Raw genomic sequence first — 56742 nt, forward strand, 5'->3', positions numbered from 1 at the left:
TGCTGTCCGGGTCGCGACCAAGATCGCCGTTAAGGCTTCGCGGTCTCCCGAAGGTTGAAGGTCCCCTGTAGCAGTTGGGTGAGAGTTCACTGGTGTCTCCCAACAAACAAGGAGTTTTTGTGGCCTCGTCGCTTTACCGTAGAATCTATAGCGGGGATTCGTTGTATTCGGCTTGGAGGAAGGTCAAAGAAAGCGCCTTTTCTTCATCATCCGAAACTATCCGAAACGAAGCTAAGGATTTCGAGAGCCAACTTCCGCGGTCGCTTTCCGACATCCAGCGCGCGCTGTCTAAGAAGACCTTCATCTTCCAAAAGCAGACCGGCGTGGCGAAAATCAAAGCTAACGGAAATTCTCGCCCGATTGTGCTTTCACCTATACCCAACCGGATCGTCCAGCGGGCTCTACTTGACGCCTTATCACGTATTAAGTTTGTGAAAGAAGCGCTGTCTACCCCTACGAGCTACGGAGGCATAAAAAATAAAAGGGTCTCGATGGCGATAGCCGACACCAAAGCAGCCATAGCCAAGGGCGCAACCTTCCATATCAGGTCAGATATCGCCGAGTTCTTCACTAGAATTGACAAGGCCCGCGTGATGAGACTCGTAGCTCCTCACATCATATGCCCTGACACGATTGCATTATTCCGAGCGGCAATCACCACAGACCTTGCGAACATTGACGTGCTTCGACGACAGGGTCTGGATGAGATTTTCCCCATCGGGATAGAGGGTGTAGCGCAAGGATCGCCCCTATCCCCACTCATAGCCAATTTGTACCTGTATGACTTTGACAGGGTCATGAACGATGGGGAGGTCACTTGTCTTCGGTATATCGATGACTTCCTGATCCTCGGGAAGGACATGGGCAGTGTAGATCGTGCGTTTAGCAAAGCGCAGACTGAGCTTCAAAAGCTCTCACTTGAAGCATACCTGCCCTCAGCAACAAGCGACAAAGCCTCGAGGGGCCTTACAGCTAGAGGATTCGATTTCTTGGGTTGCTTCGTTTCCGCAGGATTGATCCAGCCATCTACAGCCACGAGGGAGCGATTCAAGAAACGGATCAAATCCGATCTAGACGCATCGATACGAATGATGAAGTTCAGTGTCGAAGCTGGAGATATATCCGCAAAGGGGTCCTACTCTGGCGCGTTACAGAATATCGACCGAGTAATCCTGGGTTGGGGAAAAGCCTTTTCCTTTTGCAGCAATGGCCAGTGGATAAAGAGCTTGGATGACTACATCACGAGCGCATTGGCGCAATATGAAATAGAAAAAGCGAATCTCTTTCAAAAAACAAATGGCACGGCCCAGCGTACGATGTTGGGGGTAAGGCTGCTTGCAGCAGTCCACTCGGAGCGCAGAGAACCGGAGTGAACGAAAGCTGTCTTTTCAAATCAATGTGAGGGTGGGACTGAACAGTTAAACCTGTCGGCTCAACCAATTACCTATAGAGCAGGCAGGGGAAGCCGGATAGGCTTCCACTTGGTTTAACTCCGGCGCTTCAACTGCTGATCTATGAGGTTCAACTCTGTTTTGATAGCGTTGGCGGTGAGGCTTTGTATTGCGGTGGTCTTCACCCATGGGGAGCCCATGAGCTTTAGCAGGGCGCTCAGGTGGGCTTTTCTTGCCTTCAAATCGTCGGTCTGACTTCGGCTGTTTTGCATGGCAGTGTCCATAGTGCTGTTCTTGGGTATTGTTTAAACAGCCCACACGCGTGGGCTGTTTAAAGCGGTAGAGCTAGTTACAAGGCCAGCACGTCCTGCACGTTGTACCGCACTGAACGCTCCGACAGGTCACTCCAGTCCCAACTGCTGAAATTTTCGCCTTGCTCTGGAACGTTGAGCTTGAGCAGCGCAACAGGATCCCGGTCGATCATTCGACGCGCCGCGCAAAGTTGCCCGCCAACATCAAGTAATGCCTGAGCCGCCTCATTCCACTTCTCTTCAAGCACTGCGTTGGCGAGGTGCAGCGCCTTGTTCTCAATTTTTTGATGTTCTTGCTGTGCTTCAGCGATGTGTTGATCGATGGTGGACAGCTCTTGTTCGAGAGCGCTGATCATCAGCTGCTGACGACGGTTTTGTTCGGCTACCGTCGCGAGGTTTTTGGCGGCTTTTTGCGCGTCAGCGTTAGCGGTCTTCTCGCCATCGGTGTCGCCCCAGGCGACAGCCTGAGCGTAGGCAGTCGCCGCTTCTGTCTCGGCTTGACGTGCTTTCGCCATTTCGTCTGTGGCTTGCTGACGGATTTCATTCAGGCGGGTGCTGACACTCTGCCGCTTTTCGTTGAGCTCGTGCTCGTCGGCTTTCCACGTCGCCATGGCGTCGCGGTAGCCCGCCATCAGGGTTTCGTGATTGGCGATGTTTTCGCGTCGAAGAATTTTTTGATTCAACCGATCAATTTCAAAGTCCAGTGAATCACATTTTCTTTTCCGGTCGGCGTACTGATCCTGCACGTCCCGCTCCCGGCCTCGCTGGATAGACTCGGGGGCGGCGAGAGTGGTCTCATAGTGCAAGAGTTCGGCTCGCAGGCGTTCCACTTCGGAGGTCAGTTGTTCACGGCGGTCTTTCAGTTCTTGGATGTCGTTCATTGTTTCGTCTCTGTGTAATTCGATTGGGTTGGGTTGAGCGGCTGGCGAGGCCGGGAATGAGCCGGCGCTACCTCGATCAGTAGGGAGGCCTTCAGGCAGCCCGAGCCTCGCTCTCATCAGTTCCCGGTATCGTCTTCACGATGTAGCAGCGTTGCGGGCCTAAACCGGGCAACCGGACCAAACTCGATGCCTTGCCGTCGCTACCAGGTTCCAGCACACCCCGGTGCAGCAATTCTTTGTTCACGGCGTTGATGTTCATGCCCCGAAAGATCTCGGATCGCCATGCCTCGGGCAGCACGTAGTAGGTGTGGGTGGTGTGCATGGTGTCGCCCATGCCGTGCTCCAGGGTTTTGCGAAAGCCCAGGCGGTCAATGGTGCGTGGCCCATGCTCATCGATCTTCGCGGCGGCGGTTTCCCAGCGGGTGAAGCGGCTTTCCCCAAAGCGCTCGATGATCTGCCGGAGACGGGCCAAAATCGCATCGCCTTCTAGGTTTCCAGCGCCGCCACGCTCATTCAGCCACGCGCTCAGGCATACGCGTGCGGCCGTGGTCGCGGTGCCGTCGGGCCAACCGGTGATGCCGAGAGCGGTCGCCAGCTCTCCAGCTGCGGCGGCCAATCCAAAACGTGCAGCGGCTCGATGTGCCTGTCCGCTGGCCGAGGCAGGGAGGGCTTTGGCGACGAAACCTTCCAGAGTACGGCGCAGGATGGTTGACCACCCGTGCATCTTGCCGGGCTCGCAAAGGGCCGCCAGGAACGCGGTGAGTGGCGTGCCGTAGTATTTGGCTACCCGAGCCTTGAGCGCGTCAGAGAGGGCCGCTGCGTCATCGAAGCCACTCAACACGTCGAACATCCCCAAGCCTTTGCTGGCATCCGCTGGTACGGCGAGCATGCGTACCTCCATACCGGCTTTTAGCTCCTTGTTGGCTTCGGCCATGTGCTGCGCCAACGTCTTCTCGCCCGTCGAGAGAAACAGCAAGCGCCACTCCTGTACCTGTCGGCCCGCTTGTCCTCGATCATTGGCGCGAGCCTTACCGGTGCCATTGCCAAGCATGTACACCGTTTCGCCGATGATGCGCGGGTCGCACATGCCGATTTCATCCAGCACCAGGAGCCTGTCCGAATGCGCGGCGGCGATGGACTCCAGGGCGTTGTCTGTCGAGCGCCAGGAACGCACTACACGTGGCCCGCCATAGATCGAGGCGGCCACTTGCAGGTGGGTGGTCTTGCCACCGGAGCTGTCGCCGTAGAGGTGAAACCCGCCCGATTCGTGACCGAGCATATTCAACAGCGGTCCCGCAAAGGCCACGCTGACGACGAACGCTAGACGATGGTTACCAACGCACAGTGCGCCGATTTGCTCCTGCCATTGCTCCAGCGTGCCGGACTCGCTGATCGGTGGGAGTTGTGCCCCGGCTTCATAGAAGTGCAGGTGCTCGTCATGCGATCCGATCTGACGTTCGGGCAATAGGAAGGCATTCCCGTGCCAGCCCAGCCGAGTGACCAAACGAGCCCGTTGCGCACTGTCAAAGCCCTGCAAATAGCTCTGCAGGTCGTTGCGTGCGTTACGTCCCGAGCGACTGCCCGCCAGACGTAGACCCATGTCCACAAGGGGGCCGAGTACATCCTTGCCGAAGTCGCCGGTCATGGTACGGGCCGGAATGTTCCAGCGCTTTTTCTGGCCGTCCGGATCGTCGAACTCGACCAGCAAGCCCCAGTTGTGGCCCTTGTCGTCACGGGTGCGTGCGAGGATCTCCAGAGGCGAACACACAGGCCGCGCTTCGCCATCGTCGCCGGAATAAAACACGCCTTCCGGCGTCAGGCGAAAACCACCGGGCAGCAGGTCGTTTTTTGATTTGGCTGGCCGCTTGGGTTTGGGCTGCACCTTGGTTTCGGTTTCTCCGGCCGGAGCGGGGACGGGCGCCGAGCCAAACAGCTCGCCAGTGCGTTCCAGCTCGACGAGGTGGGCCGATGTCCAGCCCTTGGCGAGTGCGTCGGCTGCATCGTCTCCATCGTCCCATTGACCACCTTTGGCAAAGATCGGTGTGCCATTTTTCAGCGTGGGCTTGCGTTTGAAGACGTCCAGGGCGATTGCTTGCACTGAGGCGGCGCCGATTTCACGCAGCTTTTCCGCGACGGCCTCCATGCAGCTCTGACCACTGGAGTCATTGTCCGGCCACAGCAAGACCGACCGCCCTTTGAGAGGTGTCAGGTTGGCCTTATGCCAGGAGTTGGAACCGTTCGGCCAGCAGGTCGCCACATAGCCCTGCATCAGCTCGGCGGCAGCGTCGGCAGCTTTCTCGCCTTCGCACAGCACGACCGGGGCATCGAGCCGTTGCGACAGTTCGTCCAGGTGCAGAAGAGGGCGAGGATCGGGCAGACCTTGCCAACGCCATTGGATGGTTTGGCCGTCGGCGCGTTGGCACCAGGTCAACGGTGCAAAGACTTTCCTTGGCTTGCCGTCTTCGTCCGGCCCAAGGTCGAAGCGATAAAGCGCCATAAGGGGCTGCCCTTGCGCATCGCGATAGATCCACACCTTGGAGGGCGCGCCGTGTTGCCGGTGCTTGGCTGGGCACTTGTTCATGGCCTCGACCGGGATCGGCTGGATGGCGATCCATTCCGGTGCTTTGCTTTTGCTCGATGTTGGCTTGGACCGTGCGGCGCCTGCCGACACGTGCAGCAGATCCGCCAGCTTATTGCAGGCTTCGACGTCTGTGCCGCCGTCGAGGTAGCGCACCAGGTCGATCAGGTCGCCGCCCTTGTCACCGGTAGCAAAGTCCGCCCAAGTGCCTTTGCTCAGATTGACCTTGAGCGACCCGGCACGGTTGTCCGTGCGGGTCGGATTGGGGGCGGTGTATTCCTTGCCGCCATCGACACGCTTGCCGTTGGGCAGCCAGTGAGACAGCACGCGATCAATGTCCTTGAGTGCGGCGCTTTTCACGTCGGCAAAGCTAGGGCGTTTTGTTGGGCTGTTCATGCGCTGGGTCATGTATCGGCCCCCGGCATAAACATGGCATCGTTTACGTCATCGATCAGCGCTTTTGCCATTTCGCCGAGGTAAAGCGCGCACCAGCTGTAGCGCTCACCTTTATCACTCATGGCGGCATCGAGCGTGAGTTGATTGGCGTAATGCTGGAGAAGCGAAACCGTTTCGAGTGCGTCCTCAATAGGAATGCCCGCATTCACTCGAAACACGCCCTGGCCGGAGGTTTTATTGAAAAACGATGCTCGGCCTAGTGTGGTGTGAGCGCTCATACGGCACCGCCTTTCTGATCCATCGGAACAGACGTGGTGTCACCGTGCAGGGTCAGGGTTTTAATCAGTCCCAGGGTGCCCCGGACATCCCAAATAACAGCGGCCAGGACGTGATTGGCTAGGCGTGGTCTGTCGCTTTCGCTTTCGAAATGGTCCTCAAGCAACATCAGTACGGATTCTGCGCGGTTGATAGCGCAGGTGATTGCATCAACCGGGACACCCTTTTCGATGTCTTTGCTGACGCAGAGCAGGTCTTCGGGCAAGGCGAAGCTGAGAGAGGAATTCATCGGGCACCGCCTGCGGCTTCGAGAGCGCGAGCTTTGACCATATGGGCGTTGTAACGGGCAAGACGAGTAGCGAGGCTGGAGTTGGCGTGTAGAGCGGCGAGAGCCATTGCACGGTGTGCAGCGGCGCGAATTTTGGACGGATTGACGGCGTGCATTTGGAGCTCCTTTTGCTGAGGAGCTGCCACCGCTTGCGGCCAAGCAAGGAAAGGTGACAGCTGTACGCGGGTTGGCCGACCGGGGCAAAAGGGACCCGGCACACCCGAAGGTGTCCCACGCACAGCCGCCATAACACGATACGACGGGCACAAAAAAAGCGCCTGCTATCGGATGGAGGGCGCTTGTGCGCCTTTTGCAATTCGGACGGCCAAGTCCGGTCGCTGATTTTGCAGCGACGACCTGAGAGTAACGTCCGTTCTCCAAAAGTGCAACTAGGCGGGTGGCTTGCAGATTTTTCAGGTGTGGCATAAATTGTTCGGGCATGTAGATTTACCTCAACGCCTCCGGATCGCCCCCGGAGGCGTTTTCGTTTCAGGCATGAAAGTCGAAGCGCAGGGAAAGCAGGGGCAGGAAACCGCCTTGGAGCATCGAGCGGGCATCTTCATAGGCTTCCGCTTGCTGGCCTTCGTCGACGATCACCGCCCCGGTCTTTTCGCAGTGAAGGGAGAGCGCGCACCAGGTACCGTCGGCCCAGCTGAGTACGCTGACCACGCGACCTTGTTTGTCCTGCTGGCTGCGATAGCGCTCCAGGCGCTGCATGAGGCGGGGCGAAAAGCCGATCTGGCGAAGAATGGAGAAGGGGTGCATCAGGGCTTTGTTGGCGATCTTGCGGCTCATGCGGCCACCTGATCACGAGCCTCGATGCGGCTGCGTGCCCATGCTTGGACTTCAGATAGAACCCAGGCGACCGGCGCACCGCGAGCATTGCTGTTGCTCAGTTTGACGGGCTGAGGAAAGCCGCAGTCAGGACGCTGCATCAGCTTGTAGATGGTGGACCGTTTCATCCCTACGATGCCTTCGACTTCACGCATGCGGATCAACGTCGAGGTGGCATCAAACAGCGAGGGGGAATTTGCAGGAGCCTTGCGGGAAAGGCCGGTGATTGAGGTATTCATAGGTATTGCTCTCGATTGGTTTGGACTGACGAGAGCAATGATCTAGGCGGTGAAGTGCGGTGAGCAGTTCACTTCCAATTGAAATTTCAGTTACAGAACGAAATTGCGTTTGAGAATGGCCTCTACGCTTTTGCGCGTGAGTGCTTTTTCCGTTTCGAGGGCGATCCACTCGGGACGCTGTTTTAGCGGTCTAGCAACTTCACGTTCCAGCCAAGCATGCACGGCGGTTGGGATGTTTCGCTCCTGCATGCCTTTCGCCAGGTAGTGCATGCCTTGCTTAACAATTGCAGCATCTCGGGCACTGGTGTCCTTGCTACGCTCCATACCGCTGATGATGCCGCCTTTTTTGCGAGTCGCATTCTTGCTCGCTCGATCAGCGACGGGCGTCAGTTCATCATCAATCAAGCAGGGCAGGGATATGATTGGCTCCAGGTGAAGGACGTACTGATCGAGCGCTTCAATGCGCTCATCTGGATTGGCCTGTATCTCTACAAACTGACAGTAGAGTTCCCTCGGCCAGTCGGTCGGAGGCTCTGAAAGATGAGACCAAGCCTTTTGATCTGTTGTTCGCATCCAGTCGTTTAGCTCCCCCAGCGCTTTCACAGCACAAGCCATGATGTAGGCTGCGTGGGCATCTCGATCCGAAGCCGTACCACACTCGCCGTATTGACGAACCCAGTGGGCGAGACGTGCTCTGGTGTCGGTGGAGGCATACTGAAAAATTGCCTCTTCATGCATTGTCGTCTTAATGCAGAGACTGCTGGGATCGAAGTCGTTGCTGTCGTCGCGAACGCGAAGGCAGCATTGTTCGATCAAAAAGCACACGTCATGAATCTGTTCACGGCAGAGCTCGTATAGCGGCTGTGCCGAGAGAAAACTCATTAGCCCCGAGGTAAACGCGGAATCTACTAGTGATTGATGATCAGCCATGGCCGAGCGCCTTAGGCGTTGTGTCGCGCTTCATCCCGCGCCCTGTGTGCCGCAAGTGAAACCAGCGTGAGTCGCTCGATGACCAGACACGTCTAACGTCAGCCCGCAGTGAGTTAGGGGGGATAGACGCGTTACACATTGAGGCAGTGTCACACGCGGTGTACGGATGTTTGCGCGGGCGTGTAACAGGCGTGAGGCCCAATGAAAATGGGCGTCTGGCGAGGTTAGTTACACGAGTAACACCCGTAACATGGATTTTCTCGGGGGTATGGTAGGTGCTCATACAGCCTTACCGAACTGACCTTGAATAACATTTCCGGCTTCAAGTGCATCAAGATGATCCGCATACCACTGCATCATCTTTGTGCGCTGTTCAAGATACTGGGCTTTGTTGTAAATCCCTCGGACACCTTGTGCCTTGTGACTGAGTTGGGCCTCGATATGGTCAGCGGGGTAACCATGCTCATTGAGGATGGTGCTGGCGATGTGGCGGAAGCCATGACCGGTCTGGCGGCCTTCGTAACCAAGGCGCCTGAGCGCCATGAGAAATACGGTGTCGCTTCGGGGTTTGGTGCGATCACTTCTTCCTGGGAACAGAAGAGGGTATGCCCCGGTAAGTTGCCGAAGCTCCAAAAGGGCATCTACGGCCTGAGTGCATAGCGGCACCAGATGTTCGCGGCCTTTTTTACGTCCCTTGCGTTCGACAGGCACTGTCCACAGTTTTTTGTCGAAGTCGAACTCCAACCAATGAGCTTCGCGAAGTTCGCTGGGACGGACTGCCATCAGGGTCAACAGCCGCAGGCCAAGCTGAACATCTTTGGCATGCGGATAGGAACGTATCGCTCTGAGTAACTGAGGAAGCTCGTCAGGTGAGACATGAGCGTAGTTCTCTGCCTTTCCCGATGACAGAAACTTATGCACGCCCTCCAAGGGATTGTTGACGGCTCTGCCGGTTACGCGAGCCAGGTCATAGATATCTTTGCAGTAAGCCCTCACGCGGCTCATCTGTTCCAAAATCCCCTGGCGCTCAAGTCCTCTCAATAGTTCCATCCACTCCATAGACATGATCGAGGTATAGGGGCGTTTACCTAGCGAGGGGAACACGTGGCGTTCGAGTGCGCCGAGTATTCTTTTGGCAGTCCCAGCATCCCAGCCGCTGAGGCGAGACGTATGCCATTCCCTGGCTAGTGCTTCAAATGTGTCATTGGCTGCGTCAATGTCAGCCGCCTGACGAGCCTTCTTGGAGATGATTGGGTTCTTGCCCTCTGAGGCGTCAGCTCGCAGCTCTGCCGCTTTCTGCCGAGCGAAGGCGCCGCTTACTTCTGGATAGCCGCCGAGACCTAGCCAAGACCATTTGCCGTCCGGTTTCTTGTAGCGTAATTCCCAAGATTTCTGGCCGTTTGGTTTGACCCTGAAATACAGCCCAGGGCTGTCTAGTTCGCGGTATGCCCCGGCCTCAGGCTCCAGGCTGGAAAGTGTTGTATCAGCGAGAGGGCGTCGCTTGATATCGGCGCGTTTCATCCGTGTATGCCTCCAGTTCAATTAGTTCTGAAGCATACACGTGGGCATACACGGTGGGGAAGGATAGGGGTAGATAGAGGTGGACAGCCAGAAACAAGAAAGCCCGCACTAGGCGGGCTTCTTGAGGTGATTCATAGACTGCTGTAGACATCTATGGATCGGTACTTGGTGGCTACACAGGGACTTGAACCCCGGACCCCAGCATTATGAATGCTATGCTCTAACCAACTGAGCTATGTAGCCAAGTGGCGCGCATTATTCGCTGGTAACGAAGATGTGTCAAGCGCAAATCTGAAATATTCCTCTGCGCTTTCAACCGCTTATCCGTCCTCGCTGCAAATACTCGTCAACCGAGTTGAAATCTCCCCGTATTGGCACTCAATGCCTGGCTGCCCTGGCTCAGGGTATCCGCCGCCAGGTTCACCGCCCGCGCGCCGTCGAGCAGGCGCATGGCGGCCTGGTCGACCTGCTGGATATTGCCGCTGACTTCATCGGCCACGCTGGCCTGTTCGTCCACGGCGGTGGCGATTTGCGCCAGGGTGTCGGTGACGCTTTGCACGGCGCTGGCGATTTCCCCCAGGCGCTCACCCAGGCCGGTGACGGCTTGGGCGTCGGTCTGGGCCTGGCCGCACGCGGCCTCCATCAAACTGACGGCTTCGTTGACCGTGGCGCGCAGGCTGTCGACGGTGCCGGCAATCTGTTGCGTGGAGGACTGGGTGCGTTGCGACAGGCTGCGCACTTCGTCGGCCACCACCGCAAAACCACGGCCCTGCTCACCTGCGCGGGCGGCCTCGATGGCGGCATTGAGGGCCAACAGGTTGGTCTGCTCGGCCACGCCACGAATGGTGTCGACCACCAACTGGATCTGCTGCCCCTGCTCGCTGACTCGGCCCAGCGCGGCAGCGGTTTCGTTGAGCCGCTGGTTGAGCTGCTGGATGCTCGCGGTGGTGCGTTGGCTGTCGCGGCTGCTGTCGGCGGCGATCTGCCGGGTCTGTTGGGCGCTGTCGGAGGCCTGCTCGCAACTTTTCGCCACGCCCTGGGAGGTGGCGGCCAGTTGTGTCGCCGCGGCCGCGATCTGGCTGATCTGCAACTGCTGGGCTTCGACTTCGCCCAAGGCACCACTGGAGTGGGTATTGAGGGTGCGCACGGCATCGCTCAACTGCAACGTTTCGTGGTCCACCCCCAGCAGGCTGTTACGCAATTGCACCACTGCCACGTTCAGGGCGGTGCTGATGGCTGCCAGTTCGTCACGACCCTGCACCGGAACCTGCAGGCTCAGGTTACCGTCACGCAGGGCTTCGGCGAGCAGGGTGATGCCGCTGGCGCTGCGCCGGATCGACGCTTGCAGGCAGATGAACAGATAGAGCGCCGCCAACAGCAGGCAGCCGAGCACGGTCGCCACCAGGCTGAACTGGCGGATCGCCGAGCCATGGTAGTGATCCAGGCGGGTGTCCAACGCGAGCAGGGACTGTTGACGCAGGGTCGCCAGGTCGCCCAGGAGGGCATCCATGTTTTTTTCGAAGTCTTCCGGCTTGAGGGTGATGGCGCCGCCAAACACGCCGTCATCCAGCACCTTCAAACCTGCATCCAGATGCTTGAGGCTGTCCTGGAACTGACCGGCCCAGGTTTGCAGTTCGCTGGGCAGGCGGGTTTGCAGCAAGGCGCCGGTCTTGACCAGTTGATCCCGGGCGTCGCCGATGCGACTGCGCAGATCCCGCAATTGCAGGCGGCTCTGCAAGGTGAACTGGCCCGACACCACGGAGGCCTGGCCGACGCTGGCCAGGCGGCCGACCCGTTCGATCAGGTCGGGTGTCTGCTGGGTGGCGATCTGCGTCAGCAAATAAGTCTCCAGCCACGAAGCGAGGGTCAGGCGATTGTCCATGACCATTTGCTCGCGCAAGGCTTGCAGGGCGCTGAGGGCCGCAGTGAAGCGGTCGTAACCATCCGGCCACCAGCCTACGGCGCCCAGGCTTTTTGAGTCGAGGCCATTGAGGCTGCTTTGCAGGGCCTGGTAGCGGGCGAGGGTATCGGCTTGGGCGCCTTCGTTCTGCAACGTCGTGCCCAGGTCGGTGACGGCCTGGTTGAGGGCCGGTTGCACGGCGTCGAACGCGCCCATGGCGGCGAGCGTTGCCGGCGTTGGCTGTCGATTGGTTTCGGTGGCGCGCCAGCGGGCCGCGCGGTCGCGCTGGGCGGTGAGCAGGTTGTCCAGGTTATCCAGCGCCAGCAACTGGCGTACCCCGGTACGTTCCCCGGAGATCAGGCTGAGTTTGTCGCGATAGTCCTGTCCGATTATCCACAGGCTGCCCATGAGGGGCAGGATGAAGAGCAAGAACAACAACTGGAATTTGCGGGCAAAGCCGAAGCGCCCCAACAATCCGATACCCGGTGATAGAAAAGCCTGCATGCCCATACTCCCCTGGACACCCTTTGCACTCTTATTGTGCGTTTTTACACACGTGCTGAAGCGGGTGCCCTTTTAAAAGGCCTCGAAAGTTTGTCCAAATCGGCTCGGTTGGCCTGCTCTGTAGCGAAACTTCCCATTCTCGGTCCCCTTTGTAAGAGGCCGCGTTCTCGCCTATTGAGAAGGCAAGATTCAGACCATGGCGTTGCGCTATCACCTTGGAATCCGACAACTTTCCAGTTCGATAGCAAGCTAAGGGGATGGCCTTGTTGCACCGAAAAATGGCACATTGACGGACCTGCCCGCGTGCACCCATCTGTCGTATGGAAACTTCCCATGGCTACCAGTGATACCCAGGCCGACACCCGGTCCATTCCCGCCACGTCCCAAGGCAGTCCGTTGGTGCTGCGCATCATCGGCGCCGTGGCGCTGGCGCACTTGATCAACGATCTGATCCAGGCCGTGCTGCCCTCGATCTATCCGCTGCTCAAGGCCAGCTATGGCCTGACGTTCACCCAGGTGGGCCTGATCACGCTGACGTTCCAGCTGACCGCTTCGCTGTTGCAGCCTTGGGTTGGCTACTACACCGACCGGCATCCCAAGCCATGGCTGCTGCCCACCGGGACGGTGTGCACGCTGATCGGCATCGTGATGATGTCCATGGTCGGCAGTTTCGCCTTGATTCTGCTGGCCGCCGCGCTGATCGGCATCGGCTCGTCGACCTTCCACCCGGAAGCGTCGCGTATCGCGCGGCTGGCCTCGGGTGGACGCTACGGCCTGGCGCAGTCGACGTTCCAGGTCGGTGGCAACGCCGGCTCTGCTTTCGGCCCTTTGCTCGCCGCCGCGATCATCATTCCCTACGGGCAAGGCAACGTGGCCTGGTTTGGCTTGTTCGCGGTGTTTGCGCTGTTCGTGCTGTATCGCATCAGCCGCTGGTACGCCAACCACCTGAGCCTGTTCAAGCTCAAGCAAGGCCAGGCGGCCACCCACGGCCTGTCCAGGCATCGGGTGTTGGGCGCGTTGGTGGTACTGGGGCTGCTGGTGTTTTCCAAGTATTTCTACATGGCCAGCTTCACCAGTTACTTCACCTTTTACCTGATCGAGAAGTTCGACCTGTCGGTGGCTTCTTCGCAGTTGTACCTGTTCCTGTTCCTCGCCGCGGTGGCGGCGGGAACGTTTTTTGGTGGCCCGATCGGTGACCGCATCGGCCGCAAGGCGGTGATCTGGTTCTCGATCCTCGGCGTGGCGCCATTCACCTTGCTGCTGCCCCACGTGGACCTGGTATGGACGAGCATCCTCAGCGTGATCATCGGCTTCATCCTTGCCTCGGCGTTCTCGGCCATCGTGGTCTACGCCCAGGAGTTGGTGCCGGGTAACGTCGGAATGATCGCCGGGGTGTTCTTCGGGCTGATGTTCGGGTTTGGCGGGATTGGCGCCGCGCTGCTGGGGCACCTGGCAGACATCCATGGCATCGAGTATGTGTATTGGCTGTGCTCGTTCCTGCCGCTGCTGGGGGTGTTGGCGATTTTCCTGCCACGTACCGGCAAGGCTTGAGTCTCCTGCCAAGGGCGCATTGCCATTTGCCTAAATCGCCGGGCTGATGGACACTTCGCGCCCTTTTTGAACTCGTTAAGGACGCGAGCAGTGGACTTCGACAGGAATCAATTTACCGCCAATCACGGCATCGTCTTCAGCGTGACCCGGTTCAGTATCACGCCCAATGACCGCGGCAGTCTTCGCACGCTTCATTTCGGCGAGGCGAAGTCGGCCCATTTCGAGGTCAGTCGGTTGCTGGTCGAGCTGTATGACAAGATGCTGGCCAAAGACTTGCCCTGCGTGATGATGGTCGGTATCTCCAACCCGCTGACCCGCAAGCAGGGCGACCTGCTCAACGACCAGCGCATGAGCATTGCCAACATCACCGCCGGGATCTTTACGGCGGCAGGCGCCAAGGTGCCTTTCATTGGTTTTGCGGCGGGACCGGCGGCCGGCTATTTTGGCCGGGAGTTGGTCAAGGGCAAGTTGCCGTCCTATCACGCCGGCGATGTCATCGTCAGCCTGGACGCCCAGGTCAACGGCGGCATCGGGCCGCAACGCTCGACATCCTCCATGATCATCAAGTCCCAAGGGGCGTAGGCCCATGAGTCTCTACAGTCAGTATGCGTTGGCCGGCCTGGGCATCGTGCTCCTGTACTTTTTCCCCAGGCGCCAAGTGCTCAGGACATGGCTGGGCATCGCCCTGGTCCTCCTGGGCTTCGGGGTGATGTTCGCGCTGCCGCCCTTCATGGGCGGCATCGACCTCGGCATCTTTGCCATCGCGGCGATCGGCGCGGGGGCTTCGTTGTTCTTCACTCGCGGCAAATACGAGCAGTAAGGACCCTGCCGGGCGGTCGCCGAGCGCCGCCGCCCCGGCCTGTCAGCGCGCATTACGACCAAAGTACTGTTTTGTCTAAGCCTTAAGTTGATTTTGTATCAAGTTTGAGCGTGCTAACTTGTCTTCGTGGTTATTGGTTTGAATGGACTCTGCGGCCTTATTCAAGGGTGACCCTGTGGTTACTGTAAAAGCAGGTTTCACATTCTTTCCAACCATCGCCCTTGTTTTCCTGAAGATAAGGCTTTCGGTTTTTCCTTGAATACCCTGACGGTCAACTTCGTTGGCTGGCAATGAATCTGCGCCCCCACCTGCCACGTTGCAATACCTTTAAACCCGCTGTATCGCCGCGCTTGCCGAGGGGGTTTGCCTCTGTGCGGTAAAAACAGCAGCAGTTGATTGTTATCTGTCGCGTCGTGCACAAGTTGATGCTGCCGTCTTTGACGTTGGCCATAAATAGAATCAGGCAGGGGTCGATATGAAGTTCAAGTCATTGCAGGCACGTATATGTGTCACGGCAGGCGTGTGCCTGTTTGTTTCATCGGTCAGCCTGATTGTCTATGGGCTCTTTACTGCCCGTGCGAATGAGCAGTACGTTGCCAGCGAAGTGTCGGCACTGGTTGAAAAAGCGACGATCCGGGAAATCCAGAACCTGGCCGAATCCCGGGCCAACGCCATCCAGGCCAAACTGCAGAATGCGCTGGATGCGGCCCGCACCCTGGCCAACACCTTTGCCGCCGGCAAGGCTTCGCAAAGCCCCCTGGCTTTGGGCCGCGAGCAGATCAACAGCGTCTTGCTCGGCGTGCTCAAGGACAACCCGGATTTCAACGGCACCTATTCCTGCTGGGAGCCCGACGCGTTGGACGGGCAGGACCTTGCCTTCCGGAATGCCGCGGACGGCAGTAATGCCCAGACCGGGCGTTTCACGCCCTACTGGACACGCGGTGCCGGCGGGCACCTGGCCGTTCAGCCGCTGGTTGAATACGACTCGCCGGACCGTCATCCCAACGGGGTGCCAAAAGGGGGCTGGTACACCGGTCCACGGGACACCCTGAAGGAAAGCGTGCTGGACCCCATCCCCTATGTGGTCCAGGGCAAGAATGTCTGGCTGACCACGTTGTCGGTGCCGATCGTGGTCAATGGCAAGTTCCATGGCGTGGTCGGGGCGGACTTCGACATTGCGTTCATCCAGAAGCTCAGCGAGCAGATGTCTGCCGGCCTGTACGATGGCCAGGGCTCGGTGTCCATCATCAGCAACCAGGGGCTGGTGGTCGCGGACAGCCGGCGTACCGACCTGATCGGCCAGCCCATCAAGGCCCTGTTGCCCGAGGCCTGGGAAAAGGTGCTTGGCGATGTCCGCGAGGGACGTGGCAACGGCCAGCTCAATCCGCAAACCCAGGACATCGAAGTGCTGATGCCCATCGAACTCGGGCGCACTGGCAAGCCCTGGGCGGTGCTGATCCGTCTGCCCAAGGCTGTGGTCATGAGCCAGGCAATTGCCCTGGAGCAGGAACTGCAAGCGCGCAGCCTCAACAACAGCATCTGGCAGGTCTCGGTCGGGCTGGGCATCTCGCTGCTGGCCCTGGCTGCCCTGTGGTTCGCTGCGGCGAAAATCGTCGGGCCGATTCGCGAGGCGGCTGCCTTGGCGGCGAATATCAGCCTGGGCGACTTTTCCCGGCGCCTGGTACAGAAGTCCGAGGATGAGGTCGGGCAATTGTCTGCCGCGCTGAACGACATGTCCGAAAGCCTGCAACGGCAGGTGCGGGTGGCCGAGCGTATTTCCGAAGGCGACCTGGACCTGGAGGTGCGCCTGTCGTCCCCCCATGACACCTTGGGCAAGTCGCTGGAGAAGATGGTCAGCAACCTGAACCAGCTGATTTCCGAGGTCCAGGCCAGTGCTACCCAGATCACCGGCAGTTCGGCGCAGGTCACCGACCTGAGCCAGTCGTTGTCCGATGGCGCCTCCAACTCAGCCTCGTCCATCACTGAAATCAGTGCCGTGATGACGCAAATGGCTGCCCAGACCCGGGACAACGCCGCCAACGCCAAGAAGGCCGATGAGCAATCCCAGGCATCACGCGCCGACGCAGGGGAGAGCGACAAGTTGATGAGCGAGCTGATTGCCGCCATGGCTGAAATCGACAATTCGGGCAAGGACATCACCGCGATCATCACCACCATCGATAACATCGCCGCCCAAACCAATCTGCTGGCCTTGAACGCGGCCATCGAGGCTGCCCGGGCGGGTGAGCTCGGACGCGGGTTTGCCGTGGTGGCCGATGAAGTGCGCAGCCTGGCGGCCCGCAGCGCCGAGGCCGCGCAGCAAACGGCCGCCCTGATCGCCGACTCCTCGAACAAGACCCAACGCGGCATGATCATCGCAGGCCGGACCGCCGAGTCGCTCAAGAACATTGTCAATGGCACCAGCGCGGTGTCCAGCCTGGTGTCGCTGATCTATCAGGCTTCCAGCGAGCAGGCGTCGGGTTTGCAACAGGCCAGCGTCGGGCTTGAGCAGATCGATGAAGTCACCCAGAAGAACCATTCCAGCTCGCAGGAATGCGCGCTGGCGGCCCGCGACCTTTCGGAGCGGGCCTCGCTGATGCAGCGGGTGCTGGGGCGTTTCAAGGTCAAGAGGGGCTGATGGACATCCGTGACGAGGGAGCAAGTTCTCTCGCCACGGGATCAAACCTCGAATGGAAAGTAATACGGCATAGCAGGCTTTTGTTATCCTCGCCGTCTTCTTTCATGGATGAATATCGGGACAAGCCATGGCTAACGACACCCCGTCACGCATCGGGACGATATTCCTGGGCCTGCTTTTTGCGCTGATTGGCATTGGCTTGCTGGGCATTGCCGTCAATCTCACACTCGACCGCCGCGACTTCCTCACCCGGGCACAGACTGTCGATGGCGTCGTCAGTCACTTGAATGCAGGTGGCTCGCATCCTGAGATCGCCTTCACCACAGTCAGCGGTGAAAGAGTTTCCTACCCTCAGGGTGGCTTTATCTTCGGCTATCAGAAGGACCAGCCGGTGCGGGTGCATTACCTGCCCGAGCAGCCGACGGCCAGCGCCATCGTCGATGCCCCAACGGCACTGTGGGGCACTTCCGGGGTGCTGGGTTTCATCGGCTTGGTGTTCACTCTTGTCGGCCTGCTGAAAGCCACCCGCCAACGCGGTCGCGATGCGGATCATTCAAATAAAGGACGTTGAACGTATGACCTACAACATCCCACTTCCGGTTAATGAAAGTCGCTGGCAGTACCAGACCGCAAGCGGCGGTGGTCTGACCGTAGTCATGGTGGCTGGCAGTGGTGGTTCGATTATCCTGCGCTCCCCCCAAGGCGAAGACGTCAGCTACCGCTATGGCGGGGTTGGCGTGGGGGTCGGGTTTGGCGCCAGGCTGCCGCGCTTCGGCAAGATTAATATCCAGATCAAGGGGAAGGGCGTCAATGGGGTCGGTGCGGCCGAGGCGTTTCCCAGCACTGGCAAGGTGTTTGTCAGCGACGCCCTGGTCGACCGCGACCTGCGCAGTGACGACATCACCGGTCCTTGCATGTATACCGAAGTGGGCGTGGGCCTAGGGATCGGCGGTTCGGCCACGGCCCTGCTGTTCGGGCTCGATCCCAAGTTGCTGGCGTTGTCGGTGGCCCTGAGCTCCAACCCGGCAACGTCGCTCATCGCTTCGACCACGGTCAACCGCCAACTGGCACGCTCAGCCAAGGGCGCGGTGGTCATGGCGGGGGTGAACGCTGGCCTCCAGGCTGGTGGTGGCGCGGCGATCTATATGGGCTATCTGTTCTAGCGGTGTGACTGCAAGATTCACGCACGACACCGAACCATTGTGGGATCCATGGGAAAGCACCCGGCCGGTTCGCAAAGAATGAGCAAAGCACCCAAAAGAAAGCCGCGAATCAACGCGGCTTTCTTGAAGCTAACAACGCTTAGACGTTGAAGCGCAAGTGCATCACGTCGCCGTCCTTGACGATGTATTCCTTGCCTTCCAGGCGCCATTTACCGGCTTCCTTGGCACCGACTTCACCCTTGAACTCGTTTCTCAAGTGCGGAGTGCCAATAAAATGGCGATTACCGTTCATCTGAAATGGTTTTTTCCTACCGTTAACGGGTTATTGACACTTCTCGCCCGGCGTCATGATAATTGCGCGCCATTTCCGGGCACAGGAGCGTCCGGAAGGGTGATCGGTGAATGATCGGTGAAAGACGGCGGAAGCAGTGATTTCTCATTGCCTTCCAACGGCTCTATCGCGCATTGAAAGCTTCCAGCCCTGAGTTCCAGGGTTCGGCCCAGCCATTTTTGCTGACTTAACAGTCTCCCCCTGAGCCTGGCTCGGGGCGCTTGTGTACGTCATCAGAAAAGATCCTTCGCCAATGAGTGCCGGGGGATCCCGATCGCGCCCGCGTTGCATCCGGTTCAAAGGGAAAGGGAGTTGCATTTGAGTCAGGTCACCTTAGCCATCCGCGACCTGTGTGATGAGCAGATGTTATTGCGAAACGGCGGGCTCTATTGGGTGGCTGTGGATCAGGCACGCGATGCGGTGACCCTGGCGGCCCAGTGTCTGGCAGCGATGTCGGCCGAAGCACGGGCGACCCTGGTGTGTTGCGGACATTCAAGTCGGGGCGTGGCCCAGAAAGTGGCGGCCTGCGCCGGTCCTGGCGAGCTGGAACTGTTCGACATCGAGGCAGCCGACATCGGCCGGACTCTCAAATCGCTGGTCAACGAGCTGAGCCGTGCGGCGCCGGTGGGGGGCAGTGTCATTGTGCTCATGCTGCCGGCCAGCGCCTGGCAGAGTGAAGTCGCGCCAGAGTTGCGGCACTGCTGCCAGGCCCTTGGGCAATGGCTGGGTCGACGCCAATGCACCTTGCTGATGATCAGCCATGGCCAGGCGCCTCGACTGCATGAGCGTCTGTTGCGGCTCAACGAGACGATCTCCGGGCTCGCCCAGCTGTATCGCCGTGATGGCGGTATTCATTACCAGCTGCATTACTGGCGCAGCGAATTGGGCGTGTGCAGTGGCCAGGAGTTCGAGCTGGAGTTGCGGGCTGACGGTTTTGCCCTGACGGCCAATGAACAGAACCGCGGGCAACTCACCCACACCGACGACCAGCGTATCTACCTGACCCAGCGTTCGGTGCTCGAAGGTTCGCCGCCACTGTCGGATCAATGGCGGTTGTTCGAGAGCCGCGAGGACTTGCTCCAGCAAGCAAGCCACGCCCGCGCCGCCAGCATCATCGTAGCCATCGACAGCAACCTGCAGGTCGAAGAACTGGCCCGGCAAATCCATGCCTTGCGCGATCGTTGCGGCAGCGCACTGAAGGTCATCGTGCGTGAGATGGAGCCCTGCCTGCGTTATCGGGACGAGCGCCTGCTGCTGTCCTGCGGTGCCAACATCACGGTGCCCTATGGGACGACGCTGGGGTACTTCTTCAGCATTATCGACAGCGCCCAGGGCCAGACCTGGCGCCACAGCCGTACCACCGACTTCCAATCACTGTTCAAGCGCCTGCGCCCGCCCGCCGAGCGCGGTTTGTTGATGCCCCGGGAATTCATCGGCACGGTGGAGCGCATCTATGGTGGCGCCTCCGGTGAAATCAGCCACCAGTTGCTCAAGCTGACGCCGCGCGGGGGCCTGGACGTCGAGCAGTACCTGGATCAAATCGACCTGCGTCGTTTCGGGGACGTCGCCTGCGTGGTCGATGGGGCTTTTTACCTGTTCCTGTTTGCCTGTCGCGCGGACGGACTGGAGCCCGCATTGACGAGTATCTGCCGGTTGCCCTGGCGCGAGTTGTTCAGCGACGTCCAGATCCTCTCCGGCGTTGACGCTCTGCCGCGCGAAGCTTTCCTCACACAGGCCTCGCTGCCTTCCCGGCTCCAACGGGCAGCAGAACGTACGGCCGGTCGCCCGGCCGAAGCCCCCGAGCACAGCGGCTACTTGCCTGAACGCACCTCTCTTGCCATTGCGGATCATTGTCCATGAGTTATTCCGAACTGATCCAGGTGATCAGCCTTAGCAGCCTGTTGACCCTGGCACTGATCATGGTGCTGGCCCGGGTGGGGCGCCGCGTGCTGGATGGGGTGCAGGGCCTCTTGCCACCGCGCTACCTGAAATCGCGTGGCGGGCGTCGCCGTGCCTCTGTGGGTGATGCTGTTCAGGGCGAGCCCCATGAGCCGGCTTGAAGTCATCGGCCCAGCGCCCGTGCGCGCCTGGTCGGGCCTGGGGCCGTGGAACCTGTATTTCATTCTCAAGTTTGCGCTGCTGTGGGCGGGCTACCTGAACCTGCAGGTCTTACCCAACCTGGTGTTCGCCGCCGCCTTGCTGCTGCCGTTGCCGCATCGCTACTGGCGCGTCCTGCGCACGGTCATTGCGATTCCGTTGGGCATTGCGCTGTTTTACCAGGACACCTGGCTGCCGCCCTTCAGCCGCCTGCTGGACCAACCCGGGGTGCTGAATTTCAGCGGCGCCTACGCGATCGAACTGGCTGGCCGTTTCATCGACTGGAACCTCTGTGCGCTGCTGGCGGTGCTGGTGGTGATCTATGCGTTCGCCCGTCACTGGCTGCGCCTGACCACCCTGAGCGTACTGGGGCTGGCCTGGCTGGCCAGCGCCAATGTGCTGGCCTTGCACACCCGCGGCGAACCGGTCGCGACGTCGAGCAGTGACGCCCCCGTGGCTGCGGTGAGCTCCGCTGAGCCGGACAGCGCGACACTTGAGGCCTATCTGCAGAAGTTCTACAGCACCGAGGCCGGGCGTCAGGTGGAGTTCAGGCCGTCGACGTCTGCCGTGCAGCCCTTCGACCTGCTGCTGATCAATATCTGCTCCATGGCCTGGGATGATCTGGACGCCGTGGGCTTGCGCGATAACGCGCTGTTGCGGCAAATGGACGTGATCTTCGACAGCTTCAACTCGGCCACTGCCTACAGCGGCCCGGCGGCCATTCGCCTGTTGCGTGCCAGCTGTGGTCAGGTTCCCCACATGCAGCTCTACGGCACCGCGCCGCCGCAGTGCATGTTGATGGCCGATCTGGGCAAGCTGGGGTTTGCCAGCGAAGTGGTGCTCAACCACACCGGCCAATTCGAAGGTTTCCTTGATGAAGTTCGCGCCCAGGGCTCGTTGCCGGGGCCAGCGGTCAATACCAGTAAATTGCCGCGCACGCTGGTGGGCTTCGACGGCTCGCCGATCCTGCGCGATGGCCAGGTGTTGGACACCTGGTTGAAGCACCGGGAAACCGAAAAGAGTGATCGCGTGGCGCTGTTCTACAACACCACCACATTGCATGACGGCAACCGTGCGCTGACTCCCGATGGCGGCACCAAGAGTGCCGATTACCAACCGCGAGCCCAAGGGCTGATCGACGACCTCAGTGGCTTCATCAAGCAACTGGAGGCGAGCGGTCGCCGGGTGGTCGTGGTGATCGTGCCGGAGCATGGCGCCGCGCTGCATGGCGATCGCATGCAGATTTCCGGTATGCGCGAGATCCCGAGCCGGTCCATCACCCACGTGCCAGTCGGCATCAAATTGGTGGGCATGGGCCGTCCCCCTGAGTCCGGCCCGCTGCACATTCCCGGGCCGAGCAGTTTCCTGGCCCTGTCGGAAATCATCAGCCGCCTCTACGCCGCCCAGTCCCAGGCCGACGGCCAGGGACCCGACTGGTCGGCGTTGCTGAGCAATCTGCCGCAGACGGCGGCGGTCTCCGAGAACGCGGGCACCGTGGTGGTCGACTACGCCGGAAAACCTTACGTACGAATCAAGGAGAAAGGTGGATGGCTGCCCTACCCACAGCGCTTCAAGTGAAAGCCAGGGCGCAGTCGCGTGCGGACCGTGCCGACGACATTGCCCGTCTGAAATCGGAAATCGACTTGCCCGAACTGGACTATGTGGACATTTGCGCGCAGATCGAATTGCAGAAGACCCTGCAACGCTGGCCGCTGCTGGCGGAGGTGGAGCGCCTGCGAACGGCGGTCCTGGCACCGACGCGCAAACCCGAACGGGAGGTGCTGTCGTGAAGGCCCTGAGCCTGCGTGGCCTGCGCGGCGGCGTTGGCACCAGCTCGCTGCTGGCGGCCACGGGTCATGCGTTGCATCGTCTGGGCGAGCGTGTGCTGCTGGTCGACATGTGCCCGCAGAACCTGCTTCGGCTGCACTTCAATGTCAGGCTCAGCGAGCGCAGCGGTTGGGCGCGCGCCATGATCGACGGGGCGCACTGGAACGCCCAGGCCTGGACCGTCGAACCGGGGTTGGACGTGCTGCCTTATGGCCGGCTGAAACTGGCCGAGCAAGAACAGGTCGAGCAACACCTGCGCCAGGCGCCGGAGCTGTGGGGGCGCCGGCAGGCCAGCCTGGCCGGGCAGTTCGACTGGATCCTGTTCGATGTGCCGTTGCGCCTGCCCGGCCATTCCCGTGTCGGGCCCTGTGCGTTGCGCCTGCAGGTCGTCGAGGCGGACGCCGCTTGCCATGTGCTGTTGCAACAGGAAGAAGACCCCAGCGAGTGTCTGCTGATCAACCGCTTCGACCCGGTCAGCCAATTGCAGCGCGACTTGCTATTGATCTGGCGAAAACAATATGGCGCGCGCCTGTTGCCGCTCAACGTGCATCAGGATGAAGCCGTGCACGAAGCCTTGGCCTTCAAGCAGCCGGTGGGCGCTTATGCCCCGGCCAGCCTGGCTGCCCAGGATGTATTGAGCCTGGCCACCTGGTGCCTGGCCCGACGCCTGGAGACGGCATGATCGCCCGCGTTTTTCCCTATGCCCGCTTGTATCGGCGCTATGACTGTGGGTGGCCGGTCGCGCTGCTGCTGGCGACGTTGAATGCCCTGGCGTGGCTGTTCCTTCGTCTGGAGTCGCCGAACTGGCGCCATGTGCTCGATCAGCCCGAGCGCTGGTACCCGCAATTGGCCAAGCGATCACCCCGGTTGGGCGACCCGCTGCGCTATACAGTGCAAAGCCTCTGGCTGCTGCTGGTTCGTCCGGCGACGCAACGGCCGCGAACACGGGCGACCCCAGCCTGGCTCAAGGCTGTCGGCGGGCAGTGCCAACGCCTGTGGGCGCAGGTTGGCCAGGCGCTGGAAGCGTTGCCTCGGCGCGCCTGGACCAGCCAGCAGGCTCGCCAGAGCAGCCATTGGTGGAAAGGCCTGGACCGTCGCCACCAGCGGCTGGTCAACGCGGCGCTTGGATGTGTCGCATTCGTCCTGACGCTGCTGTGCATCACCGAGCCTTTCAGTTACTCGGCCCAACTGGTCTTCGTCCTGCTGCTGTGGGGCCTGGCCATGTTGGTGCGGCGGGTTCCGGGGCGCTTTTCGACACTGCTGATGGTGGTATTGTCGGTCATCGTCTCGTGCCGTTACCTGTGGTGGCGCTACACCTCCACCCTGGACTGGAGCCAACCGCTGGACCTGGCGTGCGGGATAATCCTGCTGATGGCCGAAACCTATTCGTGGGTGGTGCTGATCCTTGGCTACATCCAGACCTGCTGGCCCTTGGGCCGCAAGCCGGCGCCGCTGCCACGCGACACGCGCCTGTGGCCCAGCGTCGACCTGTTGATCCCGACCTACAACGAAGACCTGTCCATCGTGCGGGGCACGGTGTATGCGGCCATGGGTATCGACTGGCCGGCCGACAAGCTGAACATCTACATTCTCGACGACGGCAAGCGCGAGAGTTTCCGCCAGTTCGCCGCGCAAGTCGGGGTGGGCTATATCACCCGCAACGACAATCGTCACGCCAAGGCCGGTAACCTCAACCACGCGCTAACGCTGCTCGACAGCGAGCTGATCGCGATCTTCGATTGCGACCACGTACCCGTGCGCTCCTTCCTGCAAATGACCACGGGCGGTTTCTTGCGTGATCCGAAACTGGCGCTGGTACAGACCCCACACCACTTCCTGTCGCCGGACCCCTTCGAGCGCAACCTCAATGTGTTCCGCGAGCGTCCCAACGAAGGCGAGCTGTTCTACGGGATGGTCCAGGACGGCAACGACATGTGGAACGCCGCTTTCTTTTGCGGCTCGTGCGCGGTGCTGCGCCGCGCGGCGGTACTGGCGATCGGCGGGTTTGCCGTCGAGACCGTCACCGAAGACGCCCACACGGCGCTGCGCCTGCACCGCAACGGCTGGAACTCGGCCTACATCAAGATACCGCAGGCCGCCGGCCTGGCCACCGAGAGCCTGTCGGCGCACGTCGGCCAGCGCATTCGCTGGGCCCGTGGCATGGCACAGATATTCCGCACCGATAACCCCTTGCTCGGAAAGGGCCTGACCTTCTTCCAGCGCATCTGCTACGCCAACGCGATGATGCATTTCCTGGCCGGTCTGCCGCGCTTGGTGTTCCTCACGGCGCCGCTGGCATTTCTATTCCTGCATGCCTACATCATCCACGCTCCGGCGCTGATGATCCTGCTGTATGTACTGCCGCACATGATCCACGCCAGCCTGACCAACTCGCGCATGCAGGGCGCCTATCGCCAGACGTTCTGGGGCGAGGTGTACGAGACCGTGCTGGCCTGGTACATCGCACGTCCCACCACCGTGGCCCTGTTGAACCCCGGCAAGGGCAAGTTCAACGTCACCGCCAAGGGCGGCCTGATGGAGCGCAACCAGTTCGACTGGCGAATCGCCCAGCCTTACCTGCTGCTGGCGTTGCTGAACCTTGCGGGCCTGGGTTTTGCCATCTGGCGTCTGCTCTGCGGGCCCGACAACGAGATCGCCACCGTGCTGGTGAGCATTCTCTGGGTGATTTACAACCTGCTGATCATCGGGGCCGCCGTGGCGGTCGCCGCTGAAGTGCGCCAGGTTCGCCAGACCCACCGTGTGCACGCCAAGCTGCCCGCTGCGGTGCGCCTGGAGAGTGGTCACTCTTATCCCGGCACATTGCAGGACTATTCCGACGGTGGCGTGGGCATCCAGCTCGACACCGCGCTGTCGCTGCCGTTGGGTGGGCGCATTTCGCTGATGATGCAGCGTGGCGATCGTGAGTTCCTGTTCCCGGGCCACATCTGCCGCAGCCACCAGAATTTCATCGGCATCAGCTTCACCGGCCTGAGCACGCAACAGAAGATCGATTTTGTGCAGTGCACCTTCGCTCGTGCCGACGCCTGGCTCAACTGGGGCGAGAACTTTGCCCCGGACCGGCCGCTGCACAGCTTCGTGGACATCCTCAAGCTCGGCGTCGTCGGTTACTACCGCCTTTACGAATACCTGCCGGCCTGGGTCCATCGCATCGTCGGTCCGTCGTTGCGCCTGTCGCGCGGGTTGCTCAGCTTCCTGCCGCGCATGCCGGCAGCTTCCCCTTTCTCCCATTCCCGATCAGTGAGCGCACTATGAGCGGCTTTTTCAACAAACACCTTGTTGCCGGCCTGGCGCTCCTGACCGTGGACTGCGCCAAGGCCGTCACCGCGCCAGCGGTGGTCAGCAACCTGCCGGCCTGGACCACCGCCTACAGCTTTGAACAGCTGGGGCGTCCAGCCGACAGCCTGTTGCTGGGTATCCGCAACAGTGACCAGATCGAGTTCAGCCTGCGCCGCGACCGCATCGCCAGCGACGCGAAACTGCAGTTGGAATACACCCCTTCGCCTTCACTGTTGCCACAGACCTCGCACCTGCGCGTGTACCTCAACGATGTGTTGATGAGCGTCGTGCCAATCGACAAAGATCAGTTGGGCAAGAAGGTCACCCAAACGGTGGCCTTGGACCCGCGCCTGATCTCCGACTTCAACCGTGTACGCCTGGAGTTCGTCGGCCACTACAGCGATCTCTGCGAGGATCCGGCCAACAGCACGTTATGGTTGAACGTGGGGCGCGGCAGCCAGATCCAGGTGCAGGAGCAACCCCTGACGCTCAAGAACGACCTGGCCTACTTTCCGATGCCTTTTTTCGACACTCGGGGGCAGGGCAAGTCAGTTGTCCAACTGGTCTTTGCCAACGCACCGACGCTGGGCGAGCAACGTGCGGCGGGTATCCTGGCGTCCTACTTCGGCAGCCAGGCCGGTTGGCGTGGCGTGCAGTTCCCGGTGCTGTTCGACCAACTGCCGCCCGCCGATGAACAGCATCGCGCCAAGCCGGCTGTTGTCTTCGCGACCAACGATCATCGCCCGTCCTTCCTGGCCGACCTGGACAAGTTTCCGGCGGTGGATGCGCCCGTGGTCCAAATGATCGATAACCCCCAGGACCCGTACAGCAAGGTGTTGCTGGTGCTGGGCCGCAACGACGAAGACCTGGCGGTGGCCGCCCGCGCCCTGGCCCTGGGCGGGGACTTGTTCCGTGGTTCGCGGGTGACCGTCAACCAGGTCCGGACGCTTAAGCCTCGGGTGCCTTATGATGCACCGAACTGGGTGCGTACGGACCGCGTGGTACGCTTCGCCGAGTTGATCAAGTACCCCGAGCAGCTCCAGGCCGCCGGTCTGCAACCCCGCCCGATTACCGTGGACGTGAATCTGCCGCCGGACCTGTTCGTCTGGCGCAACCAAGGGATCGCACTGCAAACCCGGCTCCGATACACGCCACCGTCGGTCAACGACGAGTCGCGCTTGGCTGTCAGCCTGAACAACCAGTTCATCACCAGCCTGGCGCTGCAAAACAAGACCGGCAGCCGTCTGGAAGAGCTGCGCCTGGCGGTGCTGTCCAACGAACCGGCGGACCTCAACGAAAAACTACGGGTGCCGGCGCTGAAGATGGGCGACCGTAACACCCTGCGGTTTGACTTCAATTTCGCCAGCACCTTCAGCAGTGCCCAGCGCGACCGTTGCCAGACGTCGCTGCCGGTGAACAATCAGGCGGTGATCGATGAAGAGTCGACGATCGACCTGTCCGGTTTCCATCACTACATCGCCATGCCCGACCTGCGCGCCTTTGCCCGTAGCGGTTTTCCGTACAGCCGCATGGCCGATCTGTCGGAAACCCTGGTGATGGTCCCGACGTATAGCCTTCCTGTGCAACTGAGCACCCTGTTCGAGACCCTCGCCGGCCTCTCCGCGCGCTCCGGGCTGCCGGCGTTCGGCCTGCGGCTGTCGGACAATTGGGAGGACGCGAAGGCGGATGTCGACCTGCTCGTGTTCGGCGCCATGACGCCGGGCGTGGGCGAGGGGGCTGATGCCAAGCTTGTGCTGGACCGGACCCGCGACTGGCTGCTGAAACCTTCCCATGACCAGCGTGGCAAGTCCGCTCGAACCGGCCAGTTCAGCGATGAACGCGACCAGGGCGCCCACCGTGTCGACGTCAGCGCCCAGGGACCGATTGCCGCCATCGTCGGCTTGCAGTCCCCGTATCACCCGCAGCGCAGCGTGGTGGCCTTGCTGGGCAGCGATGACGCCGACTACCAACTGCTGCGCGACACCTTGGGCGACAGCGGCAAAATGGACGCCGTTGCCGGCTCCGTGGTGCTGATCCGCAGCAGCGGCGTAGGCAGCAGTTGGGTGGGCGAGCAGTACTTCGTGGGGCGCCTTCCGTGGTGGTTGCTGCTCTGGTACCAGTTATCCGAGCACCCGGTCCTGTTGGCGGCCCTGGCCTCCACCAGTGTATTGCTCACGGCCTTCCTGCTGTGGCGCGCCCTGCGCTGGGCCGCCCGTCGTCGACTGGCTGGCCAGGAGTAATCGGGTGAAAGCTGTCGTTGCGCTGTTGTTGGCCGGGGTCTTTGCGACGCCGGATTTCGCCGAGGCTGCCCCGTGCGCCTGGCCGGCCTGGCAGAATTATCGCCAGGCCATGCTCAGTCCGGACGGACGGGTCATCGATCGCTCCTCGGAGCAGTTGATCTCCACGTCCGAAGGGCAGGCCTACGGGCTGTTTTTCGCCCTGCTGGGTAATGACCGCGAGAGCTTCGCCAAGGTGCTGCGCTGGACCCAGGACAACCTGGCCGGCGGGGACCTTGGCCGGCAACTTCCGGCATGGCTGTGGGGCCGCGACAAAGAGGGCCGCTGGCAAGTGCTCGATGGCAACAACGCCAGCGATGCCGACTTGTTCATTGCCTATAGCCTGCTCGAAGCCGGACGCCTATGGCATCAACCGGCTTATCAGGCTCTGGGCCGTCACCTGCTCTGGCGCAGTGCCGCGCAAAGTCTGCGCAAGCTGCCGGGGCTGGGCCTGATGTTGTTGCCCGGCGATGTCGGGTTCGACAACGTCGGGGATTGGCGCCTGAATGCCAGCTACCTGCCGCCGCAATTGCTGGCACGCTTCGGCCAGGAAGCATCGATCTGGGAGGAGCTGGCCGTCAACACCCGGCGCCTGTTGATCGAAAGTTCGCCCAAGGGCCTGGCGTCCGACTGGCAACGCTGGAGCGCCGGACAGGGTTGGGCGGTGGACAGCCAGAAGGGCAGCGTCGGCAGTTATGACGCCATTCGCGTCTATCTCTGGACGGGCATGCTCGCCAAGGACGCACCGGGTCGCGCCGGGCTGATCGAACACTTCAAGCCCATGGTCGATCTGACGGCGCGGCTGGGTCATGTGCCGGAAACGGTCGACAGCGCCACCGGCCTCGACAAGGGCACTGGCCCGGTCGGCTTCAGCGCCGCGCTACTGCCCCTGCTGGCCGCGAGCCCGGGCAGGGCGGGAGCCCTTGAGGCCCAGCGCCAACGCCTGCGACAACAGCCAGCCTTGGCGGATGATTATTACAATCAGGCGCTGACGCTGTTCGGCCAGGGCTGGGACCAACAACGTTATCGCTTCGAAAAAGACGGACGCCTCGTGCCTGACTGGACTGCCGCATGCGCAAAATAAACGGTTTTGCGTTGTTGCTCAGCGGCATGTGTGGGGGCGCCCTGGCTCAGCCTGTGAGTCCGCCCGACCAGCAGCAATGGCTGCTGGAGCAGATCCGCAGAGGTGAAGCCCTGCATCGCGAAGACTTGGTGCGTGACTCGCTGGCGCGCCTGGAGCTGATCGCTCCGGACAATCCGCAGGTGAAAGTCATCGAAGTCCGCCAGGCATTGCTGCAAAAGAATCGGCCACAAGCCGAGCGGTTGGTCGCCCAACTGCGCGAGCAGGCGCCTGGCACGGCGGTCCTGCGCCAAGCCGAAAGCTTGCTGAAGATGCACAGCAGCGAGGGCCAGAAAGCCCTGCAAGAGGCGCACTTGCTGGTGACCGCCGGCCGTTCGGAAGACGCCGCCCAGGCCTACCTGCAATTGTTTGGCGAGGACCTGCCGGACTTTGCCACCACCCTGGAATACCTGGGCGTGCGCAGCGGCATCAAGGGACAGCGCCCGCGCGTGATCGAGCAGCTGCGCGAGCTGGACCAGCAGTACCCCGGCAACGCCTCGCTGCGCCAGACCCTGGCCGGCCTGCTCTTTGCCGAAAAACGCGACGCGCAGGCACTGGATGTCCTGCATCAACTGGCCAGCGATCCAAGCACCGGCAACCACGCCGCCGAACGCGAATACAACTATTTGCTTAAACAGCCGATAGGGCCCGAAACCGCAAAGGCTTGGCGCACGTTCCTGAAGTTCTACCCGTACACCAGCTTTCGCGTCGATGCGAGCCGGCAGTTGCAAGAGCAGGAGCAATACTTGGCTGACCCTGCCTGGCAGGCGGGTGTCAAAGGCAAAGCGTTGATCGAGGCCGGTGACAACGTTGGTGCCGAAACCCAGCTGCGTCGGGCGCTCAAGCGTTATCCGCAGGACTCCAACCTGCTCGGCTCCCTGGGTATTTCGCTGATGCGCCAGAATAGGCACGAAGCGGCGTACAACACCTTCGTCCGCGCCTCGGCCATCGAGCAGGACACCGACTGGATGACCAAATGGCAAGACCTCAAGAGCGCCAACCACCAGTGGATGTTGCTGCAAAAAGCCGATGAAGCGCTGGAACGCAAGGATTACCCGGTCGCGAAAAAATTCTACCAGCAGGCGCGCCAGGCCCAGCCGAAGGACTCTGCGCCGCTGATTGGCTTGTCCTACGTGGCCCGCGGCGAGTCCGCGGACATCACCGCTGAAGCCCTGTTGGTGCAAGCGCGCAAGCTCGATCCGAACAACGAGAGCGTGGTGCGCGCCATGGTCCGCTTGTTCCAGTCGCAATCACCGGCAAAGGCCGAGCGTTACCTCGACAGCCTGACGCCCAAGGAACAGGCGGGATTCCAGAACGTGCGCCGGAGCCTGGCGCTGGAGCGCCTCAATACCCAGGCCGATGGTGCTACTCGACGCAGCGATTGGGCCCAGGTGGCAACTGTCTTGAACGAAGCCCGAGTGTTGGACCCGGACAATCCCTGGCTGGTGTATCGCCTGGCCAATGCCCGGCGTGAACAGGGCCTTGATGTTGAGGCCGACCGCGACTTCAACCTGCTGCTGCAACGCCAGGGCCAGGACACCGAGGCGCGCTATACCCACGGCCTGTTCCTCGCCAATGGGGGGCGTGACAGTGCGGCGATGGACAGCTTGCAACAGATTCCCCGCGCCCTTTGGAACGACAACATGAACGCGTTGTGGGCGAGCCTGCAACGCCGCCAGGTGCTCGCCCAAGCACGGACACTGCGTGATGAAGGTCATGAGGCCCAGGCCGAAGCGCTGCTGCTGGATGTACCGACCCCTGACGATTACCTGACCCTGGCTGACTGGGCCCGGCAGCGCGGCGATCTGTTAAAGGCCGAGAGTCGCTACCGCAAGGTGCTGGTCAGCGAACCGAAAAATGCCGAAGCGCAACTGGGCCTGAGTGAAGTGCTGATCGAACGCGGTCGTTCGAATGCGGCCAAGGCCAGCCTGATAGCAGTGAGCGTGCCAGTACCGGCCGAAGCTTCGTTCCAGCGTCGGCTGGCCAATGCCTGGGCGACGCTAGGCGACAAGGCCCGCGCCAACGCGCTGTTCGAGCAGTTGCTCAAGACCCCGCAAAGCGATCCGCTGGTGCATCGGGATGCGGCGCGCCTGTTGTCTTGGCAGGCACCGCAGCTCGCGTTGGATCATTACGCGCGCGGCATGGGCGCAGCCGGGATGATCGAACCGCAACAGGCTGAACCGCGCGACAACCGCGCCATGACCCGGGCAAGCCGCGCCAGGGACAGTGATGACTGGTTGCAGCGCAGCATCCGCAGCGACGTCGACGAGCTGTACCAGAAGCAGAACCCGACGGTGAACCTGTACCACGACATTGCCTGGCGCACCGACAACAGTTCATCGGGGATTTCGGACCTGACCACTCAGACCACCATCCTGCGCATCGACGCGCCGGTGGCGCAGGGGCAGGGTTTCGTCCAGGCCGAAAACATCAACCTGGATGTCAGCAGTTTCTCCAGTACCGACCAGTTCGGCTTGTGCGCGGTGGTGCAAGGGGGATGTACCGGCGATTCACGAAGCGTGCGCGGCACGCAACTGGGCATGGGCTGGCGCGATGAACGCTGGGACTTCGACCTTGGCCATACGCCACAGGAATTCACGGTGTCGAACTGGGTGGGCGGGGTCACGTATGGCGATGACTGGAACGAGCTGGGTTACCGCCTGACGGTCTCGCGGCGGCCGCTGACCAACTCGCTGGTGTCCTATGCCGGTGCGGTCGATCCGGTTACGGGCACCCAGTGGGGCGGCGTCACCGCCAACGGCTTCACCCTCGGCCTGAGCCATGACACAGGCAGCAAGGACGGTGTGTGGGCGAGCCTGAGCAACCATTGGCTGCTGGGTGAGAACACGGAGAGCAACCAGCGGCGCATGGCCATGGCTGGCTATTATTATCGCCTGGTGGAGCGCGCCGACGAGCGCCTGCGCACCGGTCTGACGCTGATGTACATGGGCTACGACAAGGACCTCAGCGAATCGACCCTGGGCCAGGGCGGCTACTACAGTCCGCAACAGTACTATTCGGTCAGCGTGCCGGTGAACTATGCCTGGCGCAACGCTGACTGGTCGGCCTTGCTCGAAAGCGCGGTGGGCTGGTCGTTCGCAAAAATCGACGGCACGGACCTTTACCCCAAGGACCCTCGTGAAGCCGACCTGCAAGATGTTCTGGCACAGTCGAACCGAACCTTGGTGGACAGCCCATCCCTGACCAAGCGTGGGAGCAGCAGCAATGGCATCAACTTTCGCGTCCAGGGCCTGGTAGAACGACGTCTTTCCGACAACCTGGTGCTAGGCACCGGCATCACCTGGCAACGCAGCGAAGGCTACGCGCCGAGCCGCGCCTTGCTGTACTTGCGCTACACCTTCGACCCTTGGCAAGGCAACCTGCCGCTGCCGGTGGAGCCGATCTTGCCGTATGCGGACCTGCGTTAGAGAGGGCGTTGCCCGCGTTTTTTTGCCTGTGCGGGACGGTTCTTTCGTCCAAACGATAGAAACGCAAAAGCCCCGAAAATTCGGGGCTTTTGCGTATTTTCAGGAGCCCGAGGCCATCCTCGGGACTCTCGAAAGGCTATCTGCGAATCAGACGTTGAAGCGGAAGTGCATCACGTCGCCGTCCTTGACGATGTATTCCTTGCCTTCCAGGCGCCATTTACCGGCTTCCTTGGCACCGGCTTCACCCTTGAACTGGATGAAGTCGTTGTAGGCGATGACTTCGGCGCGGATGAAGCCTTTCTCGAAGTCGGTGTGGATCACGCCAGCGGCTTGTGGTGCAGTGGCGCCGACGCGGACGGTCCAGGCGCGGACCTCTTCGACACCGGCGGTGAAGTAGGTCTGCAGGTGCAGCATCTCGTAGCCGGCGCGGATCACGCGGTTCAGGCCAGGCTCTTCGAGGCCCAGGGCTTCGAGGAACATGTCTTTCTCTTCGCCGTCATCGAGTTCGGCGATTTCCGCTTCGATCTTGTTGCACACCGGTACAACCACGGCGCCTTCTTCTTCGGCGATGGCCTTGACCACGTCCAGGTGCGGGTTGTTCTCGAAGCCGTCTTCAGCCACGTTGGCGATGTACATGACCGGCTTGGTGGTCAGCAGGTGGAAGCCCTTGATCACCGCTTTTTCGTCGGTGCCCATGTTCTTCATCAGGCTGCGCGCTGGCTTGCCTTCGGTGAAGTGAGCGATCAGCTGCTCCAGCAGGCCTTTCTGGACCACTGCGTCCTTGTCACCGCCCTTGGCGTTGCGCGCGACTTTCTGCAGTTGTTTCTCGCAGCTGTCGAGGTCGGCGAAGATCAGTTCCAGGTCGATGATCTCGATGTCACGTTTCGGGTCGACGCTGTTGGAGACGTGAATCACGTTCTCGTCTTCGAAGCAGCGCACCACGTGGGCGATGGCATCGGTTTCGCGGATGTTGGCCAGAAACTTGTTGCCCAGGCCTTCACCTTTCGAGGCGCCGGCCACCAGGCCTGCGATGTCGACGAATTCCATGGTGGTCGGCAGGATGCGCTTGGGATTGACGATGAGTGCCAGTGCATCCAGGCGCGCGTCCGGCATCGGCACGATGCCGCTGTTCGGCTCGATGGTGCAGAAGGGGAAGTTCTCGGCCGCGATACCGGATTTGGTCAGGGCGTTGAACAGGGTGGACTTGCCGACGTTAGGCAGGCCGACGATGCCGCAATTGAATCCCATGGTGTTTCCCCTAGGAGTTAGAGTCAGGCCTTCTGGCTGTGCAGGTTTTTCATCGCACGGTTCCATTCACCGGCGAGGATATCCGGCAGCACGCCGAGGGCAAAGTCGATGCTGGCATCGAGTTTTTCCTGTTCGGCGCGAGGCGCGCGACCCAGGACAAAGTTTGAAACCATGCTGGCAACGCCTGGATGGCCGATGCCAAGTCGCAGGCGGTGAAAGGTGTTCTGGTTGCCCAGCTGCGCAATGATGTCGCGCAGCCCGTTGTGACCGCCATGGCCGCCGCCCTGCTTGAGCTTGGCAACGCCCGGAGGCAGGTCGAGTTCGTCGTGGGCCACCAGGATTTCTTCAGGCTTGATGCGAAAGAAACCCGCCAATGCCGCCACGGCCTGGCCGCTGCGGTTCATGTAGGTGGTGGGGATCAACAGACGAACATCCTGACCCTGGTGCGAGAAGCGCCCGGTCAGGCCAAAATATTTGCGATCGGCTGCCAGGCTGACGCCTTGTGCATGCGCGATGCGCTCAACAAAAAGGGCCCCTGCGTTATGCCGGGTCTGTTCGTATTCAGCGCCTGGATTTCCCAGGCCAACGATCAGTTTAATGGCAGTCACGATAGGGGCCCTTCCTGGAGTGTGGATAACAAGGTCGCAATCTGGTGGTTCTGCGACAGTGGACGAAAATGGCGAATCTACCGTTAAGTAAACTTCGCGTTCTCGCCCGCTGTTTCGCTACGTTCCAGTCCGCGATGTTTCCGGTCACTCCGGCGACAGAGTGAAATTACTCTGCTGCGCCTTCTTCGGCAGCTTCTGGAGCAACACGTGGAGCGTGGACGTTGGCAACAGCCTTGTCATCGCCGTGCGCCAGGGCAACGAACTCAACGCCTTTAGGGGCCTTGAGGTTGGACAGGTGAATGATCGTGCCGATTTCGGCGTCAGCCAGGTCGACTTCGATGAATTCAGGCAGGTCTTTCGGCAGGCAGGTGATTTCCAGTTCGGAAGTCACGTGCGAGATTTCGCCGCCTTTCTTGATTGGAGCAGCTTCGTTGATGAAGTGCACTGGAACGGTAGCGGTCAGTTTCTGGCCAGCCACGACGCGAATGAAGTCAGCGTGCATGATGAACTGCTTGGCCGGGTGACGCTGCATCGCTTTAACGATGACGTTCTGCTTCTTGCCATCAACGTTCAGCTCGATCACGTGGCTGAAAGCAGCCTCGTCTTCGAACAGCTTGGCCACTTCTTTGGCCAGCATGGTGATGGACTCAGGGGCCTTGTCGCCACCGTATACAACGGCAGGAACTTGGCTGGCGAGACGACGCAGGCGGCGGCTCGCACCTTTCCCCAGGTCGGTACGCGCTTGGGCGTTCAGGGTGAAATCAGTCATTTTGTATCTCCAAAATAGCCATGCCGGGTGACGTCTGCGACCGACATCAAAGCGGCATGGGCAAAAAAGCCCCGCCCCAACATGAGTGTTGGGGCGGGGCGCGTTTCGTCAGCGGGATATCATCGCAGGGCAGAGCCCTTAGCGGAACATCGCACTGATCGATTCTTCATTGCTGATGCGGCGAACCGCCTCGGCAACCACCGGCGCGATATCCAGTTGGCGGATACGCACGCAGGCTTGTGCTGCAGCGGACAGCGGGATGGTGTTGGTCACCACCAGCTCGTCCAGCACGGAATTTTCAATGTTTTCGATCGCTCGACCCGACAGCACAGGGTGTGTGCAGTAGGCAAAGACCTTGGCTGCGCCATGCTCTTTCAGGGCCTTGGCCGCGTGGCACAGGGTGCCGGCGGTATCGACCATGTCATCGACCAGAATGCAGGTACGCCCTTCGACGTCACCGATGATATGCATCACTTCGGAGTGATTGGCTTTCTCACGGCGTTTGTCGATGATACCCAGATCCACGCCCAGGGATTTGGCAACAGCCCGTGCACGCACGACGCCGCCAATGTCCGGGGACACGATCATCAGGTTTTCGAAGCGCTGGTCTTCGATATCGTCCACCAGAACGGGGGAGCCGTAGATGTTGTCCACGGGGATATCGAAGAAACCCTGAATCTGGTCAGCATGCAGGTCAACCGTGAGAACACGGTCGATGCCGACTACGGTCAGCATATCAGCCACGACTTTCGCGCTGATTGCCACACGTGCGGAACGCGGACGGCGATCCTGACGGGCATAACCAAAGTAAGGAATAACAGCAGTGATACGAGTAGCCGAGGAACGGCGGAAGGCATCAGCCATCACGACGAGTTCCATCAGGTTATCGTTGGTCGGAGCGCAAGTCGGCTGAATAATGAAGACGTCTTTACCGCGAACGTTTTCATTGATCTCGGCAGTGATTTCGCCGTCGGAGAACTTACCGACAGAAATGTCACCGAGAGGGATATGCAGCTGACGTACGACACGCCGAGCCAGATCGGGGTTAGCGTTCCCCGTAAAGACCATCATCTTGGACACGCGCAGTACCTGAAGGCTGAGGGTAACCTGGATGAGTATAGGAAAATGGCAGGGGCGGCTGGATTCGAACCAACGCATGGCAGGATCAAAACCTGCTGCCTTACCGCTTGGCGACGCCCCTGTATCTGTTGCTGCGAGTGCCCAGCACTCGATTCCTTTTAGAGCAGGTCTTGCAGCTTGCGATGCAACATCGAGACGTTGCTTCCTTTTGCTACAAACCCTGTAAGGGTCTCTGTAAGAAGGGCCGAGACTTTATCAGCTTCAGCTTTGCTTGGGAAGCCCCCAAACACACAACTTCCAGTTCCGGTGAGTTTTGCTTCGGTAAAATTACCTAACAAATCCAATGCGTTACGAACATCTGGGTAACGCCTTGCTACCACCGGTAAGCAGTCATTTCGACTGTTTCCCTTGGGAACGGGGCGCACTTTAATGGGAGGAGAGTTACGTGTCAACAGTGGATCTGAAAAAATTTCTGCTGTACTTACAGATACTTGCGGCACGAGTACCAGGTACCAGGGTTCTTCGGGCTCTACCGGCGTGAGTTTTTCCCCGACGCCCTCGGCAAAAGCGGCGTGTCCACGCACGAAAACCGGGACGTCGGCGCCCAGCGTCAGGCCCAGGGCCGCGAGGCGATCCTCGTCCCAGCCCAGCTGCCACAAGTGGTTAAGGCCGAGCAGGGTGGTCGCCGCATTGGAACTGCCGCCACCGATGCCGCCGCCCATGGGCAGAATTTTTTCGATCCAGATATCGATGCCCAATGAGCAACCGGATTGTTCCTGGAGTTTTTTCGCGGCCCGCACGATCAGGTTGCTGTCGTGGGGAACACCCTCGAATTCGGTGTGCAGGCGAATCACGCCATCGTCGCGCACGGCAAAGGTGATTTCGTCACCGTAGTCCAGGAACTGAAAAATCGTCTGCAGCTCGTGATAACCGTCCGGGCGACGACCGAGGATGTGCAGCATCAGGTTGAGCTTGGCCGGGGAGGGCAGGGTCAGGCGCGCAGCGGTCATGTCATTGCCCCAGCTTGCGCGGCTGCCATTGCTTGATCACCAGCGTGACGTCCAGGTTGCTGCCGTGCAGTTTGATCCGCTCGGGCAGCCAGTAGCCGTTCTGCTGGGCATAGCTCAGGTATTCGATCCGCCAGTCATCCTGTTCCAGGTTGGACAGGCGGCTGTCGGCGTCCAGGGTCAGGCGGCTCTTGCTGTCCGGTGCGGGCAGCCCGCGGACCCACCAGGTCAGATGGGACACCGGCAGTTGCCAGCCCAGTTGTTCCTCCAGCAGCGCTTCAGGCGTGGGCGCCTCGTAGCGGCCCTGGTTGGCGACTTCCAGCGAGGCCTGGCCGGGGCGCCCGGTCAGGCGCGCTGCACCGCGACCCAGCGGGCCGGACAGGCGGATGTCGTAGTAATCCTGGCGCTGCAGCCAGAACAGCGTGCCGCTGCCGGAATCCTTGGGGGCGCGTATGCCGATCTTGCCGTCGATCTGCCAGCCGTCGAGGGCGGCGAGTTGTTCCTTGTGGACACGCCACTGGGCCGGATTGCCGTGGCCCTGGACGGATTCACGGGTGCCCAGGCCGGTACAGCCGGCGAGCAGGGCGATGAGACTGACAACGATGAAATGGCGCAGGAACATAATCTTAAAGGGTCTCGGATCCGGTCAGGCGTTTGATGGTGCTGCGCAAGACGGGGCTGTCGGGCTGCTCCTTGAGGAACTTGCTCCAGACTTGCCGGGCCTCGCGCTGTTTGCCGTTGGCCCACAGGACTTCGCCCAGGTGAGCGGCGACTTCCTGGTCGGGAAAACGCTCCAGGGCCTGGCGCAACAGGCGTTCGGCTTCGTCGAGGTTGCCCAGGCGGAAATTCACCCAGCCGAGGCTGTCGAGCACCGCAGGGTCTTCCGGATTGATCTGGTGCGCCTGTTCGATCAGCACCTTGGCTTCGTCGTAGCGAGTGGTACGGTCCGACAGGGTGTAGCCCAAGGCATTGAGGGCCATGGCGTTGTCCGGGTCGCGCTGGATGATCAGGCGCAGGTCTTTTTCCATCTGGGCCAGGTCATTGCGCTTTTCCGCCAGCATCGCCCGGGTGTACAGCAGGTTCAGGTCGTCCGGGTATTGCTTCAAGGCCTGATGCAGTACTTCCCAGGCTTTGTCGCCCTGGTTGTTGGCCGAGAGGGTTTCGGCTTCGATCAGGTACAACTGGATCGCGTAGTCGGGTTGAGCGTCGCGCTGCACCGCCAGGCGACTCTGGGCGTCAGCCGTCTTGCCGTTGCCCATCAGGATATCGGCCTGGCGCAACTGCGCTGGCAGATAGTCGTTGCCCGGGCCGACCTGGGCGTACTCGATGAGCGCGCTCTCGGGGTTGTTACGTTCTTCGGCGATGCGCCCCAGGTTCAGGTGCGCCGAGTCGACGTGGCTTTCCCGGGCGATCAGGTCCTCCAGGTAACCCTTGGCCTCTGTCCAGGCCTTGGCTTCCAGGCAAACCAGCGCCAGGGAGTAACGCAATTCGTCATCCTCCGGGTATTGCTGGAGCAGGCTGGAGAACTCCGCCTTGGCGTCGTCCATGCGGTTGTTTTCCACCAGCATGCGGGCGTAGGTGAGGCGCAGGCGTTTGTCGTCCGGGTACTTCTTGATGCTTTTTTCCAGCAGCGGCAGGGCGTCATCGCCGCGGCCCAGGCCTTGCAACAGCCGTGCGCGCAGCAGGATCGGCGCCACTTCGCCGGCTTCCGGCGGGTTGTCTTCGAGCAGGGTCAGGGCGCCCTGGCTATCGCCGTCCTGTTGCAACAGCAAGGCCTTGCCAAAGATCAACTGGCCGTTGTTCGGGTGGCGTTGCAGCAGGCGATCGAAACTCTTCATCAGGCCACTACGGGTTTCCTGGTCGGTGTCGGCAGCGGACAGCGCGAGGAAATCGAAGTGAGTGTCGCCCTTGCCCTGCAGGACTTTCTCCATATAGGTCATGGATTCGTCGTAGCGTCCGGCGCGGGCCAGTTGTACGGCAGCGGCCCGCTGCGCTTCAAGGTCGTCCGGGGCGTTTCGGGCCCAGATCAGCGCGGTATCCAGCGCGGGCTGGTCGGCGCCCAGGTACTCGGCGATGCGAAACGCCCGCTCGGAGATGCCCGGATCCTGGGTGTTGATGGCCTGGGTCACGTAGTTGTCCAGGGCAATGTCGAAGCGATTGCGCTGGCCTGCCAGTTCGGCGCTCAACAGGCTGAAGATGGTTTCTTCGCTGAACGAGCCGTAGACCTTGGGTTTTTCAGGGGCTTGCGTGCTGTCGTCGACCGGCGGCGTACCGTCCGTCGAAACGGGGGCCATGGACTGGCAGCCGCTGAGCAAGGCAAGAGCGAGGAGCAACGCGGAAGATCTATTCATATAGGAAGAGGACGACTAACCTGCGGTCGGATCATCATGACACAAGCCTTCGGTCAAACATAACCGCCCTGTCGATTTACGGCCGCGTGCAGGTCGATAGAGATCGGGGTGGTTGTTCTCGATCTGGCGAAGTAGGACAATTGCCGGCTTCACGTCACCATCAGCGACCTTGAATGGCCTTCCTTGCACTTGGTATTAACCACAAGACTGCTTCCGTAGACGTCCGCGAGCGCGTGGCCTTTACGCCTGAGCAGCTGGTCGAGGCCCTGCAGCAGCTCTGCCGGCTCACTGACAGCCGCGAAGCCGCGATCCTCTCCACCTGCAATCGCAGCGAGCTTTATATAGAGCAGGATCACGTTTCGGCGGATACCGTGCTGCGCTGGCTGGCCGACTATCACAAGCTGAGCCTTGAAGAGCTGCGCGCCAGTGCCTATGTGCACGAAGACGATGCGGCAGTTCGTCACATGATGCGTGTCGCCTCGGGGCTCGATTCGCTGGTGCTGGGCGAGCCGCAGATCCTCGGCCAGATGAAGTCGGCCTACGCCGTGGCGCGTGAGGCCGGCACGGTCGGCCCGCTGCTGGGGCGGTTGTTCCAGGCCACGTTCAACGCCGCCAAGCAGGTGCGCACCGACACGGCCATCGGCGAAAACCCGGTGTCGGTGGCGTTTGCCGCCGTCAGCCTGGCGAAACAGATCTTCAGCGATCTGCAACGCAGCCAGGCGCTGCTGATTGGCGCCGGCGAGACCATCACCCTGGTCGCCCGCCATCTGTATGACCTGGGCGTCAAGCGCATCGTCGTCGCCAACCGCACCCTGGAACGGGCCAGTACCCTGGCCGAGCAGTTTGGCGCCCATGCCGTGCTGCTGTCCGAGATTCCCGCCGAACTGGTGCACAGCGACATCGTCATCAGCTCCACCGCCAGCCAGTTGCCGATCCTGGGCAAGGGCGCGGTGGAAAGCGCCTTGAAACTGCGCAAGCACAAGCCGATTTTCATGGTGGACATTGCCGTTCCCCGGGACATCGAGCCGGAAGTCGGTGAACTCGACGACGTTTACCTCTACAGCGTCGACGACCTGCACGAAGTGGTGGCCGAGAACCTCAAGAGCCGGCAGGGCGCGGCCCAGGCGGCCGAGGAAATGGTCAACGTCGGCGCCGAGGACTTCATGGTGCGCCTGCGCGAGCTGGCGGCGGTGGACGTGCTCAAGGCCTATCGTCAGCAGAGCGAGCGCCTGCGCGACGAGGAACTGCAAAAGGCCCAGCGCCTGCTGGCCAATGGCGCCAGTGCCGAAGACGTGCTGGCGCAACTGGCACGCGGCCTGACCAACAAGTTGCTGCATGCGCCGAGCGTCCAGCTCAAGAAGCTGACCGCCGAAGGCCGCCTCGATGCGCTGGCCATGGCCCAGGAACTCTTTGCCCTCGGTGAGGGTTCACCGGATAGCTTTTCGGATAAAAAACCGCAATGAAAGCGTCACTGCTCAACAAGCTGGACATCCTCCAGGACCGTTTCGAAGAATTGACCGCCTTGCTGGGCGACGGCGAAGTCATCAGCGACCAGAACAAATTCCGCACCTATTCCAAGGAATACGCGGAAGTCGAGCCGATTGTCGCCGCCTATAAACAGCTGGCCAAGGTGCAGGGCGATCTCGAAGGTGCCCAGGCCTTGCTCAAGGACAGCGACCCGGACCTGCGCGAGATGGCGCTCGAGGAAGTGCGCGAAGCCAAGGAGCAGCTGGTCGAACTGGGAAGCAACCTGCAACGCATGCTGCTGCCCAAGGATCCGAACGACGGACGCAACGTGTTCCTCGAAATCCGCGCCGGTACCGGTGGCGACGAGGCGGCGATTTTTTCCGGTGATCTGTTTCGCATGTATTCGCGTTACGCCGAACGTCGTGGCTGGCGGGTGGAGATCCTTTCGGAGAACGAAGGTGAACACGGCGGCTATAAGGAAGTGATCGCCCGGGTCGAGGGCGAGAACGTCTACGGCAAGCTGAAGTTCGAATCCGGCGCCCACCGTGTGCAGCGTGTCCCGGCCACCGAATCCCAAGGGCGGATCCATACTTCGGCCTGCACCGTGGCGGTGCTGCCCGAGCCGGACGAACAGGAAGCCATCGAGATCAACCCGGCGGACTTGCGGATCGACACCTATCGCTCCTCCGGCGCGGGCGGCCAGCACGTCAACAAGACCGACTCGGCGATCCGTATCACGCACTTGCCCTCGGGCATCGTGGTCGAGTGCCAGGAAGAGCGTTCCCAGCACAAGAACCGTGCGCGGGCCATGGCCTGGTTGTCGGCCAAGCTCAATGACCAGCAGACCGCCGCCGCCGCCAGCGCCATCGCCAGCGAACGCAAGCTGCTGGTGGGCTCGGGCGACCGTTCCGAGCGTATCCGTACCTACAACTTTGCCCAGGGCCGGGTCACCGACCACCGTGTCAACCTGACCCTGTATTGCCTCGACGAGATCCTTGCCGGCGGTGTCGAGGCGGTGATCGAGCCTTTGCTGGCCGAATACCAGGCCGATCAGCTGGCCGCGATTGGCGAGTAAGCACAGGTGAATAAATGACCATCATCGCCAGCCTGCTACGCGCCGCCGAGCTGCCGGATTCGCCCACGCCAAGGCTCGATGCCGAGTTGCTGCTGGCCGCTGCGCTGGGCAAGTCCCGCAGTTTCCTGCACACCTGGCCGGAGCGGATCGTGCCGAGCGAGTCGGCCCTGCTGTTTTCCGAATACCTGCGCCGCCGCCGTTCCGGCGAGCCGGTGGCCTACATCCTTGGGCAGCAGGGTTTCTGGAGTCTCGACCTGGAAGTCGCGCCGCATACGCTGATCCCGCGTCCCGACACCGAGCTGTTGGTGGAAACCGCGCTGGCCTTGTTGCCGGCCACGGCGGCCCGGGTCCTGGACCTGGGCACCGGCAGCGGCGCGATTGCCCTGGCCTTGGCCAGCGAGCGCCCGGCCTGGACCGTCACGGCGGTCGACCGCGTGCTGGAAGCCGTCGCCCTGGCCGAGCGCAATCGCCAACGCCTGGACCTGGGCAACGTCACGGTGTTGAGCAGTCACTGGTTCAGTGCCGTGCAGGGCGAGCGTTTTCAGCTGATCGTCAGCAACCCGCCGTACATCCGCGCCTGCGACCCGCACCTGGTTGAAGGCGATGTGCGTTTCGAACCGGCCAGTGCGCTGGTGGCGGGGCAGGACGGGCTCGATGACCTGCGCCAGATCATTGCCCAGGCACCGGCGCATCTTGAGCCGGGTGGCTGGCTGATGCTCGAGCACGGCTACGATCAAGCGGGCGCGGTGCGTGAGTTGTTGCAAACCCAAGGGTTCGCCGAGGTCCACAGCTGCAAGGACCTGGGCGGTCATGAACGCATCAGCCTGGGGCGACTGCCATGCTGAACGACCAAGAACTGTTGCGCTATAGCCGGCAAATCCTCTTGCAGCATGTCGACATCGACGGGCAAGTGCGCCTCAAGCAGGGCCGAGTGCTGATCATCGGCCTCGGCGGCCTCGGCGCCCCCGTGGCGTTGTACCTGGCGGCTGCCGGCGTGGGTGAATTGCACCTGGCCGATTTCGACACGGTCGACCTGACCAACCTGCAACGCCAGATCATTCACGACACCGACAGCGTCGGCCTGACCAAGGTCGATTCGGCGATGCGGCGCCTGGCGGCGATCAACCCCGAGGTCCGGTTGGTGCCCCATCCGACGGCCATGGACGAAGATTCCCTGGCTGCCGCCGTCGCGGCGGTGGATCTGGTGCTCGACTGCTCCGACAATTTCTCTACCCGTGAAGCGGTGAACGCGGCGTGCATCGCAGCGGGCAAGCCGCTGGTCAGTGGCGCGGCGATTCGCCTGGAAGGGCAGTTGTCGGTGTTCGACCCACGGCGCCCCGAAAGCCCTTGCTATCACTGCCTCTACGGCCATGGCAGCGAAGCCGAACTGACCTGCAGCGAAGCCGGTGTGCTCGGGCCGGTGGTCGGTCTGGTGGGCAGCTTGCAAGCCCTCGAAGCGCTGAAATTGCTGGCCGGTTTCGGTGAGCCGCTGGTGGGGCGCTTGCTGTTGATCGATGCGCTGGGGACGCGGTTCCGTGAATTGCGGGTCAAGCGTGATCCAGGCTGCAGTGTCTGTGGTGGCCGGCATGCGTGAGGCGCCCGTCGGTGTGCTTGACTCGGGCGTCGGCGGGCTGTCGGTGCTGGGGGAGATCCGTCGGCTGCTGCCAAATGAGTCGCTGTTGTACGTCGCCGACTGCGGGCATATCCCTTACGGCGAAAAGACCCCGGACTACATCCGGCAGCGCTGCGCGATCATCGCCGACTTTCTCCTGGGGCAAGGCGCCAAGGCGCTGGTGGTGGCTTGCAACACCGCAACGGTCGCCGCCGTGGCCGATTTGCGCCGGGATTTTCCTCACTGGCCCATCGTCGCCATGGAGCCGGCGGTCAAGCCGGCCGCTGCCGCCACCCGCAGTGGTATCGTCGGTGTACTGGCCACCACCGGCACTTTGCAGAGTGCCAAGTTCGCTGCGTTGCTCGACCGTTTCGCCGCCGATGTCCGGGTCATCACTCAACCGTGCCCGGGGCTGGTGGAGCTGATCGAAACGGGTGACCTGCACAGCCCGGCCCTGCGTCAACTGCTGCAACATTACGTCGAGCCCTTGCTGGCCGCCGGCTGCGATACGCTGATCCTGGGGTGCACGCATTATCCGTTCCTCAAGCCATTGCTTGAGCAGATGATCCCGGCCCACATCAGCCTGATCGACACCGGTGCCGCCGTGGCCCGGCAACTCCAGCGGTTGTTGGCTGAGCGGGAACTGCTGGCCGCAGGACCGGCCCGCGAAACTCAATTCTGGACCAGTGCTGATCCGATACATTTAAGAAAAATCCTACCTACGCTATGGCATTCGTCTGGCATTGTGCGAAGCTTCGATCTGTAAGAAAACATGAAAAATGTGTGAAATGGGGATGAACTTCTGTTTCAGCGCGGATTTCTATAATTTCGTCTGTTTGTAACAAAAAAACTAAATCGAGTCTGTCCGAAAAGGATTTGCTAATGAAGCGCATATTCTGCTTTGCCGCGATTGCGGCTGCGTTGGTGGGGCACGCTTACACCGCACAGGCGGCGGGTGTGGAGTTCGGGGTTGGCCAGACCAGCGATTCGACCATGACCTATCGCTTGGGGATGCAGTTCGATTGGGACAAGAGTTGGTGGCAGAGCGACGTGGGTCGCCTGACCGGTTACTGGAGCGGTGCGTACACCTATTGGGAAGGTGACAAGACCTCCAGCAATCACAGCCTGTCGTTCTCGCCGGTGTTTGTGTATGAATTTTCCGGGCAGAACGTAAAACCTTACGTTGAGGCTGGCGTAGGTGTTGCGTTGTTCTCCAATACCGAAGTGGAAGACAACCGGCTCGGTACAGCCTTCCAGTTCGAAGACCGCATCGGCTTCGGCCTGCGTTTCAACGGCGGACACGAAGTGGGTATTCGCGCCACGCATTATTCCAACGCCGGTATCAAGTCGACCAACGACGGTGTGGAAAGCTACGCGCTGCACTACACGATGCCGTTGTAACCCTCTGTCCTGTTCTGTCCTGTGGGAGCCCGGTCTTTACTGGGGCCTGGTCTCCCACAAGACTCCGGCCTTTACCGATACACCGTGGCCATCCCTTCGCGTTCTTCCAGGCATTGCGGCGCACCCATTTCGAACTCGCGGCAGATCAGCGGACGTTTTTCGTAGATCGTGCACCTCATGCTGTTGCGATCCAGGGCTGCGCACCAGCCGTCATCCAGCCGCCGCATCACTTCGCCGCCCCAATCATCCGTGTCGATAAAATGGAGCGGGACGCCGGTGTCGGTGATCAGCATCACTTCCAACCGACAGCAGCACGCCGCACACGTGGAGCACGTGACGGTCGGTGTAGCGAGTTCTACGACGGGTATGGTTTTCATGCTGCGCAGTGTAGGGCAAACAGCCTGTTCAGGGGCGTCCCTTGATCGGTGACCAGGCGCTCGCCCGGCAGGGTGGCGCATCTGCTCGTACCGTCTGGGTCGAAGAGGACAGGGGCCAGAGCAGCGTCATGGAGGCGACGGGGAGTGCCACTTCCGTCGGCCGTTCAATCAAGCGGTCGAGGACATGAGCTGCTGCCTCGTCCGCCGACCATTTGCTTGGAGCTGGAACGCAATCGTCGAGGTGCAATGACGGGGTGTCGAAGCCAGGGTGGACCAGCGTGACGTCGACACCGGCCGGCGCCAGCTCGTCGCGAGCCGACTCGAACAGATAGCGCATGCCGACGCCGCCTGCTTCGGTCTGTGAGGGCGGCAGGTAGGTTGCCGGACTGGTGATGCCCACCAGGTGGGATGCGGTTCCGGCGCGCAACAAAGGTGCGGCCACTTCGATGCAGAAGCTGGTGGCCAGCAGGTTGCCGCGCACGATGTGTTCGATCAGGGTCGGTTCGCTGGGCTGCCCCTCGACATACTCAGCGGTTCCGGCGTTGATGATGACCTTATCCAGGGCGCCCCAGTGCCGGGCGATCTGCTCGCCGATCTCGCGTACGGTCTGGCTGTCGGTCAAATTGCCCGGCACCGTCAGCACTTGTCCTGGATACCGTGCCGCAAGGGCATCGCACCACGGGGCCGAGCGCGAACTGACGGCCAGGTGTGCACCTGTCTGCAGTATGGCTTCAGCCAGCGAAGCGCCGATGCCGTTGCCAGCCCCGGTGAGCCAGTATCGTTGCGGCGTGCTCAGCCCCATTCGTGACTCCTCTTCTTCAGGCGGTACCTTGCCTCGGATTGCAAGACGGGCTCGGCGAACGCTCTGCAATTTGTATGACTATATGTCAGCTGCGGGAAAGCGCATTTCATAGGGCGCAATTTCATGTGCGCTCATCGCCCGGACTTTCCCAGGCCGCGTCACGTCGAGCCGGCAGGTTCCGGAACGCCGCCAGTGCGCGAGCGCGGGACTGGCCGAGATCGACGATCGGGGCCGGGTAATCCGCTACGCCAAACAATCCGCCCTCAAGATTTGGGTTATGGACCTCGTGCCTGTCGAGATCGTTCAGCTGGGGTAGCCAGTGCTTGATGAACAAGCCTTCGGAGTCAAATTTCTCCGATTGGCTCACTGGGTTGAAGATCCGGAACCAGGGGGCCGCGTCGGTGCCGGTGGAGGCGCTCCACTGCCAGCCGCCGTTGTTGGCGGCCAGGTCGCCGTCGATCAGATGCTGCATGAAAAAGCGCTCGCCCTCGCGCCAGTCGATCAGCAGGTTCTTGGTCAGGAACATGGCTACCACCATTCGCAAACGGTTATGCATCCAGCCGGTTTCCAGCAATTGACGCATGGCGGCGTCGATAATGGGCACGCCAGTGCGCGCTTCCTTCCAGGCTTGCAGCTCCTGCGGTGCGTTGCGCCAGGCCAATGCCTCGGTTTCCGGGCGAAAAGCGCGATGGCGCGACACCCGTGGATAACCCACCAAAATGTGTTTATAGAACTCGCGCCAGAGCAATTCATTGATCCATGTCACAGCTCCTGCATTTCCACTCTCCCATTCTCCCTGGTTGGCCCGAAGAGCGGCGTGCAGGCACTGGCGTGGCGAGACAACGCCAGCCACCAGGTAAGCCGACAGTTGGCTGGTGCCGGGTTTGGCCGGGAAATCCCGTGCGTGCTGGTAATCTTCAAGGTGCTGCTCGACAAAGGTTTCCAGGCGCCGCTGGGCATGCAGCTCTCCGGCGGGCCAGAGCGCGCGCAGTGCCGGGCTGGGTTGGGCGAACCCGGCGGCTTGGGTGGGCACCGGGTCGCGGGTGATGCCGGTGGGCGCCTGTCGGGGCGGGGTGGCAACCAGGCTTGGCAGCGAGTGATACAGCCGGCTATAGCAAACCTTGCGGAACTGGCTGAACACCTGGAAGTACGTGCCGGTCTTGGTCAGCACGCTGCCGGGCTTGAACAGCAATTGGTCCAAGTGGCTGTGAAACTCGATCCCCTCGGCCGTCAAGGCCTTGGCCACGGCGGCATCGCGACGGCTTTCATGCAGGCCGTACTCTTCGTTGACATGAACGGCAGTGACGTTCAGTTCGCGGCACAGCTTCGCGAGCACCTGTGGCGCCTGGTCCCACCGCGGTGCGTCACGAACCAGCAGCGCAATGTTCAGATCGTCAAGGTCCGCGCTCAATGAGGCGAGGTTGCGCAACCAGAAATCAATCTTGCACGGTGCATCGTCATGATCGCGCCATTGTTCCGGGCACGGCAGGTACACCGCCACGCACGGCCCTCGGCTGGCAGCCGCCGCGAGGGCGGTGTTGTCGCGCAGGCGCAAGTCGCTGCGCAGCCAGATCAATTGCAGGTTTTTTTCCATCTAGAGCAGTTCTCTGCGACTCAGTTCGCGGTAAGCCGATAGCGGATCTTCGGCCCAGGACACGTCGACCGTCGCCACGCCTGTGGATAACCGGGCGTGGTGAATCGAGGCGGCGGGGCCGGCGATGATGATCGGGCAGTCAATGGCGCCCAGCAGCCTGGGCAGTTGGGAAAGGTTGATGGCATGGCTGGAGTACAACAGCACGCCGCGAGCCTGGAGGCGTTCGACCGCCAAGGCCAGCTCACCCGGCGGTATCGGCCCGTCGAAGACTTCCACCGGGCAATCGGCGCTGCTGGCCAACCAGGCGATGAGCCAGAGGTGAGGGTCGAAGGCGGCGACCGAATGGTTGATCAGCAGCAACGGCGCGCCGCGCAGTTGACGGTTGTTGTGGTAGACCCGGCTGCCGAATTTGCTGCGCAGCCAGGAATAGAAGAACACACGCTCCAACTGGGCGCCGAACTGGCCCTGCCAGCGCCCCTGCAGTTCGGCCAACAAAGGCAACAGCAATTGTTCGCACACGGTCCGTGGCGGGTACAGCGCCATGGCCTGGTTGACCAGGTCGTCGACCTGTCGCTCGGCCAGTTGCGTCACCGCCAGCACCAGGGCACGTCGCTGGCGTTGCCAGTCGTTTTCCACGGGTTCGGCGGGTGGTTGCGGGGCGTCGAGCAGTGGCTTGATCTTGCTCACGGCCATCCCGCGATTGATCCAGGTGAGGATGCTTTGAATCCGCTGCACATGTTCGGCGTTGAACAGGCGATGCCCTTTGGCTGTGCGATGCGGCACGATCAAGCCGTAGCGACGCTCCCAGGCCCGCAGCGTGACCGCGTTGACGCCGGTTTGCCGGGCGACCTCGCGAATGGGCAGCCAGCCTTGCGCCAAGGCGTCGGCGAAATCGGCCTCTTGCGCTTGGATGGCGCGGGACTCGTCCTGGTCGTTCATCAAATCGCGTTTCGCAGGCTGAGGTTTTCCGGATGCGGTTGCAGGTAGGCCTGCTGCGCGAGGTAGGGATCGGGGTGTCGGCGCAGGTGATGCTTGAGCAATGTCAGCGGGACCACCAACGGGACGATGCCGAGGCGATACTGCCCGATGAGGTGCTGCACCTCCTGCTTGTCCTGCGCGGTGATGGCACGCTTGAGGTAGCCGCTCAGGTGTTGCAGCACATTGGTGTGGGTGCGGCGGGTGGCGCATTTTTTCAACGCCGCCATCAATTCGCTGAAGTAGCGTGGGCCCAGTTCGTTGGGATCGGCCTTGCCCATGCTGCCCAACACGTTGCCCAGGGCGTGGTACTGCGCCGGATTGTGGGCCATCAGCAGGTATTTGTAGCGCGAGTGGAATTCAATCAGGTCCCGTCGGGTCAGGCCTCGGTGACGCAGGGGTTGCCAGTCTGCATAGACGAACACCCGGTTGAGGAAGTTTTCCCGCAGCACCGGATCGTTGAGCCTGCCGTCTTCTTCCACTGGCAGGTCGGGGTGTTGCTCGCAAAACGCCTGGGCATAGATCCCGCGGCCGCCGCCGTCCTGGGGCACGCCGTTGTGGCCGTAGACTTTGACTCGTTCCAGCCCGCAGGAAGGTGATTTCTGCATGAAGATGTAGCCACAGATGTCGTCCAGCTCCGCCGCCATCTGTCGGCCGTAATCGGCCAGTGGCCGGGTCACGTTGAGGGTGTGATTCACCGTGCCCAGCGCTTCGGGCCGTTCGGGGTCGCCTGTCAGCCGGATCGGTTCACGGGGGATGCCCAGGCCAATGGCAACCTCGGGACACACCGGCACGAAATCGAAGTGCTCGGCCAAGGTGCGGCTGCACAGCTGCGATTGCTTGTGTCCGCCATTGAAGCGAACTTCAGCACCCATCAGGCAGGCGCTGATGGCGATTTTCGGTCTGGTGGCGGCTTCGCTGGGCATGGTCGACCTCGGATGGCTTAAACCTGTACAGAATATTTGTTTTGTACAATATTTCCATCATAGGTGAGGGTGTGCCCAAGTCAACACGAATGTGCGAGGTGGTGGCATCGAGGGGGTCGTAGATGGGCTGCTGTCCGGAGCGACAGCAGCGGTGGCGCGGGATGATGCGGCCTACTGCAAGCTGGCGTGCAACCGGCGGGCTGCCTCCTGGCCGCTGAGCCAGGCTCCTTCGACACGGCCGGACAGGCACCAGTCGCCGCAGACATACAGGCCCAGGTCGGCATCGCCCAGGGCGCCCCATTCATGGTTGCCGGCCGGCCGCGCGTAGAGCCAGCGGTGGGCCACGCTGAAGCTCGGTGCGGGCATCGCGCTGTGCAGCAGTTCGGCGAAGGCGCCATGCAGATGCTCGATCACGGCCTCCTTGGGCAGGTCGATGTGTTGCCGACTCCAGTCGCTGGTGGCGTGCAGCACCCAGGTGTCGAGCGTGCTGTCGCGTCCCGGTTTGCTGCGGTTGCGGGCCAGCCAGTCCAGCGGACTGTCCTGCACGAAGCAGCCTTCCATGGGCGTGTCCAGCGGCGTTTCGAAGCCCAGGGCCACGGCCCAGGTCGGGTCCATTTTCACCCCGGCGGCTACGCCGGCCAGTTTCGGTACGGCGGCCAGCAGCGCGGTGGCCTGGGGCGCGGGCGTGGCGATCACCACCTGGCCGAACGGGCCGTGGGTAAAGCCTTCTGCGTCCTGCAAATGCCAGTGTTCCTGGCCACGGTACACCTCGGTGATCCGGCAAGAGAACTGCACTTGCAGCTTGCCCAGCAGGGCGCGGGTGATGGCGCTCATGCGCGGTGTGCCGACCCAGCGGGTCTGCTCGTCCGGCGAAGGGCTCAATTGCCCGCCCTGGAAGTTATAGAGCTGCGGGTTCCATTCCGCGGCCCAGCCATTGGCCTGCCAGCGCTGGACCTCCGTGACGAAACGGCGGTCGCGGGCGGTGAAGTATTGCGCGCCCATGTCCAGGGCGCCGGCGTCGCTGCGCTTGCTCGACATGCGTCCGCCGCTGCCATGGCTTTTATCGAAGAGTTGAACGACATGCCCGGCCTCCGTCAGGGCCTGGGCGGCTGAAAGTCCGGCGATGCCGGTGCCGATGATTGCGATAGGTACAGTCATGAGGGCCTCGTTTACCTTTCTGTACAGACTACGCCGTCGTTTAAACCTGTACAATTCGGGTTTTTGGTATAAGTTTTACCGTTCGCTTTCGGACAGGTTGTCCTATTGTTAAACACAGACCCTGTTCGATACGAAAAATCCCTGCTTATAAAAATAGACTAATGGGCCGGGTAAAACGCGATACGAGGAACACCTCATGCACATCTTGCTGACCGGCGGTACTGGATTGATCGGACGTCAGCTCTGCCGTCACTGGCTGGGGCAGGGCCATCGCTTGACGGTATGGAGTCGCCGACCCGAAGAGGTGGCGAAAATCTGTGGTGCCCAGGCGCGGGGAATTGCCCGGCTCGACGAAATCAGCGAGCCGGTGGACGCGGTGGTCAACCTGGCGGGCGCGCCGATTGCCGACCGGCCCTGGACCCACAAGCGCAAGATGCTGCTGTGGAGCAGCCGCATCACCCTCACGGAGGTCTTGCTGGCGTGGCTGGAGCGTTGCGAGCAAAAGCCACGGTTGTTGATCTCCGGCTCGGCGGTGGGTTGGTATGGCGACGGCGGCGAGCGTGAGTTGACCGAGGCGTCGGGGCCGGTGAGCGAGGATTTCGCCAGCCAGTTGTGCATCGCCTGGGAAGAGACGGCGCAACGGGCCGAGGCCATGGGCATCCGGGTGGTGCTGGTTCGTACCGGTCTGGTCCTGTCCGCCGAGGGCGGCTTTTTGTCGCGGCTGCGGCTGCCGTTCAAACTGGCGCTGGGCGGGCCTATCGGCAATGGTCGGCAATGGATGCCGTGGATTCACATTGACGATCAAATCGCCTTGATTGATTTTCTTCTGCACCGCGACGACGCCAGCGGTCCTTATAATGCCTGCGCGCCGAACCCGGTGCGCAACCGCGACTTTGCCCATGCCCTGGGGCGCGTGTTGCATCGGCCGGCCGTGATGCCGATGCCAGAGCTGGTATTGAAAGTCGCGCTGGGGGAGTTGTCCTTGCTGTTGCTCGGCGGGCAGCGCGCCACGCCGGCCCGATTGCAATCGGCGGGGTTCACCTTCCGCTTCACTGATTTGCCTGCGGCCCTGGACGATTTGTCCGACCGCCTTTGAAATAGGATGTTGCATGACCGATCACGCGTTGCTTCTGGTGAATCTGGGTTCGCCTGCCTCCACCTCGGTGGCCGATGTGCGCCGCTACCTCAATCAATTCCTGATGGACCCTTACGTCATCGACCTGCCTTGGCCGGTGCGGCGCTTGCTGGTGTCGCTGATCCTGATCAAGCGGCCCGAACAGTCGGCCCATGCGTACGCGTCGATCTGGTGGGAGGAAGGTTCGCCGCTGGTGGTGCTCAGCCGTCGCCTGCAACAGGCCATGAGCGCGCAATGGAGCCACGGGCCGGTGGAGCTGGCAATGCGTTACGGCGAGCCGTCGATTGAATCGGCGCTGGTGCGACTGGCCGGCCAGGGCCACAAGAGGATCACCCTGGCGCCGTTGTATCCGCAGTTTGCCGACAGCACCATGACCACGGTGATCGAGGAAGCCAAGCGAGTCATGCGGGAAAAGAAGCTCGATGTGCAGTTCTCGATTCTCCAGCCGTTCTACGACCAGCCGGAATACCTCGACGCCCTGGTCGCCAGCGCCAAGCCGTACCTGATGCAGGATCATGATCACCTGCTGCTGAGTTTCCACGGTTTGCCTGAGCGGCACCTGACCAAGCTCGACCCGACGGGTTTTCATTGCTTCAAGGACGCCGACTGCTGCAAGAACGCACCGCCGGAGGTCGTGGCGACGTGTTACCGCGCCCAATGCATCCGCACCGCCGAGCTGTTCGCCCATCGCATGGGGCTGAAGGATGGCCAGTGGTCGGTGTCGTTCCAGTCGCGACTGGGGCGCGCCAAATGGATCGAGCCCTACACCGAGACGCGCCTGGATGAACTGGCCCGCAGCGGCGTGAAGAAGATCCTGGTGATGTGCCCGGCGTTCGTGGCCGACTGCATCGAGACTCTGGAGGAAATCGGCGACCGCGGGCGCGAGCAGTTCCGCGCGGCGGGAGGGGAGGAGTTGGTGCTGGTGCCGTGTCTCAATGACCAGCCGCAGTGGGTCGAGGCGTTGAGCACGTTGTGCGAACGGGCGCCGATTGCGCTGTAAACCTCTAAAAGCATCGCGGGCAAGCCTTGCTCCCACAGATTTTGTCCTGGCCACTTAAGCGTGGACTACTCAAAACCTGTGGGAGCAAGGCTTGCCCGCGATGACGCTAGTGCAGACGATGAAAGTGATGGGCTCTAGATCAGCGGCTCATCTCCATTCTTCTGCTTCCAGCTGTCATTGCCCGGCAGGATCAGGTTCAGCGCAATAGCCACGATTGCGCACAGCGCGATGCCCTTGAGGCCGAAGTCGTCCGGGCCGGTGCCGGTGCCCACCAGCACGCCGCCGATGCCGAACACCAGCGTCACTGAAACGATCACCAGGTTGCGCGCCTCGCCCAGGTCGATCTTGTGGCGGATCAGCGTGTTCATGCCCACCGCGGCAATCGAGCCGAACAACAGGCACAGGATCCCACCCATCACCGGCACCGGGATGCTTTGCAGCAGCGCGCCGAACTTGCCGATGAACGCCAGGGCGATGGCGAAGATCGCCGCCCAGGTCATGATCTTCGGGTTGTAGTTCTTGGTCAGCATCACCGCGCCGGTCACTTCGGCATAGGTGGTGTTGGGTGGGCCGCCGAACAGGCCGGCAGCGGTGGTGGCGATGCCGTCACCGAGCAGGGTGCGGTGCAGGCCGGGTTTCTTCAGGTAGTCGCGACCGGTCACGCTGCCCACGGCGATCACGCCGCCGATGTGCTCGATGGCCGGGGCCAGGGCCACAGGGACGATGAACAGGATCGCCTGCAAATTGAACGCCGGCGCGGTGAAGTTCGGCAGGGCGAACCACGGTGCGGCGGCGATTTTCGCGGTGTCCACCACGCCGAAGAAAAATGCCATGGCAAAGCCCACCAGCACGCCGGAAATGATCGGTACCAGGCGGAAGATGCCTTTGCCGAACACCGCGACGATAAGGGTGGTGAGCAGGGCGGGCATGGAAATCAACATCGCCGTCTGGTAGCGAATCAACTCGCTGCCGTCACCGGCCTTGCCCATGGCCATGTTGGCGGCAATCGGCGCCATCGCCAGACCAATGGAAATGATCACCGGGCCGATGACCACGGGCGGCAACAGCCGGTCGATGAAACCGGTGCCCTTGATCTTCACCGCCAGGCCCAGGAAGGTGTAGACGAAACCGGCCGCCATCACCCCGCCCATGGTCTCGGCCAGGCCGAACTGGCCCTTGGCGAGGATGATCGGGGTGATGAACGCGAAGCTAGATGCCAGGAATACCGGCACCTGGCGCCCGGTCACGATCTGGAACAGGATCGTTCCCAGGCCGGCGGTGAACAGCGCCACGTTCGGGTCCAGTCCAGTGATCAATGGCATCAGGACCAATGCGCCGAAGGCGACGAACAACATCTGGGCGCCGGACAGCACCTGGCGCCAGAGCGGATCGTTGAACTCATCCTGCATGCTCAGGCGTCCTTCTGCTTGGTGCCGAAGATCTTGTCGCCGGCATCGCCCAGGCCGGGGATGATGTAGCCATGCTCGTTGAGTTTCTGGTCGATGGACGCGGTATAGATGGTCACATCCGGGTGGGCGTCCTGCACCGCCTTGATGCCTTCGGGGGCCGCGACCAGCACCATGGCGCGGATGTCCCGGCAACCGGCTTTTTTCAACAGGTCGATGGTGGCGACCATGGAACTGCCGGTGGCGAGCATCGGGTCGATGATCATCGCCAGGCGCTCGTTGATTTCCGGCACCAGTTTTTCCAGGTAGGTATGGGCTTGCAGGGTCTGCTCGTTGCGAGCCACGCCCACAGCGCTGACCTTGGCACCCGGGATCAGGCTCAGCACGCCTTCGAGCATGCCGATGCCCGCGCGCAGGATCGGCACCACGGTGATCTTCTTGCCGGCGATCTTCTCTACCTGGACCGCACCGGCCCACCCGTCGATTTCATAGGACTCCAGGGGCAAGTCCTTGGTGGCTTCGTAGGTGAGCAAGGCGCCGACTTCCTGGGCGAGCTCGCGGAAGTTTTTGGTGCTGATGTCGGCGCGGCGCATCAGGCCGAGTTTATGTCTGATCAGCGGGTGGCGAATCTCGAGGATGGGCATGGGAAAAGGCTCCGGCGGCGGGCAAAAAAACCGGCCTAGGTTAATCTATCCGAGGGTCACAATACAGAACGTTAGTCCACAAACGCTTGATCTGGCCGGGCGGGATGCGTACCTTTGCCCGCTTTCCGAATCTGTCCCTTCCGTCAACTTCTCTTGGAGAGCGCCATGTCCGCTGATCTCGAGCATATCCGTCAAATCATGCGCGAGGCCGACTGCCTCTACAGCGAAACCGAAGTCGAAGCGGCCATCGCCCGCGTTGGTGCGCAAATCAACGATCAACTGGCCGACTCCAACCCCGTGGTGTTCTGCGTCATGAACGGTGGCCTGATCTTTTCCGGCAAGCTGCTCACCTACCTGAACTTCCCGCTGGAAGCGTCCTACCTGCACGCCACCCGTTACCGCAACGAAACCACCGGCGGCGACCTGTTCTGGAAGGCCAAGCCGGAAGTCTCGTTCATCGACCGCGACGTGCTGATCATCGACGACATCCTCGACGAAGGCCACACCCTGGGCGCCATCATCGACTTCTGCAAACACGCCGGCGCCCGCGCCGTGCACACCGCCGTGCTGATCGACAAGGACCACGACCGCAAGGCGCGGCCTGACCTGAAAGCCGATTTCGTCGGCCTGCCGTGTGTCGACCGCTACATTTTCGGCTACGGCATGGACTACAAAGGTTACTGGCGCAACGCCAACGGTATCTTTGCCGTCAAGGGCATGTGAGCCATGGCCCGGCCGAGCTTCCTGGACCAGACGTTGTTCGATGGCTTGGCCGAGCAGGCCGCGGCCAATCCTCGCGGGCGACAACATCACAATTTTCATGGGATGGATGAGCCCTGCCACCGCATGGCGGTGGGCTTACAACCGTGCACCTACATCCCGCCTCATCGACACTTGAGTGCCGACAAGGCCGAAACCTTGCTGGTGCTCAGGGGCCGGCTGGGTGTGTTGATCTTCGATGAAACCGGTGCGGTGGTGGACAAGCGCATCTTGCAGGCCGATGGCGACTGCCTGGGCGTCGACGTGCCGGCCGGCGTGTATCACGGGTTGGTGGTGCTGGAAGCCGACAGCCTGATGTTCGAATGCAAGGCGGGTCCTTACCGGCCAGTGGGCGAGGGTGAGCTGGCCCACTGGGCGCCCCGCGAAGGTGAGGCTGGCGTGGCGCAATACCACGCCTGGATGCGGGCCCAGTTCGACTGAGGGTGGCTGGTACCCCGAGCATGAGCGACCCGTGGGAGCAAGGCTTGCCCGCGATGAGGGCGATGCGGTCTTTCAGGCATTGAGGTGTCTGTTTCGCGAGCAAGCTTTGCTCCCACACAGCAGGGCATAATCAGGCAACCTTTGGATGGGCGGCATGATGTTCGACCAGCCACTGCTCGCTCTTGACCCGTGCCTGCTCCAGCGTCTGCACATACGCCAATTGGCGCTGCTCGCGATGAATGCCGGCGCGGCGCAGCTTCAGGCGTACCC

The 56742-nt window shown here is 61.5% G+C and carries 52 protein-coding genes, 2 tRNA genes and 2 pseudogenes (1 of these 56 only partly in view); 27 read left to right on the forward strand and 29 right to left on the reverse strand.

The genetic code is table 11. The annotated features are described in order from the left end of the window. The first annotated feature begins 119 nt into the window (after positions 1-119). Positions 120-1373, forward strand: a complete 1254-nt coding sequence (locus ACODSJ_RS14150; RefSeq protein WP_489102321.1) for a reverse transcriptase domain-containing protein — start codon at positions 120-122, stop codon at positions 1371-1373. 113 nt (positions 1374-1486) lie between these two features. On the opposite strand, the gene ACODSJ_RS14155 is transcribed toward ACODSJ_RS14150, so the two are convergent. From ACODSJ_RS14155 to ACODSJ_RS14205, 11 genes are all read right to left on the reverse strand, one after another. Beyond that, the gene (locus tag ACODSJ_RS14155) at positions 1487-1675 is read right to left on the reverse strand and encodes a hypothetical protein (RefSeq protein WP_489102322.1); all 189 of its coding nucleotides are present in this window, start codon (positions 1673-1675) and stop codon (positions 1487-1489) included. Positions 1676-1740: 65 nt separating this feature from the next. Then, positions 1741-2583: a chromosome segregation protein SMC gene (locus tag ACODSJ_RS14160; protein WP_489102323.1), complete on the reverse strand. Its 843-nt coding sequence runs from the start codon at positions 2581-2583 to the stop codon at positions 1741-1743. A gap of 91 nt (positions 2584-2674) precedes the next feature. After that, the gene (locus ACODSJ_RS14165) at positions 2675-5569 is read right to left on the reverse strand and encodes a DUF927 domain-containing protein (RefSeq protein WP_489102324.1); all 2895 of its coding nucleotides are present in this window, start codon (positions 5567-5569) and stop codon (positions 2675-2677) included. Then, positions 5566-5835 (reverse strand): DUF3077 domain-containing protein, encoded by a 270-nt coding sequence (locus ACODSJ_RS14170; protein WP_053191857.1) that lies wholly within the window; start codon positions 5833-5835, stop codon positions 5566-5568. The genes ACODSJ_RS14165 and ACODSJ_RS14170 overlap by 4 nt, the downstream gene beginning before the upstream one ends. Continuing rightward, positions 5832-6122: a hypothetical protein gene (locus ACODSJ_RS14175; protein WP_010457912.1), complete on the reverse strand. Its 291-nt coding sequence runs from the start codon at positions 6120-6122 to the stop codon at positions 5832-5834. The genes ACODSJ_RS14170 and ACODSJ_RS14175 overlap by 4 nt, the downstream gene beginning before the upstream one ends. Positions 6123-6650: 528 nt before the next feature. Next, positions 6651-6956: a hypothetical protein gene (locus ACODSJ_RS14180; protein WP_010457909.1), complete on the reverse strand. Its 306-nt coding sequence runs from the start codon at positions 6954-6956 to the stop codon at positions 6651-6653. After that, positions 6953-7234, reverse strand: coding sequence for a helix-turn-helix transcriptional regulator (locus ACODSJ_RS14185; RefSeq protein WP_003205554.1), 282 nt, complete (start codon positions 7232-7234; stop codon positions 6953-6955). The genes ACODSJ_RS14180 and ACODSJ_RS14185 overlap by 4 nt, the downstream gene beginning before the upstream one ends. A 90-nt stretch (positions 7235-7324) precedes the next feature. Further along, positions 7325-8164, reverse strand: coding sequence for a hypothetical protein (locus ACODSJ_RS14190; RefSeq protein WP_489102325.1), 840 nt, complete (start codon positions 8162-8164; stop codon positions 7325-7327). A 279-nt stretch (positions 8165-8443) separates the two neighbouring features. Then, positions 8444-9685: a tyrosine-type recombinase/integrase gene (locus ACODSJ_RS14195; protein WP_042956440.1), complete on the reverse strand. Its 1242-nt coding sequence runs from the start codon at positions 9683-9685 to the stop codon at positions 8444-8446. A 166-nt stretch (positions 9686-9851) separates the two neighbouring features. Further along, positions 9852-9928, reverse strand: a tRNA-Met gene (locus ACODSJ_RS14200). Between the two features lie 103 nt (positions 9929-10031). Further along, on the reverse strand, positions 10032-12089 hold the full coding sequence (locus ACODSJ_RS14205; RefSeq protein WP_489102326.1) for a methyl-accepting chemotaxis protein: 2058 nt from the start codon (positions 12087-12089) through the stop codon (positions 10032-10034). 333 nt (positions 12090-12422) lie between these two features. Here ACODSJ_RS14205 and ACODSJ_RS14210 point away from each other — a divergent pair, with 333 nt between their 5' ends. The 7 genes and pseudogenes from ACODSJ_RS14210 (at position 12423) to ACODSJ_RS14240 (ending at position 18261) form a co-directional block, all read left to right on the forward strand. Next, on the forward strand, positions 12423-13640 hold the full coding sequence (locus tag ACODSJ_RS14210; protein ID WP_489102327.1) for an MFS transporter: 1218 nt from the start codon (positions 12423-12425) through the stop codon (positions 13638-13640). Positions 13641-13730: 90 nt separating this feature from the next. Next, positions 13731-14222, forward strand: a complete 492-nt coding sequence (locus tag ACODSJ_RS14215) for a hypothetical protein (protein WP_489102328.1) — start codon at positions 13731-13733, stop codon at positions 14220-14222. Between the two features lie 4 nt (positions 14223-14226). Next, positions 14227-14460: a hypothetical protein gene (locus tag ACODSJ_RS14220; RefSeq protein ID WP_489102329.1), complete on the forward strand. Its 234-nt coding sequence runs from the start codon at positions 14227-14229 to the stop codon at positions 14458-14460. 475 nt (positions 14461-14935) lie between these two features. Continuing rightward, positions 14936-16198: pseudogene (locus ACODSJ_RS14225) on the forward strand (methyl-accepting chemotaxis protein); the annotation flags it as partial. A gap of 111 nt (positions 16199-16309) precedes the next feature. Then, the gene (locus tag ACODSJ_RS14230) at positions 16310-17098 is read left to right on the forward strand and encodes a methyl-accepting chemotaxis protein (protein WP_489102410.1); all 789 of its coding nucleotides are present in this window, start codon (positions 16310-16312) and stop codon (positions 17096-17098) included. A 127-nt stretch (positions 17099-17225) separates the two neighbouring features. Beyond that, entirely contained in the window at positions 17226-17669 is a 444-nt protein-coding gene (locus ACODSJ_RS14235; RefSeq protein WP_489102330.1) for a DUF3592 domain-containing protein, read from the forward strand. A 4-nt stretch (positions 17670-17673) separates the two neighbouring features. After that, on the forward strand, positions 17674-18261 hold the full coding sequence (locus ACODSJ_RS14240; RefSeq protein ID WP_489102331.1) for a hypothetical protein: 588 nt from the start codon (positions 17674-17676) through the stop codon (positions 18259-18261). A 139-nt stretch (positions 18262-18400) separates the two neighbouring features. Here ACODSJ_RS14240 and ACODSJ_RS14245 read toward each other — a convergent pair. Beyond that, a pseudogene (locus tag ACODSJ_RS14245) lies at positions 18401-18508 on the reverse strand (DUF933 domain-containing protein); the annotation flags it as partial. A gap of 402 nt (positions 18509-18910) precedes the next feature. On the opposite strand from ACODSJ_RS14245, the gene bcsE reads away from it, so the two are divergent. From bcsE to bcsC, 9 genes are read left to right on the forward strand one after another with little or no spacing between them, the layout of a single operon-like run. Then, positions 18911-20452 (forward strand): cellulose biosynthesis protein BcsE, encoded by a 1542-nt coding sequence (bcsE, locus tag ACODSJ_RS14250; protein WP_489102332.1) that lies wholly within the window; start codon positions 18911-18913, stop codon positions 20450-20452. Then, positions 20449-20652: a cellulose biosynthesis protein BcsF gene (gene bcsF, locus ACODSJ_RS14255; RefSeq protein WP_489102333.1), complete on the forward strand. Its 204-nt coding sequence runs from the start codon at positions 20449-20451 to the stop codon at positions 20650-20652. Before bcsE ends, bcsF begins: the two co-directional genes overlap by 4 nt. Further along, positions 20639-22267, forward strand: a complete 1629-nt coding sequence (bcsG, locus tag ACODSJ_RS14260) for a cellulose biosynthesis protein BcsG (protein ID WP_489102334.1) — start codon at positions 20639-20641, stop codon at positions 22265-22267. Before bcsF ends, bcsG begins: the two co-directional genes overlap by 14 nt. Beyond that, positions 22237-22479: a cellulose biosynthesis protein BcsR gene (bcsR, locus tag ACODSJ_RS14265; RefSeq protein WP_489102335.1), complete on the forward strand. Its 243-nt coding sequence runs from the start codon at positions 22237-22239 to the stop codon at positions 22477-22479. The genes bcsG and bcsR overlap by 31 nt, the downstream gene beginning before the upstream one ends. Beyond that, positions 22476-23198 (forward strand): cellulose biosynthesis protein BcsQ, encoded by a 723-nt coding sequence (bcsQ, locus tag ACODSJ_RS14270; RefSeq protein ID WP_489102336.1) that lies wholly within the window; start codon positions 22476-22478, stop codon positions 23196-23198. The genes bcsR and bcsQ overlap by 4 nt, the downstream gene beginning before the upstream one ends. After that, complete coding sequence (gene bcsA / locus ACODSJ_RS14275; protein ID WP_489102337.1) at positions 23195-25789, forward strand: UDP-forming cellulose synthase catalytic subunit; 2595 nt, start codon at positions 23195-23197, stop codon at positions 25787-25789. Before bcsQ ends, bcsA begins: the two co-directional genes overlap by 4 nt. After that, positions 25786-28053 (forward strand): cellulose biosynthesis cyclic di-GMP-binding regulatory protein BcsB, encoded by a 2268-nt coding sequence (gene bcsB, locus ACODSJ_RS14280; protein ID WP_489102338.1) that lies wholly within the window; start codon positions 25786-25788, stop codon positions 28051-28053. The genes bcsA and bcsB overlap by 4 nt, the downstream gene beginning before the upstream one ends. 4 nt (positions 28054-28057) lie before the next feature. Beyond that, positions 28058-29173 (forward strand): cellulose synthase complex periplasmic endoglucanase BcsZ, encoded by a 1116-nt coding sequence (bcsZ, locus tag ACODSJ_RS14285; RefSeq protein WP_489102339.1) that lies wholly within the window; start codon positions 28058-28060, stop codon positions 29171-29173. Continuing rightward, positions 29161-32637 carry a cellulose synthase complex outer membrane protein BcsC gene (bcsC, locus tag ACODSJ_RS14290; RefSeq protein WP_489102340.1) on the forward strand — a complete coding sequence of 1159 codons (3477 nt, stop codon included), beginning with the start codon at positions 29161-29163 and terminating at the stop codon, positions 32635-32637. The genes bcsZ and bcsC overlap by 13 nt, the downstream gene beginning before the upstream one ends. A gap of 147 nt (positions 32638-32784) precedes the next feature. Here bcsC and ychF read toward each other — a convergent pair whose 3' ends face one another. The 8 genes from ychF to ACODSJ_RS14330 form a co-directional block, all read right to left on the reverse strand. Further along, positions 32785-33885: a redox-regulated ATPase YchF gene (ychF, locus tag ACODSJ_RS14295; RefSeq protein WP_489102341.1), complete on the reverse strand. Its 1101-nt coding sequence runs from the start codon at positions 33883-33885 to the stop codon at positions 32785-32787. A 23-nt stretch (positions 33886-33908) separates the two neighbouring features. After that, on the reverse strand, positions 33909-34493 hold the full coding sequence (gene pth / locus ACODSJ_RS14300) for an aminoacyl-tRNA hydrolase (RefSeq protein WP_003185374.1): 585 nt from the start codon (positions 34491-34493) through the stop codon (positions 33909-33911). A gap of 166 nt (positions 34494-34659) precedes the next feature. Continuing rightward, positions 34660-35262 (reverse strand): 50S ribosomal protein L25/general stress protein Ctc, encoded by a 603-nt coding sequence (locus ACODSJ_RS14305; protein ID WP_489102342.1) that lies wholly within the window; start codon positions 35260-35262, stop codon positions 34660-34662. Positions 35263-35400: 138 nt separating this feature from the next. Next, a complete protein-coding gene (locus ACODSJ_RS14310; RefSeq protein ID WP_003205529.1) occupies positions 35401-36342 on the reverse strand; it encodes a ribose-phosphate pyrophosphokinase in 942 nt (313 codons plus the stop codon). A gap of 46 nt (positions 36343-36388) precedes the next feature. After that, positions 36389-36463 (reverse strand) — tRNA-Gln (locus ACODSJ_RS14315). Positions 36464-36500: 37 nt separating this feature from the next. Then, a complete protein-coding gene (gene ispE / locus ACODSJ_RS14320) occupies positions 36501-37352 on the reverse strand; it encodes a 4-(cytidine 5'-diphospho)-2-C-methyl-D-erythritol kinase (protein ID WP_489102343.1) in 852 nt (283 codons plus the stop codon). A gap of 1 nt (position 37353) precedes the next feature. Further along, positions 37354-37971, reverse strand: a complete 618-nt coding sequence (gene lolB, locus ACODSJ_RS14325) for a lipoprotein insertase outer membrane protein LolB (protein ID WP_489102344.1) — start codon at positions 37969-37971, stop codon at positions 37354-37356. A 4-nt stretch (positions 37972-37975) separates the two neighbouring features. Continuing rightward, positions 37976-39700 (reverse strand): tetratricopeptide repeat protein, encoded by a 1725-nt coding sequence (locus ACODSJ_RS14330; RefSeq protein WP_489102345.1) that lies wholly within the window; start codon positions 39698-39700, stop codon positions 37976-37978. A 173-nt stretch (positions 39701-39873) separates the two neighbouring features. Here ACODSJ_RS14330 and hemA point away from each other — a divergent pair, with 173 nt between their 5' ends. The 6 genes from hemA to ACODSJ_RS14360 all read left to right on the forward strand — a co-directional run bounded on the left by hemA (position 39874) and on the right by ACODSJ_RS14360 (position 45255). Continuing rightward, positions 39874-41163, forward strand: a complete 1290-nt coding sequence (hemA, locus tag ACODSJ_RS14335; protein ID WP_489102346.1) for a glutamyl-tRNA reductase — start codon at positions 39874-39876, stop codon at positions 41161-41163. Then, positions 41160-42242, forward strand: a complete 1083-nt coding sequence (prfA, locus tag ACODSJ_RS14340) for a peptide chain release factor 1 (protein WP_489102347.1) — start codon at positions 41160-41162, stop codon at positions 42240-42242. Before hemA ends, prfA begins: the two co-directional genes overlap by 4 nt. Positions 42243-42256: 14 nt before the next feature. Next, a complete protein-coding gene (gene prmC / locus ACODSJ_RS14345) occupies positions 42257-43087 on the forward strand; it encodes a peptide chain release factor N(5)-glutamine methyltransferase (RefSeq protein WP_489102348.1) in 831 nt (276 codons plus the stop codon). After that, positions 43081-43836: a molybdopterin-synthase adenylyltransferase MoeB gene (locus ACODSJ_RS14350; RefSeq protein WP_489102349.1), complete on the forward strand. Its 756-nt coding sequence runs from the start codon at positions 43081-43083 to the stop codon at positions 43834-43836. The genes prmC and ACODSJ_RS14350 overlap by 7 nt, the downstream gene beginning before the upstream one ends. Continuing rightward, positions 43829-44620: a glutamate racemase gene (gene murI / locus ACODSJ_RS14355; RefSeq protein WP_489102350.1), complete on the forward strand. Its 792-nt coding sequence runs from the start codon at positions 43829-43831 to the stop codon at positions 44618-44620. Before ACODSJ_RS14350 ends, murI begins: the two co-directional genes overlap by 8 nt. 116 nt (positions 44621-44736) lie before the next feature. Then, positions 44737-45255 carry an acyloxyacyl hydrolase gene (locus ACODSJ_RS14360; RefSeq protein WP_489102351.1) on the forward strand — a complete coding sequence of 173 codons (519 nt, stop codon included), beginning with the start codon at positions 44737-44739 and terminating at the stop codon, positions 45253-45255. 71 nt (positions 45256-45326) lie between these two features. Here ACODSJ_RS14360 and ACODSJ_RS14365 read toward each other — a convergent pair whose 3' ends face one another. From ACODSJ_RS14365 to ACODSJ_RS14390, 6 genes are all read right to left on the reverse strand, one after another. Next, complete coding sequence (locus ACODSJ_RS14365) at positions 45327-45632, reverse strand: YkgJ family cysteine cluster protein (protein ID WP_489102352.1); 306 nt, start codon at positions 45630-45632, stop codon at positions 45327-45329. Positions 45633-45660: 28 nt separating this feature from the next. Then, a complete protein-coding gene (locus tag ACODSJ_RS14370; protein WP_489102353.1) occupies positions 45661-46434 on the reverse strand; it encodes an SDR family NAD(P)-dependent oxidoreductase in 774 nt (257 codons plus the stop codon). Between the two features lie 121 nt (positions 46435-46555). After that, positions 46556-48016 (reverse strand): deoxyribodipyrimidine photo-lyase, encoded by a 1461-nt coding sequence (gene phrB, locus ACODSJ_RS14375; protein ID WP_489102411.1) that lies wholly within the window; start codon positions 48014-48016, stop codon positions 46556-46558. 12 nt (positions 48017-48028) lie between these two features. Continuing rightward, positions 48029-48967, reverse strand: a complete 939-nt coding sequence (locus ACODSJ_RS14380; protein ID WP_489102354.1) for a MerR family transcriptional regulator — start codon at positions 48965-48967, stop codon at positions 48029-48031. Further along, positions 48967-49929, reverse strand: coding sequence for a 2-thiouracil desulfurase family protein (locus tag ACODSJ_RS14385; protein WP_489102355.1), 963 nt, complete (start codon positions 49927-49929; stop codon positions 48967-48969). The genes ACODSJ_RS14380 and ACODSJ_RS14385 overlap by 1 nt, the downstream gene beginning before the upstream one ends. A 171-nt stretch (positions 49930-50100) precedes the next feature. Further along, positions 50101-51087, reverse strand: a complete 987-nt coding sequence (locus ACODSJ_RS14390; protein WP_489102356.1) for an NAD(P)/FAD-dependent oxidoreductase — start codon at positions 51085-51087, stop codon at positions 50101-50103. Positions 51088-51283: 196 nt separating this feature from the next. On the opposite strand from ACODSJ_RS14390, the gene ACODSJ_RS14395 reads away from it, so the two are divergent. Both ACODSJ_RS14395 and hemH read left to right on the forward strand, forming a co-directional pair. Then, positions 51284-52183: a TIGR01777 family oxidoreductase gene (locus tag ACODSJ_RS14395; RefSeq protein WP_489102357.1), complete on the forward strand. Its 900-nt coding sequence runs from the start codon at positions 51284-51286 to the stop codon at positions 52181-52183. 13 nt (positions 52184-52196) lie between these two features. Continuing rightward, a complete protein-coding gene (gene hemH / locus ACODSJ_RS14400; RefSeq protein WP_489102358.1) occupies positions 52197-53222 on the forward strand; it encodes a ferrochelatase in 1026 nt (341 codons plus the stop codon). Positions 53223-53356: 134 nt separating this feature from the next. Here the strand turns inward: hemH and ACODSJ_RS14405 are convergent, their stop codons facing one another. Further along, a complete protein-coding gene (locus ACODSJ_RS14405; protein WP_489102359.1) occupies positions 53357-54631 on the reverse strand; it encodes a uracil-xanthine permease family protein in 1275 nt (424 codons plus the stop codon). Between the two features lie 2 nt (positions 54632-54633). Beyond that, positions 54634-55272: a uracil phosphoribosyltransferase gene (gene upp / locus ACODSJ_RS14410; RefSeq protein WP_489102360.1), complete on the reverse strand. Its 639-nt coding sequence runs from the start codon at positions 55270-55272 to the stop codon at positions 54634-54636. 165 nt (positions 55273-55437) lie between these two features. Between upp and ACODSJ_RS14415 the strand changes: the two genes are divergently transcribed. Then, positions 55438-55995, forward strand: coding sequence for a hypoxanthine-guanine phosphoribosyltransferase (locus ACODSJ_RS14415; RefSeq protein WP_489102361.1), 558 nt, complete (start codon positions 55438-55440; stop codon positions 55993-55995). A 3-nt stretch (positions 55996-55998) separates the two neighbouring features. Beyond that, positions 55999-56472: a WbuC family cupin fold metalloprotein gene (locus ACODSJ_RS14420; RefSeq protein WP_489102362.1), complete on the forward strand. Its 474-nt coding sequence runs from the start codon at positions 55999-56001 to the stop codon at positions 56470-56472. Positions 56473-56602: 130 nt separating this feature from the next. On the opposite strand, the gene dauA is transcribed toward ACODSJ_RS14420, so the two are convergent. Further along, positions 56603-56742, reverse strand: partial view of a C4-dicarboxylic acid transporter DauA gene (gene dauA / locus ACODSJ_RS14425; protein WP_489102363.1) — the final stretch only. It continues 1603 nt past the right edge of the window; the window shows 140 of its 1743 coding nt (coding positions 1604-1743); its start codon lies off the right edge, out of view; it ends in the stop codon at positions 56603-56605.

It is taken from the genome of Pseudomonas sp. FG6 (assembly GCF_057809015.1).

Coding starts and splice junctions, on each gene's coding strand:
- ACODSJ_RS14380 (WP_489102354.1), bottom strand. CDS start 48,967: ATGAACGACCAGGACGAGTCCCGCGCCATCCAAGCGCAAGAGGCCGAT.
- prmC (WP_489102348.1), top strand. CDS start 42,257: ATGACCATCATCGCCAGCCTGCTACGCGCCGCCGAGCTGCCGGATTCG.
- bcsA (WP_489102337.1), top strand. CDS start 23,195: ATGATCGCCCGCGTTTTTCCCTATGCCCGCTTGTATCGGCGCTATGAC.
- ACODSJ_RS14155 (WP_489102322.1), bottom strand. CDS start 1,675: ATGGACACTGCCATGCAAAACAGCCGAAGTCAGACCGACGATTTGAAG.
- prfA (WP_489102347.1), top strand. CDS start 41,160: ATGAAAGCGTCACTGCTCAACAAGCTGGACATCCTCCAGGACCGTTTC.
- ACODSJ_RS14185 (WP_003205554.1), bottom strand. CDS start 7,234: ATGAATACCTCAATCACCGGCCTTTCCCGCAAGGCTCCTGCAAATTCC.
- bcsB (WP_489102338.1), top strand. CDS start 25,786: ATGAGCGGCTTTTTCAACAAACACCTTGTTGCCGGCCTGGCGCTCCTG.
- ACODSJ_RS14350 (WP_489102349.1), top strand. CDS start 43,081: ATGCTGAACGACCAAGAACTGTTGCGCTATAGCCGGCAAATCCTCTTG.
- ACODSJ_RS14165 (WP_489102324.1), bottom strand. CDS start 5,569: ATGACCCAGCGCATGAACAGCCCAACAAAACGCCCTAGCTTTGCCGAC.
- ACODSJ_RS14390 (WP_489102356.1), bottom strand. CDS start 51,087: ATGACTGTACCTATCGCAATCATCGGCACCGGCATCGCCGGACTTTCA.
- hemH (WP_489102358.1), top strand. CDS start 52,197: ATGACCGATCACGCGTTGCTTCTGGTGAATCTGGGTTCGCCTGCCTCC.
- bcsG (WP_489102334.1), top strand. CDS start 20,639: ATGAGCCGGCTTGAAGTCATCGGCCCAGCGCCCGTGCGCGCCTGGTCG.
- lolB (WP_489102344.1), bottom strand. CDS start 37,971: ATGTTCCTGCGCCATTTCATCGTTGTCAGTCTCATCGCCCTGCTCGCC.
- bcsC (WP_489102340.1), top strand. CDS start 29,161: ATGCGCAAAATAAACGGTTTTGCGTTGTTGCTCAGCGGCATGTGTGGG.
- ACODSJ_RS14240 (WP_489102331.1), top strand. CDS start 17,674: ATGACCTACAACATCCCACTTCCGGTTAATGAAAGTCGCTGGCAGTAC.
- ychF (WP_489102341.1), bottom strand. CDS start 33,885: ATGGGATTCAATTGCGGCATCGTCGGCCTGCCTAACGTCGGCAAGTCC.
- murI (WP_489102350.1), top strand. CDS start 43,829: ATGCGTGAGGCGCCCGTCGGTGTGCTTGACTCGGGCGTCGGCGGGCTG.
- ACODSJ_RS14330 (WP_489102345.1), bottom strand. CDS start 39,700: ATGAATAGATCTTCCGCGTTGCTCCTCGCTCTTGCCTTGCTCAGCGGC.
- bcsR (WP_489102335.1), top strand. CDS start 22,237: ATGGCTGCCCTACCCACAGCGCTTCAAGTGAAAGCCAGGGCGCAGTCG.
- ACODSJ_RS14160 (WP_489102323.1), bottom strand. CDS start 2,583: ATGAACGACATCCAAGAACTGAAAGACCGCCGTGAACAACTGACCTCC.
- ACODSJ_RS14385 (WP_489102355.1), bottom strand. CDS start 49,929: ATGCCCAGCGAAGCCGCCACCAGACCGAAAATCGCCATCAGCGCCTGC.
- ACODSJ_RS14405 (WP_489102359.1), bottom strand. CDS start 54,631: ATGCAGGATGAGTTCAACGATCCGCTCTGGCGCCAGGTGCTGTCCGGC.
- ACODSJ_RS14360 (WP_489102351.1), top strand. CDS start 44,737: ATGAAGCGCATATTCTGCTTTGCCGCGATTGCGGCTGCGTTGGTGGGG.
- ACODSJ_RS14305 (WP_489102342.1), bottom strand. CDS start 35,262: ATGACTGATTTCACCCTGAACGCCCAAGCGCGTACCGACCTGGGGAAA.
- ACODSJ_RS14370 (WP_489102353.1), bottom strand. CDS start 46,434: ATGGGGCTGAGCACGCCGCAACGATACTGGCTCACCGGGGCTGGCAAC.
- bcsF (WP_489102333.1), top strand. CDS start 20,449: ATGAGTTATTCCGAACTGATCCAGGTGATCAGCCTTAGCAGCCTGTTG.
- ACODSJ_RS14210 (WP_489102327.1), top strand. CDS start 12,423: ATGGCTACCAGTGATACCCAGGCCGACACCCGGTCCATTCCCGCCACG.
- ACODSJ_RS14230 (WP_489102410.1), top strand. CDS start 16,310: ATGGTCAGCAACCTGAACCAGCTGATTTCCGAGGTCCAGGCCAGTGCT.
- ACODSJ_RS14195 (WP_042956440.1), bottom strand. CDS start 9,685: ATGAAACGCGCCGATATCAAGCGACGCCCTCTCGCTGATACAACACTT.
- ACODSJ_RS14205 (WP_489102326.1), bottom strand. CDS start 12,089: ATGCAGGCTTTTCTATCACCGGGTATCGGATTGTTGGGGCGCTTCGGC.
- ACODSJ_RS14415 (WP_489102361.1), top strand. CDS start 55,438: ATGTCCGCTGATCTCGAGCATATCCGTCAAATCATGCGCGAGGCCGAC.
- ACODSJ_RS14220 (WP_489102329.1), top strand. CDS start 14,227: ATGAGTCTCTACAGTCAGTATGCGTTGGCCGGCCTGGGCATCGTGCTC.
- ACODSJ_RS14395 (WP_489102357.1), top strand. CDS start 51,284: ATGCACATCTTGCTGACCGGCGGTACTGGATTGATCGGACGTCAGCTC.
- ACODSJ_RS14180 (WP_010457909.1), bottom strand. CDS start 6,956: ATGAGCCGCAAGATCGCCAACAAAGCCCTGATGCACCCCTTCTCCATT.
- ACODSJ_RS14175 (WP_010457912.1), bottom strand. CDS start 6,122: ATGAATTCCTCTCTCAGCTTCGCCTTGCCCGAAGACCTGCTCTGCGTC.
- ACODSJ_RS14170 (WP_053191857.1), bottom strand. CDS start 5,835: ATGAGCGCTCACACCACACTAGGCCGAGCATCGTTTTTCAATAAAACC.
- ACODSJ_RS14420 (WP_489102362.1), top strand. CDS start 55,999: ATGGCCCGGCCGAGCTTCCTGGACCAGACGTTGTTCGATGGCTTGGCC.
- hemA (WP_489102346.1), top strand. CDS start 39,874: ATGGCCTTCCTTGCACTTGGTATTAACCACAAGACTGCTTCCGTAGAC.
- ACODSJ_RS14235 (WP_489102330.1), top strand. CDS start 17,226: ATGGCTAACGACACCCCGTCACGCATCGGGACGATATTCCTGGGCCTG.
- ACODSJ_RS14190 (WP_489102325.1), bottom strand. CDS start 8,164: ATGGCTGATCATCAATCACTAGTAGATTCCGCGTTTACCTCGGGGCTA.
- ACODSJ_RS14365 (WP_489102352.1), bottom strand. CDS start 45,632: ATGAAAACCATACCCGTCGTAGAACTCGCTACACCGACCGTCACGTGC.
- ispE (WP_489102343.1), bottom strand. CDS start 37,352: ATGACCGCTGCGCGCCTGACCCTGCCCTCCCCGGCCAAGCTCAACCTG.
- upp (WP_489102360.1), bottom strand. CDS start 55,272: ATGCCCATCCTCGAGATTCGCCACCCGCTGATCAGACATAAACTCGGC.